At 64.9% G+C, this 44915-nt stretch carries 41 protein-coding genes and 1 pseudogene (2 of these 42 running past the window's edge); 27 read left to right on the top strand and 15 right to left on the bottom strand.

Translation table 11 applies throughout. The features are described from left to right. From AB7M16_RS15235 to AB7M16_RS15205, 7 genes are all read right to left on the bottom strand, one after another. On the bottom strand, positions 1 to 629 hold the 5' portion of the coding sequence (locus tag AB7M16_RS15235; RefSeq protein WP_172787000.1) for a TRAP transporter substrate-binding protein. Its footprint begins 463 nt before the window's first position; 629 of the gene's 1092 nt are visible here — the first part of the coding sequence; the start codon lies at positions 627 to 629; its stop codon lies beyond the left edge, outside the window. A gap of 323 nt (positions 630 to 952) precedes the next feature. Beyond that, positions 953 to 2044 (bottom strand): TRAP transporter substrate-binding protein, encoded by a 1092-nt coding sequence (locus AB7M16_RS15230; protein WP_212260001.1) that lies wholly within the window; start codon positions 2042 to 2044, stop codon positions 953 to 955. 276 nt (positions 2045 to 2320) lie between these two features. Then, positions 2321 to 3634 (bottom strand): NAD(P)H-dependent oxidoreductase, encoded by a 1314-nt coding sequence (locus tag AB7M16_RS15225; protein WP_453944370.1) that lies wholly within the window; start codon positions 3632 to 3634, stop codon positions 2321 to 2323. 138 nt (positions 3635 to 3772) lie between these two features. Then, positions 3773 to 4573 carry a phytanoyl-CoA dioxygenase family protein gene (locus tag AB7M16_RS15220; protein WP_453944369.1) on the bottom strand — a complete coding sequence of 267 codons (801 nt, stop codon included), beginning with the start codon at positions 4571 to 4573 and terminating at the stop codon, positions 3773 to 3775. Between the two features lie 152 nt (positions 4574 to 4725). Continuing rightward, positions 4726 to 5403 (bottom strand): GntR family transcriptional regulator, encoded by a 678-nt coding sequence (locus tag AB7M16_RS15215; RefSeq protein WP_453944368.1) that lies wholly within the window; start codon positions 5401 to 5403, stop codon positions 4726 to 4728. Between the two features lie 174 nt (positions 5404 to 5577). Continuing rightward, positions 5578 to 6390 carry an alpha/beta fold hydrolase gene (locus AB7M16_RS15210; RefSeq protein WP_453944367.1) on the bottom strand — a complete coding sequence of 271 codons (813 nt, stop codon included), beginning with the start codon at positions 6388 to 6390 and terminating at the stop codon, positions 5578 to 5580. 2 nt (positions 6391 to 6392) lie between these two features. Further along, positions 6393 to 7211, bottom strand: coding sequence for an alpha/beta fold hydrolase (locus AB7M16_RS15205; protein WP_453944366.1), 819 nt, complete (start codon positions 7209 to 7211; stop codon positions 6393 to 6395). A 135-nt stretch (positions 7212 to 7346) separates the two neighbouring features. On the opposite strand from AB7M16_RS15205, the gene AB7M16_RS15200 reads away from it, so the two are divergent. Further along, positions 7347 to 7889, top strand: a complete 543-nt coding sequence (locus tag AB7M16_RS15200; protein ID WP_453944365.1) for a methylated-DNA--[protein]-cysteine S-methyltransferase — start codon at positions 7347 to 7349, stop codon at positions 7887 to 7889. A 112-nt stretch (positions 7890 to 8001) separates the two neighbouring features. Here the strand turns inward: AB7M16_RS15200 and AB7M16_RS15195 are convergent, their stop codons facing one another. Both AB7M16_RS15195 and AB7M16_RS15190 read right to left on the bottom strand, forming a co-directional pair. Beyond that, positions 8002 to 9543 carry an acyl-CoA synthetase gene (locus tag AB7M16_RS15195; RefSeq protein WP_453944364.1) on the bottom strand — a complete coding sequence of 514 codons (1542 nt, stop codon included), beginning with the start codon at positions 9541 to 9543 and terminating at the stop codon, positions 8002 to 8004. Between the two features lie 189 nt (positions 9544 to 9732). Continuing rightward, the gene (locus AB7M16_RS15190; RefSeq protein ID WP_453944363.1) at positions 9733 to 10905 is read right to left on the bottom strand and encodes an acetyl-CoA C-acetyltransferase; all 1173 of its coding nucleotides are present in this window, start codon (positions 10903 to 10905) and stop codon (positions 9733 to 9735) included. A 235-nt stretch (positions 10906 to 11140) separates the two neighbouring features. On the opposite strand from AB7M16_RS15190, the gene AB7M16_RS15185 reads away from it, so the two are divergent. The 7 genes and pseudogenes from AB7M16_RS15185 to AB7M16_RS15155 all read left to right on the top strand — a co-directional run bounded on the left by AB7M16_RS15185 (position 11141) and on the right by AB7M16_RS15155 (position 19497). Beyond that, entirely contained in the window at positions 11141 to 11719 is a 579-nt protein-coding gene (locus AB7M16_RS15185) for a TetR family transcriptional regulator (protein ID WP_453944362.1), read from the top strand. A 67-nt stretch (positions 11720 to 11786) separates the two neighbouring features. Further along, positions 11787 to 12545, top strand: a complete 759-nt coding sequence (locus AB7M16_RS15180) for an SDR family NAD(P)-dependent oxidoreductase (RefSeq protein ID WP_453944361.1) — start codon at positions 11787 to 11789, stop codon at positions 12543 to 12545. 191 nt (positions 12546 to 12736) lie between these two features. Further along, a complete protein-coding gene (locus tag AB7M16_RS15175) occupies positions 12737 to 13543 on the top strand; it encodes an enoyl-CoA hydratase/isomerase family protein (protein WP_212260017.1) in 807 nt (268 codons plus the stop codon). Between the two features lie 43 nt (positions 13544 to 13586). After that, positions 13587 to 15455 (top strand): annotated as a pseudogene (locus tag AB7M16_RS15170) (AMP-binding protein); the annotation flags it as partial. A gap of 164 nt (positions 15456 to 15619) precedes the next feature. After that, on the top strand, positions 15620 to 16747 hold the full coding sequence (locus AB7M16_RS15165) for an acyl-CoA dehydrogenase family protein (RefSeq protein WP_453944360.1): 1128 nt from the start codon (positions 15620 to 15622) through the stop codon (positions 16745 to 16747). 146 nt (positions 16748 to 16893) lie between these two features. After that, complete coding sequence (locus tag AB7M16_RS15160; protein WP_453944359.1) at positions 16894 to 18135, top strand: acyl-CoA dehydrogenase; 1242 nt, start codon at positions 16894 to 16896, stop codon at positions 18133 to 18135. Positions 18136 to 18252: 117 nt separating this feature from the next. Beyond that, positions 18253 to 19497, top strand: coding sequence for an acyl-CoA dehydrogenase (locus AB7M16_RS15155; protein ID WP_453944358.1), 1245 nt, complete (start codon positions 18253 to 18255; stop codon positions 19495 to 19497). Between the two features lie 66 nt (positions 19498 to 19563). Here the strand turns inward: AB7M16_RS15155 and AB7M16_RS15150 are convergent, their stop codons facing one another. Next, on the bottom strand, positions 19564 to 21159 hold the full coding sequence (locus tag AB7M16_RS15150; protein ID WP_453944357.1) for an ABC transporter substrate-binding protein: 1596 nt from the start codon (positions 21157 to 21159) through the stop codon (positions 19564 to 19566). Positions 21160 to 21360: 201 nt separating this feature from the next. Here AB7M16_RS15150 and AB7M16_RS15145 point away from each other — a divergent pair, with 201 nt between their 5' ends. The 13 genes from AB7M16_RS15145 to AB7M16_RS15085 all read left to right on the top strand — a co-directional run bounded on the left by AB7M16_RS15145 (position 21361) and on the right by AB7M16_RS15085 (position 35647). Then, positions 21361 to 23022: an ABC transporter substrate-binding protein gene (locus AB7M16_RS15145; protein WP_453944356.1), complete on the top strand. Its 1662-nt coding sequence runs from the start codon at positions 21361 to 21363 to the stop codon at positions 23020 to 23022. A 193-nt stretch (positions 23023 to 23215) separates the two neighbouring features. Next, a complete protein-coding gene (locus AB7M16_RS15140) occupies positions 23216 to 24169 on the top strand; it encodes an ABC transporter permease (protein ID WP_453944355.1) in 954 nt (317 codons plus the stop codon). Between the two features lie 210 nt (positions 24170 to 24379). Next, positions 24380 to 25288 (top strand): ABC transporter permease, encoded by a 909-nt coding sequence (locus tag AB7M16_RS15135; protein WP_453944354.1) that lies wholly within the window; start codon positions 24380 to 24382, stop codon positions 25286 to 25288. A gap of 79 nt (positions 25289 to 25367) precedes the next feature. After that, entirely contained in the window at positions 25368 to 26429 is a 1062-nt protein-coding gene (locus AB7M16_RS15130; protein WP_453944353.1) for an ABC transporter ATP-binding protein, read from the top strand. Then, positions 26426 to 26623 (top strand): hypothetical protein, encoded by a 198-nt coding sequence (locus AB7M16_RS15125; protein WP_439401636.1) that lies wholly within the window; start codon positions 26426 to 26428, stop codon positions 26621 to 26623. Before AB7M16_RS15130 ends, AB7M16_RS15125 begins: the two co-directional genes overlap by 4 nt. Further along, complete coding sequence (locus AB7M16_RS15120) at positions 26620 to 28035, top strand: amidase (RefSeq protein WP_172787021.1); 1416 nt, start codon at positions 26620 to 26622, stop codon at positions 28033 to 28035. The genes AB7M16_RS15125 and AB7M16_RS15120 overlap by 4 nt, the downstream gene beginning before the upstream one ends. Continuing rightward, on the top strand, positions 28032 to 29009 hold the full coding sequence (locus AB7M16_RS15115; RefSeq protein WP_453944352.1) for an ABC transporter ATP-binding protein: 978 nt from the start codon (positions 28032 to 28034) through the stop codon (positions 29007 to 29009). The genes AB7M16_RS15120 and AB7M16_RS15115 overlap by 4 nt, the downstream gene beginning before the upstream one ends. Positions 29010 to 29111: 102 nt before the next feature. After that, entirely contained in the window at positions 29112 to 29381 is a 270-nt protein-coding gene (locus AB7M16_RS15110) for a GlsB/YeaQ/YmgE family stress response membrane protein (protein ID WP_025033652.1), read from the top strand. A 253-nt stretch (positions 29382 to 29634) separates the two neighbouring features. Then, positions 29635 to 31383 (top strand): type I secretion system permease/ATPase, encoded by a 1749-nt coding sequence (locus tag AB7M16_RS15105; RefSeq protein WP_260381095.1) that lies wholly within the window; start codon positions 29635 to 29637, stop codon positions 31381 to 31383. Positions 31384 to 31393: 10 nt separating this feature from the next. Next, a complete protein-coding gene (locus AB7M16_RS15100; protein WP_172787024.1) occupies positions 31394 to 32728 on the top strand; it encodes an HlyD family type I secretion periplasmic adaptor subunit in 1335 nt (444 codons plus the stop codon). 300 nt (positions 32729 to 33028) lie between these two features. Next, entirely contained in the window at positions 33029 to 34498 is a 1470-nt protein-coding gene (locus tag AB7M16_RS15095) for an AMP nucleosidase (RefSeq protein WP_172787025.1), read from the top strand. A gap of 120 nt (positions 34499 to 34618) precedes the next feature. Continuing rightward, entirely contained in the window at positions 34619 to 35236 is a 618-nt protein-coding gene (locus tag AB7M16_RS15090; RefSeq protein WP_453944351.1) for a tetratricopeptide repeat protein, read from the top strand. 135 nt (positions 35237 to 35371) lie between these two features. After that, entirely contained in the window at positions 35372 to 35647 is a 276-nt protein-coding gene (locus AB7M16_RS15085) for a DUF1488 family protein (protein ID WP_172787027.1), read from the top strand. A gap of 169 nt (positions 35648 to 35816) precedes the next feature. Here the strand turns inward: AB7M16_RS15085 and AB7M16_RS15080 are convergent, their stop codons facing one another. Then, positions 35817 to 36299 carry a CinA family protein gene (locus tag AB7M16_RS15080; RefSeq protein ID WP_453944350.1) on the bottom strand — a complete coding sequence of 161 codons (483 nt, stop codon included), beginning with the start codon at positions 36297 to 36299 and terminating at the stop codon, positions 35817 to 35819. Positions 36300 to 36444: 145 nt separating this feature from the next. On the opposite strand from AB7M16_RS15080, the gene AB7M16_RS15075 reads away from it, so the two are divergent. Genes AB7M16_RS15075 through AB7M16_RS15065 form a run of 3 tightly spaced genes read left to right on the top strand, consistent with a single transcriptional unit; the run spans position 36445 to position 39051 of the window. Continuing rightward, positions 36445 to 37503, top strand: a complete 1059-nt coding sequence (locus AB7M16_RS15075) for an amidohydrolase family protein (RefSeq protein WP_453944349.1) — start codon at positions 36445 to 36447, stop codon at positions 37501 to 37503. Between the two features lie 25 nt (positions 37504 to 37528). Further along, positions 37529 to 38638: an amidohydrolase family protein gene (locus AB7M16_RS15070; protein ID WP_260381092.1), complete on the top strand. Its 1110-nt coding sequence runs from the start codon at positions 37529 to 37531 to the stop codon at positions 38636 to 38638. Then, positions 38638 to 39051 carry a Rieske (2Fe-2S) protein gene (locus tag AB7M16_RS15065; protein WP_036040510.1) on the top strand — a complete coding sequence of 138 codons (414 nt, stop codon included), beginning with the start codon at positions 38638 to 38640 and terminating at the stop codon, positions 39049 to 39051. The genes AB7M16_RS15070 and AB7M16_RS15065 overlap by 1 nt, the downstream gene beginning before the upstream one ends. A gap of 193 nt (positions 39052 to 39244) precedes the next feature. Here the strand turns inward: AB7M16_RS15065 and tcuC are convergent, their stop codons facing one another. Beyond that, the gene (tcuC, locus tag AB7M16_RS15060) at positions 39245 to 40576 is read right to left on the bottom strand and encodes a tricarballylate/proton symporter TcuC (protein ID WP_453944348.1); all 1332 of its coding nucleotides are present in this window, start codon (positions 40574 to 40576) and stop codon (positions 39245 to 39247) included. Positions 40577 to 40718: 142 nt separating this feature from the next. Further along, positions 40719 to 41618 carry a transcriptional regulator GcvA gene (locus AB7M16_RS15055; RefSeq protein ID WP_439364744.1) on the bottom strand — a complete coding sequence of 300 codons (900 nt, stop codon included), beginning with the start codon at positions 41616 to 41618 and terminating at the stop codon, positions 40719 to 40721. 110 nt (positions 41619 to 41728) lie between these two features. Between AB7M16_RS15055 and AB7M16_RS15050 the strand changes: the two genes are divergently transcribed. Together AB7M16_RS15050 and AB7M16_RS15045 are read left to right on the top strand one after the other, a co-directional pair. After that, on the top strand, positions 41729 to 41932 hold the full coding sequence (locus AB7M16_RS15050) for a DUF1127 domain-containing protein (protein ID WP_172787032.1): 204 nt from the start codon (positions 41729 to 41731) through the stop codon (positions 41930 to 41932). Between the two features lie 67 nt (positions 41933 to 41999). After that, the gene (locus AB7M16_RS15045) at positions 42000 to 42623 is read left to right on the top strand and encodes an N-acetyltransferase family protein (RefSeq protein ID WP_453944347.1); all 624 of its coding nucleotides are present in this window, start codon (positions 42000 to 42002) and stop codon (positions 42621 to 42623) included. Between the two features lie 53 nt (positions 42624 to 42676). Here AB7M16_RS15045 and AB7M16_RS15040 read toward each other — a convergent pair whose 3' ends face one another. Further along, positions 42677 to 43507, bottom strand: coding sequence for an enoyl-CoA hydratase (locus AB7M16_RS15040; protein WP_453944346.1), 831 nt, complete (start codon positions 43505 to 43507; stop codon positions 42677 to 42679). Between the two features lie 123 nt (positions 43508 to 43630). Continuing rightward, positions 43631 to 44332: an SDR family NAD(P)-dependent oxidoreductase gene (locus AB7M16_RS15035; RefSeq protein ID WP_453944345.1), complete on the bottom strand. Its 702-nt coding sequence runs from the start codon at positions 44330 to 44332 to the stop codon at positions 43631 to 43633. 221 nt (positions 44333 to 44553) lie between these two features. On the opposite strand from AB7M16_RS15035, the gene AB7M16_RS15030 reads away from it, so the two are divergent. Beyond that, positions 44554 to 44915, top strand: the 5' end (the start) of a protein-coding gene (locus AB7M16_RS15030) for an acyl-CoA dehydrogenase family protein (protein WP_453944344.1). It continues 1423 nt past the right edge of the window; only the first 362 of its 1785 coding nucleotides appear in the window; it begins with the start codon at positions 44554 to 44556; its stop codon lies off the right edge, out of view.

Genomic DNA, 44915 nt, shown 5'->3' with positions numbered 1-44915 from the left:
ATCGTGCCCTTTTCCAGCGCCGGATAGATGTCGCCGCCTGCGATCTGCTGCGGCACGCCGCCCACCTTGGCGATGATCGTGCCGGCGAAGCCGCCGACGCGGAATTTCAGTCCCCTGAAATCTTCCATCGACTTGATCTCCTTCCGGAACCAGCCGCCCATCTGGGCGCCGGTCGAACCGGTCGGAATGCCGACGGCGTTGTATTCCTTCAGGAGGTCGTTGAGCATGTCGGTGCCGCCGCCGAAGTGCAGCCAGGCAATATGCGAGCGCGTGTTCAATCCGAACGGCAGCGACGTGCCGAAGGTGAACGCCGGGTTCTTGCCCCAGTAATAATACAGCGCCGTGTTGCCCATCTCGACGGTGCCGTTGGAGACGGCGTCGAGCACCTGCAGGCCTGGCACGATCTCACCGGCGGCGAACGGCTGAATCTGGAATTTGTTGTCGGTGGCTTCGGCGACGCGCTTGCAGAAATATTCGCAGCCGCCATAGAGCGTATCGAGCGCCTTGGGCCAGCTCGCCGCGAGGCGCCATCTCACTTCCGGCGACGATTGTGCGATGGCCGGCGCGGCAACGGCCGTGCTTGCGGCCAGCCCAGCCCCGGTCACTTTGAGAAAATCACGACGTTTCATGCGTATCCCTCCGTTGCGCCGATTCTTCGACAAGGGACGATCTTGGTGTCGTCTTTGCGTCGCCGATGATCGACGTGGGTGTTTTAAAAATTTTGGCGTTTCCGAAGGCCCTTCGGGCTCTTTTTGGATTCCGCGCATTGCGGAATGGCGTCAGGATGACCGGTCGCCTTGCGATAATCAAGCGCCGTCAGTGCGCTCGCAATTGCGAAGCCGAGGTTTGACCGCCGCTTCCGGCCCGAAACGACCGGCAAAACGACCAAAGCCCCGGAGATGGTGGCATCTCCGGGGCTTCTTCGTCTTTAGTCGTGGGGGGTCTCAGCGCCTCATGTCTTGGCGCGCATCCGCGCCATGAAGCTGTCGTAGCTCAGCTCCGCAACCTGCGTCCAGGGCAGCGAGTCGTTCTTGAACGCCATCATGCTCGCATGCATCTTGCCGAAATGCGGATTGGACTTGGAGAGGTCCGCGTAGATCTCGTTGGCGGCGTTGTAGCAGGCCTCGAGCACCTCCTGCGGGAAGCCTCTGACGATTGCACCGTTCACGATCAGCCGCTTCAGCGCCGGCGCATTCACTGCATCGTATTTGCCGGTGATCCAGGTGAAGGTATCGCGCGATGCCGCGTCGATCGCCGCCTTGTAATGCTTGGGCAGCGCATTCCACTTTTCGATGTTCATGATGTTGTGGCCCTGGCTCGTGCCTTCCCACCAGCCGGGGTAGTAGTAGTATTTGGCGACCTTCACGAAACCTAGCTTCTCGTCGTCATAGGGGCCGACCCATTCGGCGGCGTCGATGGTGCCCTTCTCCAGCGCCGGATAGATGTCGCCGCCAGCCAGTTGCTGTGGCACGCAGCCGAGCTTGGAGAGGATCGTGCCGGCGAAACCGCCGATGCGCATCTTCAGGCCCCTCAAATCGTCGAGGCTCTTGATCTCCTTCCTGAACCAGCCGCCCATCTGCGCGCCGGTCGATCCGGTCGGGATGCCATAAACGTTGTGCTCCCTAAGCAGGTCGTTGACGAGATCCTGCCCACCGCCCCACAACAGCCAGGAAATCTGCTGCCGCGTGTTCAAGCCGAACGGCAGTGCGGTTGCGAAGGTGAAGGCCGGATTCTTGCCCCAGTAGTAATAGAGCGCGGTGTTGCCGATCTCGACCGTGCCGTTGGAGACGGCGTCCAGTACCTGCAGGCCTGGAACGATCTCTCCGGCCGCAAACGGCTGAATCTGGAATTTGTTGTCGGTGAGGTCGGCGACCTGCTTGCAGAAATATTCGCAGCCGCCATAGAGCGTATCGAGCGCCTTCGGCCAGCTCGTGGCGTACCGCCACTTGATCTCGGGCGAGCTTTGCGCAATCGCGGGCGCCGCCACTGCGGTGCTCGCTGCCAGGCTCGCGCCCGTTACCTTCAGGAAATCACGACGTTTCATGCGGACCCTCCGCTATGCCGATGCCTTCGACACGGAACGAACTTGATCGTTCGTTCTTTTTGAGACTCGGCGTTGTTTTGTTTGAGGTTTGATAGCGTTTCCGAACGACCCTGATGGGCCTCTTCTTGTTGGAATCCCCACTATGATGGCATTCCGTCAGCAAGGATGACCGTTCGTCTCGCGATAATCAAGCCACCTGCCATCTCGCGCCTGCGAATGCGCGACAGACACCCGCAAGCGCGAGAGGCGAGGCGCCCGTGGCGCCGATCTCTTTCCTTACCGCTCCTTCGCGAAAGCCGTCTCCATCGCTTTTCGCACCCTGATCGTCTCGTTGTTTGCATCGAACTCGACATCGCTCCAGCGCACCACCGTGCCGTGGGCGACGTCGTGCTTCAGCTTCAAGCGATGTGCGAGCCCGATCGGCAGGGCGCCAGCCTTGAGGCTCGCGGCCGCCGGTAACAGCTTGCCCCACACCGTGTAGCCGCCTTCGCCGTCCAGCATCTCCCCGGCGTGCAGATTGCGTTTGGCCACAGCCGCGACGTCGCCGCGGAAGCCGTAAGGCTGCCCAGTGGCCTCGCCCCGCAGCGCCGCCGCCAGCACCGAGATGTTCAGCTCGAGCCCGATCAGATGATAGGGCTTGTACATGGCGGCGAAGCGTCCGCTGGAATCGGTCTTCAGGCCATATTGCCGGAAGCAGTCGGCAGCATAGTCGTTCGGTGCCTCCAGCACGACATAGACGCCCCAGCGCAGGTCGCGAAACACCGGCCGGCCGTCGCGCTCGAGCGAGGAGACGACTTCGACAAGGCCTGATCGCTCCAGCACGCCGCCGCGCGAGCGCGGCCGCATGATATGCGGCAAATCGTCGACGCCGCAGGGCGGAAACAGCAAGCCGTCCGTGGGCACGTCGAGGCCGCAGGCATTGGCGATCGCGGCCATCTCGATCGCCGATTTGGTGCCGTCGAGGAAGGAGTTGAACATCTGCGGATTCATGCCGGCCGACTGCGCTTCGCCCGCGGTCAGGCCGTAATGCTGCCAGACACCATCGGGTGTCACGTCGTGATAGGCCGGCAGGTACTTTGTGCCCTTGCCGGCAGCAACGACGCGGAAGCCGGTGGCCCGCGCCCAATCCACCATCTCCGCGGTCAGCGCCGGCTGGTCGCCGTAGGCGAGCGAATAGACCACGCCGGCCTTGCGCGCTTCCTCGGCGAGCAGCGGGCCCGCCAGCACGTCCGCTTCGACATTGACCATCACGATATGCTTGCCCGCCGCGATCGCGGCGCGCGCGTGGCGGATGCCGACGGCGGGATTGCCGGTCGCCTCCACCACCACGTCCATGGCGCCGCCGGCGATGGCGCGCGCGCCGTCATCGGTGAACACCGTGGCGGCGATGCGCTCTGCGTCCCAGCCGACGGTGCGGCAGGCCTCGCGTGCCCGGTCGCGGTCGATGTCGACGATGATCGGCACCTCCAGCCCCGGCGTGTGCGGCACCTGTGCGAGGAACATCGAGCCGAACTTGCCGGCGCCGATCAGCGCGACGCGAACGGGCTTGCCGGCGGACGCGCGGGCCTGGAGGAGGCGGAAGAGGTTCATGGGGGGGTCCGTAGGTGCAACAATCAAAGCTCGTCATTCCGGGGCGCGCGAAGCGCGAGCCCGGAATCCATTCATCCACAATGTCTGCGGCCCGATGGATTCCGGGCTCGACGCTGCGCGTCGCCCCGGAATGACAGGTTACTCCGCCGCCTGCCGCGGCGCACGTGCCAGCCGCAGCAGCGCGTCGTCGTCCACCGTCTTGATCGGCGTGAAATCGCGATGCGCGATGTAGTCCGGCCGCGTCGGTGTGCGGATATGGTTCGAGACCGCGTTCAGCGTCAGGTACACGATCTTGCGCGGATAGGGCGTGATGTTGCCGCTCGATCCGTGGACGAGATTGCCGTGGAACATCAGCATGCCGCCCGGCTTGCCCGTGGGTGCGACGATGCCGCCCTGCTTGACGAGGAGCGTGACCGTGTCCTCGTCCAGCGTCCACAGCGGATACGAGGTGGTGGCGAGATCGTGCGACGCCTCGAGATCGCCGGCATTCTGGCTGCGCGGCACCAGCATCAAGGGGCCGTTGATCGGCATCACCTCGTCGAGGAAGATCGCGATGTTCATCGCCCGCGGCTCCGGCATGCCGTCGTCGCGCTTCCAGGTGCCGTAATCCTGGTGCCATTGCCAGACGTCGCCGGTGAAGGCCGATTTCGCGTTGATCTTGAACTGGTGCATGTAGACCGGCTCGCCGAACAATTGCTCGACCGGCTCGATCATGCGCGGATGCGCGCCGAGGATGCGGAAGGCCTCGTTGTAGAGATGCGCGGCAAAGGCCGTGCGCGGCGCGCCGCTCTTCTCGCGCCAGACTTCGGGCCGGTTGGCGTCGTAAATGGCGACCGCCTCGCGCGCGAGCAGGTCGACCTCCTCTTGGGCGAACAATTCGGGCAGGAACAGCCAGCCCTCGCGGTGGAAGAACTCCAATTGCTCCTGGGACAGTCTCATGGGTCGTCCTCCTGTTGTTATCATTCCGGGGCACGCGAAGCGTGAACTAAGGTGCGCAATTGCGCACCTGAGAATCCATTTCTCGCAATCTCTGGCACCCGATGGATCCGGGCTCGATGCTGCGCATCGCCCCGGAATGACGGTGGCTGTGGTTACGCCGCCGTCTCGTCCGCTGCCCGCAATCTCTCCTCGGTCATCCGTCCGGCCGTCTGCGCGTGCGCCAGCGCGGCGCGTTCGGCCGCTTTGGCGTTGCCGCTTAGAATGTGCCCGGCAATATCGGCATGCTCCGCCCAGGCCTTGGCCCGATAGTCGAGCTCGGAGAGCACCGTCGCCATCGAGCGCCGCATGTGCGGCCATTGCGGCGCCATGGTCTCCTCGATCACGGGATTGCCGGCGAGCTGATAGATCGCGCGGTGAAAATCGACATCGAGGGTGATGAGCTCGGATAGCATCGTGTTGTGGTCGCTGCGGCGCCCGGCGGCGAGCGCTGTCTCCAGTCGCGCGCGTCCCGCCGCGTCGCGGGCCGCGCGTGTCGCCGCAAGGCGGGCCGCCAGCGCGTCGATGGCGCCGCGCACCTCGTAGAGCTGGCGGATGCGCGCAGGATCGAGCTGGGTCACTTCAAAGCCGCGACGGCCGCTCTCGGCGACCAGGCCCTGCCGGTGCAACAGATGCAGCGCATGCGACACCGGCTGGCGCGACACGCCGAGCCTGTCGGCGAGCTCGTTCTGCCGGATGCGCTGGCCGGGCTGGAGCGTGCGGTCGGAGATCGCCTCCAGGATCCGCGAATAGACCTGGTCGATCAGGTTCGGGAGCGGGTCGAGAGGAATCACGCCGTCAGCTCCAAAATGGAATACGGAATTCCGTGTTCGAAGCTACTCCCGGGACGGGCGGGGGTCAAGCACGGCTGACCGCGTCAGACGCCTCATGTTAGACCCTGCTTAAACTATTGATATTGCTTGGGCCGTCTACTGTGCATGGGGTTGTTTTCGTCGAAACGGGAGGAGCTACTTCGCCAGGAACCCGTTCACCACCTCGCCGAACTCCAGCGGCGCCTGCTCGAACATCCAATGGCCGGCGTTCGCGATCACCGCCGTCTCGGCGCCCGCGATGTGCGCGGCCAGCACGCGCCACATCACCGACAGGCTGCCGGTGGTCGCGCCGCCGCCGATCAGCAGCGTCGGCGTCCTGATGGCCTGCGCATCGCTCAGCGTGTAGGGCCGGCGCTGCTCGTTGATCTGGCCGAGGAAGGTGAGCGCGTTGTCGCGAAGTTGCTGCTTGGCCGCAGCCGGCACGCGCCGCCAGGAGCCGTCGCCTTCGATGCCTTCGTAGAAATTCCGCAGCGCGCCCTCGAGGTCGCCGGCGCGGATCATCTCGACCGATCGCGCGGTGCGGGCCGCCAGCGGCGGATGCGCGGGCGTGCCTTCGGGCACTGGCAGGGATGCGTCGAGATCGCCGCCGGGCTCGGCCAGCACCAGCTTGCGCAACAGATCAGGCCGCGCCTGCGCCACGCTAAAGGCGATGTGGCCGCCGCGCGAATGGCCCATCAGGTCGACGGGGCCAGGCTTGACCCGCTCGATGAAGGCGATCGTGTCCGCGACATGCTGCGCCATCTTGTAGTCGTCGCCGATCGCGTCCCAATGCTCGGGAAAGAAATGCCGCAGGCTGACCGAGATCACGCGATGGGATTTCGACAGCGGACCGAGCACCGAATACCAGGTGCGGAAATCACCCAGCGTACCGTGCACGCAGACCAGCGGCGGGCCCTCGCCGACTTCGAGATAGGCCATGTCGTAACCATTGACGCGGAAGCTCTGCATGGTCAGCTCGCCAGAAAATCCAGGACGATTTCGGAGTATTTCTGCGGCGCCTGCTCGAACATCGGATGCGTCGTGTTCGGGATGATCGCCGTCTTGGAATAGGGCACATGCGCGGCCAGCGCGTGCAGCACTTTCGGCAGCAGGCCTTTGGTCCGCGCGCCCAGGATGAACAATGTCGGTAGCCTGATCGATTCCGCATCCGCCTTCGAGAACGGCGGACGGTTGTCGCGGACCTGGCCGATCAGGGTATAGGCGTTGTCGCGCAGGTTCTGTTTCACCATCGCCGGCAGCCGCGGCCAGGTGCCGGGGCCTTCCAGCGTGTCGACGAAGACGGCGAGCCCGCCGTCGACATCGCCGGCAGCGATCTTCTCGGCCGAGGCCGTGAAGCGCGCCAGCAGCGGCGAGGGGCCGCCGACGTAATCCGGATCAAGGCTCGCATCGAGCTCGCCGCCGGGCTCCGCCAGGATCAGCCGGCGCAGGAGATCGGGCCGCTGCTGCGCCACGCGGAAGCAGATATGCCCGCCCCGGGAATGGCCCATCAAATCGACCGGCCCGAGATCGAGCTTGTCGACGAAGGCGATGACGTCGCTGGCGTGCTGGGCGATCGAATAGGTGTCGCCGACCCCATCCCATTTTTCCGGGAAGAAGTGGCGCAGGCTGACGGCGATCACCCGATGCCGCTGCGTCAACGGGCCCAGCACGCAGCCCCAGACGCGAAAATCATTCAGCGATCCATGCACGCAGACCAGCGGCGGACGGCCGCTGTCTTCGCCCACGTCGAGATAGGGCATGTCGTATCCGTTGACGTGGAGGCTCTGCATTGTGGGCTCGCGAGAGAGGGTTGGAACTTGTGTGCAAGATTCCCGGAAACCGGGTGGATCGCAACTATTTCCAAGCCTAGATTTGGCGTGAGTTGAAAGTGGGGCCTGCAACGAAAGCAAGCCGGGAACCAAGCCATGACCGACCAGCATTTTGCCCTGTTCGACACCAGGATCGGCCTGTGCGCCATCGCCTGGGGTCCGCGCGGCATCAACGGCACCCAGTTGCCGATGGGCGACGAGCAGAAGATCCGCACCCGCATCAGCCAGCGCCATGCCGACGCCACCGAGGCCGAGCCGGCCGCCGAGGTGCGAGAGGCGATCGACCGCATGACAAGACTGCTCGCGGGCGAGCCGGATGATCTCACCGACATCCCGCTCGACCTCGACGGCGTGCCCGAGTTCAATCGCGGCGTCTACGAGATCGCCCGCGCCATCCCGCCCGGCAAGACCATCACCTATGGCGACATCGCAAAACAGCTCGGCGGCGTCCAGCTGTCGCGCGACGTTGGCCAGGCGCTCGGCCGCAACCCGTGCCCGATCGTGGTGCCCTGCCATCGCGTGCTCGCCGCCGGCAACAAGCCCGGCGGGTTCTCGGCAAATGGCGGCGTGGTGACGAAGCTGAAGATGCTCGAGATCGAAGGCGCGCTGGTGAACCACACGCCGAGCTTGTTTGATTGAGGTGAGGGATGTGTAGGGTGGGTTAGCCGAAGGCGTAACCCACCTCTTCTGTTTCCGCGGATAGAGACAGTGGTGGGTTACGCTTCGCTAACCCACCCTACGAATCCCGTTCCTAAATCTTCGCCGCCTTCGGCCAGTAGCGATCGCGCAGGTGTCGCTTCACCAGCTTGCCCGTGGGCGTGCGCGGCAGCTCGGCCTCGAAATCGATCGAGCGCGGGCACTTGATGGCGGAGAGGCGGGTCTTGCAATAGGCGATCAGCTCGGCCTCGAGCGCCTTGCCGGCGCGCTTCATGTCGTGCGGCTGCACCACCGCCTTGACCTCCTCGCCCATCTCCTCGTTCGGCACGCCGAACACGGCGACATCGGCGACCTCAGGGTGCGTGATCAGCACGTCCTCGGTCTCCTGCGGATAGATGTTCACCCCGCCGGAGATGATCATGTAGGACTTGCGGTCGGTGAGGTAGAGAAAGCCGTCCTTGTCGAGATAGCCGACATCGCCGAGCGTGGACCATCCCCTGGCGTTGTAGGCCTTCTTCGTCTTCTCGGGATCGTTGTGATAGGTGAAGGCGGGTGCGTCGGCGAAATAGACGGTGCCGATCTCGCCGACAGGCTGCTCCTCGTCGTTCTCGTCGAGAATCTTGATCTTGCCGACCACGGCGCGGCCGACGCTGCCGCGGTGCTCCAGCCATTGCTGCGAGTTGCAGACGGTGACGCCATTGCCTTCCGAGCCGGCGTAATACTCGATCAGGATCGGCCCCCACCATTCGATCATCTTTGCCTTGACGTCGATGGGGCAGGGCGCGGCGGCGTGGATCGCGCCCTTCAACGTCGAGACGTCGTACTTGGCGCGCACCTCGTCCGGTAGCTTCAGCATGCGCACGAACATGGTCGGCACCAGCTGGGATTGCGTCACCTTGTATTTCTCGACCAGCTTCAGGAATTCCTCGGCGTCAAAATGTTCCATGATGATGGAGGTGCCGCCGAGCACGATCGCCATCATGTTGAAGCGCAGGGGCGCCGCGTGATAGAGGGGGGCCGGTGACAGATAGGTGCTCTCCGCGTTCATGCCGCACATGTCGGCGCAGAGCACGCGCAGGAAGGCGTTCGGCACGTCGATTCTGTTGCCTTCGAATGCCTTCTTGATTCCCTTCGGGCGGCCGGTGGTGCCCGACGAATAGAGCATGTCGTAGCCGGCGACCTCATCCGCAATCGGCGTTGTCGGCTGCGCCGCGGCCTCCTTGTCGTAGGAGCGGAAGCCGGGCAGGGGGTCGTCCATCATGTAGAAGATCGGCTCGCCGGGCGTGCCCTTGACCAGGTCCTTGATCTGCTCGGCGCATTTCGGTGTGGTGATCACGACCTTGGCGCCGCAATCGGCGATGATGTAGTCGATCTCGTCCTGCTTCAGGTAGCGGCTGATCGCGGTGTAATAGAGCCCGCTCCGCTGTGCGGCCCAGCAGAGCTCCATGAAGGCGAGGCGGTTCTCCATCAACAGCGCGATGTGGTCGCCGGCCTTGAGGCCAAGCGAGCGGAACAGCTGCGCGCCCTGGTTCGAGAGCTCGTCGAGCTCCCGATAGGTGATCGCCTTGCCGGTGCCGGCCATCTGGTAGGCGATCTTGTCGGGCGTCGTCTTGGCGTGGATGGAGGGGTGGGTCATGGTCGAGATCTCGCAACAAAAAAGGTGTCATCCCGGCGAAGGCCGGGATCCATAACCACAGGCCTCGACTGTTGAAACGAGATGGAGCTCCGGCGCGACATAACCACAGTCTCCTGTGGTTATGGGTCCCGGATCGGCGCGCGCTTGAGGCGCGCTTGTCCGGGACGACACCGTTTGTATGGCCGCGGCCTACAGCCGCTCCACGATCGTCACATTGGCCATGCCGCCGCCTTCGCACATGGTCTGCAGGCCGTAGCGCTTGCCGCGCTGGTGCAGGGCGTGCACCAGCGTGGTCATCAGCTTGGTGCCGGAGCCGCCGAGCGGATGGCCGAGCGCGATGGCGCCGCCATTGACGTTGAGACGCTCGGGGTCGGCGCCCGTAGTCTTCAGCCATGCGGTCGGCACCGAGGCGAAGGCCTCGTTGACCTCGAACAGGTCGATGTCGCCGATCTTCATGCCGGCCTTCTCCAGCGCACGCTTGGTCGCGTGCAAGGGAGCGTCGAGCATGATCACGGGATCGCCGCCCGTCATGGTCATGTGATGGATGCGCGCGAGCGGCTTGACGCCGAGCTGCTTCAGGCCCTTCTCGTTCACCACCATGACGCCGGAGGCGCCGTCGCAGATCTGGCTGGCGCTGGCCGCGGTCAGCTTGCCGTTCTCGGCGATCAGCTTGACGCCCTTGATGCCGTCGAGCGTGACATCGAAGCGGATGCCTTCGTCGATGTGGTGGGTGTCCTTGCTGCCGTCGGCGCGGGTGATGTCGAGCGGCACGATCTCCTTCTTGAAGTGGCCTCCTTGCGTCGCCGCGATCGCGCGCTGATGGCTGTCGTAGGAATACTGGTCGAGCTCATCCTTGGAGAGGCCGTACTTCTCGGCCATCATCTCCGCGCCGGTGAACTGGCTGAACACGATGTTCGGATACTTCTTCTCGATGCCCGGGCTCTTGTAATTGCCAAAGCCGTTCTTGGCGGGAAGCTGCGACGACAGGCCCATCGGCACGCGCGTCATCGACTCCACGCCGGCGGCGATCACGACATCCATCGCACCCGACATCACCGCCTGCGCGGCGAAGTGCAACGCCTGCTGCGAGGAGCCGCACTGGCGGTCGATCGACGTGCCGGGCACGCTCTCCGGCAGCTTTGACGCCATGATCGCGTTGCGCGCGACGTTGTTGGACTGCTCGCCGACCTGCATGACGCAGCCCATGATCACGTCCTCGACCTGGGCGGGGTCGACCTTGGTGCGGTCGACCAGCTCGTCCAGCACCTTCGCGGCGAGATCGGCCGGATGCCAGCCGGCGAGGCGGCCCCCCTTGCGCCCGCCGGCGGTACGCGCGGCGGCGACGATGTAAGCCTCGGCCATGTCGGTCTCTCCCTGAATTCTTGATTGGGTTTGGTTGTCGGGGACGGATTTAAGGGACCGGAGATCGTTTAGTCAATCGATCAATTAACTCTTGTGATGAGGCGCTGCTTGCGCTTATCTGCGCCCCGCTTCCAGCGGCCAAACAGGGATCTCCGTGGCTACCAGCGTTCCGAACAGGCTCCCCGCCGGGAAAAATTCCACGGCAGAGAAATTGCTAGTGGCCGCGAGCGAGCTGATGATCGAACGCTCCTCGATCGAGATCTCGCTGTCCGACATCGCGCAGAAGTCGGGCGCCAACGCCGCGCTGGTCAAATATCACTTCGGCAACAAGGACGGCCTGTTGCTGGCGCTGCTGGCGCGGGATGCTGCGACCGAGATGTCCAATCTCGAATATTTGCTGGCGCAGCCGATCACGTCGACGGCGAAGCTGAAGCTGCATATCGGCGGCATCATCCGCGCCTATCACCGGTTCCCCTATATGAACCGGCTGATCCACTATCTCTTGCACGAGACCAGCGCGAGCTCTGCCGACGAAGTCTCGAAGTTCTTCGTTGCGCCGCTCTTGGACTTCCACCGCCGCCTGCTGGCCGAGGGCGTCAGCCGCAACGAATTCCGCCCGACCGATCCGGTGTTGTTCTACACCAGCCTGATCGGTGCCTGCGATCATCTGTTCTTCGGCCGGCACGCGATGTCCCGCGCGACCGGCGTCGGCCCGGTCACCGACGATGTCTGCCGGCAATACATCAAGCACATGGAAACGCTGATCTGCGGCGGCATCCTCACGCAAGCCGAGGAAGCCGCCGCGGCCGGATAGTCCGGTCAACACGTCACAAGTCTAGAGAAGAAACGCCCAAGGAAAAGGTAGAGGAAAGGTACACGCGATGCAGTTGAAAGACGTAGCCGTTCTCATCACCGGCGGTGGTTCGGGCCTTGGTGCCGCGACCGCCCGCGCCATGGCGGCCAAGGGCGCCAAGATCGGCGTGACCGACCAGAGCAAGGAAAACGCCGAGAAGGTCGCCGCTGAAGTGAAGGGTGTCGCACTGCACGCCGACGTCACCAGCGAGGAGCAGATCAGGGCCGCGATCGCGAAGGCGGAAGCCGCGCACGGCGTCGCCCGCGTGCTGATGAACTGCGCCGGCATCGGCGGCTCGCAGCGCATTGTCGGCCGTGACGGCGTCTACCCGCTCGAAAAGTTCGCGCGCATCATCAACGTCAACCTGATCGGCACCTTCAACTGCCTGCGTCTGTTCGCCGAGCGTCTCGTCACGATCGAGCCCGTCGGCGAAGAGCGCGGCGTCATCATCAACACGGCCTCGGTTGCGGCCTACGAAGGCCAGATCGGCCAGATCGCCTATTCGGCGTCGAAGGGTGGCGTCGTCGGCCTGACGCTGCCGGCCGCGCGCGATCTCGCCAGCCAGAAGATCCGCGTCAACACCATCGCGCCCGGCCTGTTCTTCACGCCACTGCTGATGGGCTTGAACGAAGAGGCCCGCAAGAGCCTGGGCGCCCAGGTGCCGCATCCCTCGCGTCTCGGTGACGCCGCCGAATACGGCATGCTCGCGGTGCACATCGTCGAGAACCCGATGCTGAACGGCGAGACCATCCGCCTCGACGGCGCCATCCGCATGGCGCCGCGGTAGAAGAGGCTCTTTTCTTACCCTCCCCTGGAGGGGGAGGGTCGGCGCGAAGCACCGGGGTGGGGTGATCTCTCCACTCGGGCAGTTTTCGGTGGGGCGAGACCGTCACCCCACCCCGCTCGCGCTGCGCGCGATCGACCCTCCCCCTCCAGGGGAGGGTGGTAGTCCGGCCCATGACTGATGTGCGAGGCCCCATGTCCCAACCGCTGCTGATCGAGCACAACGACGGCGTCGACCGGGTGACGCTCAATCGGCCCGAGCACCTCAACGCGCTCGATCCCGCGCTGATCGATGCGCTCAACACCTATTTCCAAGGCCTGCAACGCAATCGCGACACCCGCGTCGTCGTGCTCAAGGGCGCCGGCAAGAATTTTTGCGCCGGCCTCGATCTCAAAGCTGCGATGGCGCGCCGGGCCGGACAGCAGGAGCCGCCCGGCGTCACGGAGTCGCTGGATTCGCAGCGGCGCATCGCCGACATCGTGATGCTGATGCGGCGCTGTCCACAGCCGATCCTGGCGCTGGTGCAGGGCGCGGCCGCCGGCGGCGGCTTCGCGTTGGCGCTGGCCTCCGACATCCGCATCGCAACGAGATCGGCGCGGATGAATTGCGCCTTCATCAAGCTCGGTCTCGGCGGCTGCGACATCGGCACCAGCTATTTTCTGCCGCGCCTCGTCGGTGTCTCCGTCGCATCCGAGCTGATCCTCACCGGGCGCTTCATCGGCGCCGAGCGCGCGCTGGCGGTCGGCCTCGTCTCGGAGGTCGTGGACGAGGACAAGCTCGATGACGCGGCAGAGCCTTATGTCGAGGCGATGATGACGGCCTCGCCCGTGGGCCTGCGGCTATCCAAGGAATGTCTCAACATGAGCGTCGATGCCGGCTCGCTCGAAGCGGCGATTGCGATGGAGGATCGCAATCAGGTTCTGTGCAGCCGCTCCGAAGAGTTTTCGGAAGGCATCAGGGCCTTCCTTGAGAAGCGAAAGCCTGTCTATATCAGGCGCTGAACCACGAAGATCCGCAAAGGACAATAATTCCGGGAGACGCAAAATGAATGGAAGCGCGGCGGCAGTAATGACGAAGCCCGCCTTTCGCAAGGTTCAGTGGCTCGCGCGCGACATCGAGGTCGAGCGCCGCGGCGACGGCACGGTGGTGCTGAAGTCGCGCATTCCGCTGCAGCCTTATGAGAAGCACATCCCGGCCTCGCTGGCGAAATGGGCGAAGGAAGCACCCGAGCGCATCTGGCTGGCGCAGCGTGGCGGTCCGAACCGCGAATGGCGCAAGGTGTCCTATGGCGAAGCCAAGCGCATCGTGGACGCGCTGACGCAAGGCCTGCTCAATCTCAAGCTCGACGGCCGGCCCGTGACGATCCTCTCCGGCAATTCGATCGAGCATGCGCTGATGACGCAGGCCGCGATGCAGGCGCGCGTCCCGGCAGCGCCGGTGTCGCCGGCCTACTCGTTGATGAGCCACGATCACGTCAAGCTGAAGTACCTGTTCGACCTGATCAAGCCGGCCGTATTGATGGTGCAGGACGGCCCGACCTTCGAGAAGGCGCTGAAGGCGCTCGACCTCAGCGGCGTCACCGTGGTTCACGTCGCGCGGCCCTGCGAGGGCATCAAGAGCGTCAGCTTCGCCGAGCTTGCGGCCACGCCTGTCACCGCTGATGTCGAGGCCTCGATCGCGAAGATCACGCCGCAGACCGTCGGCAAGCTGCTGTTCACGTCGGGCTCGACCGGCATGCCCAAGGCCGTCATCAACACGCAGGAGATGATGTGCGCCAATGCGGCGATGATGATGCAGGTGCGGCCGCGCGATCCGAACGGGCCTGTTGCGACCATGCTGGACTGGATGCCCTGGAACCACACCATGGGCGGCAATGCCGCGTTCCACCCGATCCTGGTCGACGGCGGCACGCTCTATATCGACGACGGCCGGCCGATGCCGGGCCAGTTCGAGGAGACGCTGCGCAATTTGCGCGAGATCTCGCCGACCTATTATGCCAACGTGCCCGCCGGCTACGCCGCGCTCGCCGCCGCCATGGAGAAGGACGACGCGCTCTGCCGCTCCTTCTTCAAGAATCTCTCGATCATGGCCTATGGCGGTGCGCGCCTGCCTGACGATCTCTATGAGCGCATGCAGGCGCTGGCGGTGAAGACCACCGGCGAGCGCATCGTGTTCTATACCGGCTGGGGCTCGACCGAGACCGCGCCGACCTCGACCGGCACCTATTGGGACACCGAGCGCGTCGGCCTGATCGGCCTGCCGTTCCCCGGCGTCGATCTGAAGATGGTGCCGTGCGGCTCGAAATACGAATTGCGGCTGCGCGGCGTCAACGTCACGCCCGGCTATTTCGGTCAGCCGGAGCTGACGAAGAAGATGTTCGACGAGGAAGGTTTTTACTGCATCGGCGATGCCGGAATCTTCGTCGACGATTCCGATCCGGTGCAAGGCATTATCTTTGCCGGTCGCGTGGTGGAGGACTTCAAGCTCACCACCGGCACGTTCGTGCATGTCGGCTCGCTGCGGACGGATGCGATCGCAGCCGCAACGCCGGTCGTGCACGACGCGCTGGTCGCGGGGCAGGACCGCCCGTTCATCGGCCTCTTGGCCTGGCCGAACCTGCACGCCTGCCGCCAGCTCGCCGGCAATCCAGATCTGAGTTTTGCCGATGCGGTGAAGCATCCCGAGGTGATCGCCTGCTTCAGGCGCGGCCTGGAAGCCCACAACCGGGAGTGCGAAGGCGCCAGCAGCCGCCTCGTCGCGCGCGCGATGCTGATGGTCGAGCCGCCCTCGATCGACGGCAACGAGCTCACCGACAAGGGCTACATCAACCAGCGCGCCGGCCTCGAACGCCGCGCCGCGCTGGTGGAGCGGCTCTATGCGGACACACCGGATCAGGATGTGATCGTGCTGCGATGGGGCACCGCTCTCTCAACTCGTCATTCCGGGGCGCGCGCAGCGCGAGCCGGGAATCCATCAGGCCGCATAGGCGCGGCGAAATGGATTCCGGGCTCGCCGCTACGCGGCGCCCCGGAATGACGGCATCAATACAAGCGACAAACAATAAGAGGTAAGCCGCCATGAACTTCGATTTCTCCGACGATCAAAAGCAGCTCCGCGACCAGGCGCGCAAGTTCCTCGCGGAAAAATGCTCGCCCAAGGCGGTGCGTGTCGTGCTCGATGGCAAGGCGCCTTACGACAAGGAGCTATGGAAAGGCCTCGCCGAGATGGGCTTTCTCGGCGTCGCCATTCCGGAAGAGTTCGGCGGCGCGGGTGCGGGCCATCTCGAGCTCTGCGTGATCGCGGAGGAGATGGGGCGGGCCAATGCGCCTGTGCCCTTCTCTTCGACCGTGTACCTCGCCGCCGAAGCGCTGCTGATCGCGGGCAGCGACGCGCAGAAGAAGAAATGGCTGCCTGCGATTGCTGCCGGCGAGGCCATCGGCACGCTGGCGCTGTTCGAGGGCAAGGGCAATCCGTCGCCGAAGAACGTCAAGCTGACGGCTGCGAACGGGGTGCTCAACGGCGTCAAGAAGCCGGTCGCCGACGGCGCGATCTCCGACTTCGCGGTGGTCGCCGCGCGCACCGGATCGAGCGGTCGCGAGAACGACATCTCGCTGTTCCTGGTCGATCTCAAGGCCGGCGGCGTCGACGTGAAGAGCCTCACCAATCTCGATCCGACCCGCGGACAGGCCGAGATCACCTTCAAGGACGCCAAAGCCGAGCCGCTGGGAGCTGCCGGCGAAGGCTGGAGCATCCTCACCCAGGTGCTCGACCGCGCCGCCGTGCTGTGCGCGTTCGAGCAGGTCGGCGGTGCCGACCGCGCGCTGGAGATGGGCCGCGATTACGCGCTGGACCGCATCGCCTTCGGTCGCCAGATCGGCTCGTTCCAGGCCGTCAAGCACATGCTCGCGGACATGTACGTGTCGGCGACGCTGGCGCGCTCCAACAGCTATTACGGCGCCTGGGCGCTCTCGACCAATGCGGCCGAGCTGCCGGAGGCTGCCGCCGCCGCGCGCATCAGCGCGACGCAGGCGTTCCAGCACTGCGCCAAGAACAACATCCAGGTTCACGGCGGCATGGGTTTTACCTGGGAGTTCGACTGCCACATGTACTACCGCCGCGCCAACGCCATGGCGCTGGGCCTCGGCAGCCTGTCCTATTGGGAAGACCAGTTGATCGACCGGATGCGGAAGAAGAACGCGGCGTGATGACAGGTGCGTAGGGTGGGTTAGCCGAGCGGATTGCGCGAAGCGCAAGTCGCTTTGGCGTAACCCACCTCTTCTTCCGATGTGGAAACCAAAGAGGTGGGTTACGCCTTCGGCTAACCCACCCTCCGAAATGCGAGAGAGTTGCCATGAACTTCGACGACACCCCGCAGGAAGCCGAGTTCCGCGCCACCGCCCGCGCCTGGATCAGCGCGAACGCGCCCAGGCAATACGAGGACGAGCTGCGCAAATCCTCGCTCGGCCGCACCGTGCTCAAGAACGCCAATATCCTGGAGGTCGCAAAAGCCTGGCAGAAGAAAAAGGCCGACGCCGGCTGGGCCTGCCTGCACTGGCCGAAGGAGTATGGCGGCCGCGGCTCGTCGCCGATCGAGCGCGTGATCTGGTCGCAGGAAGAGGGGCCGTTCGGCCAGCTGTCCCGCATGTTCATCATCGGCCACGGCATGTGCGGGCCGACCATGATGGCGTTCGCGCGCGAGGAGCATAAGCGCAGCTATCTGCCGCCGCTCGCCTCCGGCGAGAAGGTCTGGTGCCAGCTGTTCTCCGAGCCGGCCGGCGGTTCGGACGTTGCGGGCTTGCGCACGCGCGCGGAGAAGGACGGCGACGAATGGGTGATCAACGGACAGAAGATCTGGACCTCCGGCGCACATTATTCCGACTACGGCATCCTGCTCACCCGCACCGATCCGACCGTGCCCAAGCACAAGGGCCTCACCATGTTCTTCCTGGACATGAAGAGCCCCGGCGTCGAGGTGCGGCCGATCAAGCAGGCGAGCGGCGCCTCGGATTTCAACGAGGTCTATTTCACGAACGTGCGCATCCCCGACCATCAGCGCCTCGGCGAGGTCGGTGACGGCTGGAACGTGTCGCTGACCACGCTGATGAACGAGCGCAGCGCGATCGGCGCGGCCGTCTCGACCGGTTTCCCGGAATTGTTCGAGTATTGCTCCAGCCTGATGCTCGACGACGGCCCGGCGATCGAGGATCGCGCGGTACGCTCGAAGCTGGCGCACTGGGCGGTGAAGGCAAGCGGGCTGAAGTACACCAGCATGCGCGCGATCTCGGCGCTGTCGAAAGGTGAGCGGCCGGGGCCGGAAAACTCGATCGGCAAGCTGGTGGCGGGCTCCATGATCCAGGACGTTGCGACCTACGCACTCGATCTGCAGGGCGCGGCCGGCGTCGTCAGCGGCGAGGATGGTGAGCTGGCCGGCCGTTTCCAGGCCATGCTGCTGCGTGCGCCGGGCACCCGCGTCGAGGGCGGCACCGACGAGATCATGCGCAATATCATCGCCGAGCGGGTGCTGGGCCTGCCCGGCGATATCCGTGTCGACAAGGACGTGCCGTTCAACAAGATCCCGACGAAGGGAAGATGAGTCCGAATTCGTAGGGTGGGTTAGCGAAGCGTAACCCACCACGTTCGCAACGATACTCGACAGAAGTGGTGGGTTACGCCTTCGGCTAACCCACCCTACGCAGAAGTGAGGTCCGCCATGAATTTCGACGACACCCCGCAGGAAGCCGCATTCCGCGAGACCGCGCGCAAATGGATCGAGGCCAATGCGCCTAGGGAGTTGCATGCCGAGTTGTCGAAGTCCTCGCTCGGCCGCATCCGCCTTGCCAATCACGACATCGTCGATGTCGGCAAGGCCTGGCAGAAGAAGAAGTTCGAGGGCAATTGGGCCTGCCTGCACTGGCCCAAGGAGTATGGCGGCCGCGGTGCTACGCCGATCGAAAAGGTGATCTGGCAGCAGGAGGAAGGCGTCTACGGCAAGCTGACGCAGCCGTTCCAGATCGGCGAGGGGATGTGCGGCCCCACCGTGATGGCGTTCGGCAGCGAGGACGCCAAGCGCCGTTACTTGCCGAAGCTGGCTTCGGGCGAGGAGATCTGGTGCCAGCTGTTCTCCGAACCGTCTGCCGGCTCGGACGTCGCGGGCCTGCGCACGCGCGCGGAGAAGAAGGGCGACAATTGGGTCGTCAACGGCCAGAAGATCTGGACCTCGGGCGCGCATTATTCCGACTATGGTCTCCTGATCGCGCGCACCGATCCGAACGTGCCCAAGCACAAGGGCCTCACCATGTTCTTCCTGGACATGAAGAGCCCCGGCGTCGAGGTGCGGCCGATCAAGCAGGCCAACGGCATGCAGGAGTTCAACGAGGTCTATTTCACCGACGTCGTGATTCCCGACAGCCAGCGGCTGGGCGCCGTCGGCGACGGCTGGAACGTATCGCTGACCACGCTGATGAACGAGCGCATGTCGATCGGCGCGCGGCTCGCGACCGGCGTGCCCGAGATGTTCGAGCTCTGCTCGAACCTGGTACTGGAGGATGGCCTGGCCATCGACGATCCCGCCGTGCGCTCCAAGCTCGCGAGCTGGGCGGCCAAGTCGAACGGGCTGAAATACACCAGCTACCGCACGATCTCCGCCTTGTCGAAGGGCGAGCGGCCGGGCCCGGAGAATTCGATCGGCAAGCTGGTCTCGGGCATGATGCTGCAGGACATCGCGACCTACGCCATGGACCTGCAGGGCGCGGCCGGTGTTCTCACCGGCAACGACGAGGAAACGGCGCAGGGTCAATTCCAGCAGATGCTGCTGTCCTCGCCTTCGATGCGCATCGCCGGCGGCACCGACGAGATCCTGCGCAACATCATCGCCGAGCGCGTGCTGGGCCTGCCGGGCGATATCCGCGTCGACAAGGACGTGCCGTACAACAAGATCCCGACCAAGGGGCGGTGATCGCGCGTCGCGCGGTGTTGCGGGTGGGCCAAGGCGCAAAGCGCCATGCCCACCCTTGCCTGTTGCTCATTCCACCCCGATCGTCGTCAGGTCCTGGAACCAGTGCTGCGCCTGCACGAACTGCTTGATCTTCGGTGACAGCGCGTGGGGATTGGTGTCGTGGACGACCCAGACCAGCACGGCGTCGTCGACGATCAGCGCGTGCGCCTGCGCCAGCAATTGGTCCTGCTTGGTGCTGTCGAAAGTCTGCTTGGCCTCGTCGATCAGCGCGTCGACCTTCGGATTCTTGTAGCCGCCCCAATTGACGCCGACCGGCGCGATCTGGCCGGAATGGAAGAAGCGGACGATGGCGTAGAGCGGATCCGAGGTCACATAGGCGATGTTGTTGGAGGTGATGCCGGCGTTCATCTCGTCCGCCGCGCCCTTGCGCCAATGCGTATAGAGCGTCTCCAGCTCGACCACCTTGAAGTCGATCTCGATGCCGATCTCCTTGAAGCTTTGCTGCAGGAATTCGTTCATCGGCAGCGACAGCATCTGGCCGGTGCCGCCCTGCGCGATGATGAAGGTGGTCTTCAGCGGCTTTGCTTTCGAATAGCCCGCTTCCTCCACCAGCTTCTTGGCGGCGGCGAGATCATATTTCAGCTCGAAGCTGGGCTTGCCGAACCAGGGGCTCGACGGGTCGACCTGGCCCTTGGCGGGCTTGGCAAGGCCGTTCATCAGGCCGACGACTTCGTCGCGGTTGATCGCAAGGTTCAGCGCCTTGCGCAGGCGGATGTCGGTCCAGGGCGAGCCCGGCAGCACGCTGAGGTGATAATTCCAGACATGCGGCGTGACGTTGTCGACCAGCTTCATGCCGGCCGCCTTCAGCTGCGGCACGGCATCCGGCGCCGGCGTCTCGATCAGGTCGACTTGCCCGGCGAGCAGCGCGTTGGTGCGCGTCAGTGCTTCCGGCATCGGCACCAGCACGATCTTGTCGACCTTCGGAATGCGCTTCTTGTTCCAGTAGTCCGGATTCTTGGCTAGCTCGGCAAGCTCGCGCGGCACCAGCTTCGTCAGCTTGAATGGACCGGTTCCGGAGGGCTGGCTGGCGAACTTGTCCCAGTCCTTGCCGAGCTTTTCATATTGCGCCGGGCTCGAGACCAGGAACCACAGCATCTGATAGGGGAAGAAGGAATCGACCGTCTTGGTGGTGATCTCCACCGTGAAGTCGTCGATCTTGGCGTAGCTGGCGACGGAGGGGAGGCGGGTCTTCACCTGCGCGCTCTGCCGCTTGTCGAATTGCGGCGCCTTGTCGTTGAGCACCTTGTCGAGATTCCAGATCACCGCATCGGCGTTGAACTCGCTGCCGTCGTGAAACTTCACGCCCTTGCGTAGGGTGAACCGCCACTTCGTCTTGTCGGCATCGTCGACCTTCCACTCGGTGGCGAGGCCCGGCACCAGCTTGCCGGGGCGATCGGCAACGTCCATCTCCCAGGCCACCAGCGGATCGTAGATCGTATAGGCCGTGAACTGATAGGCGCCGGCGCCGCGATCGGGCTGGCCGGTGGTGAGCGGAATGTCCGCCATCGAGATGCCATAGCGCACAACGGTTTCGGCGCGCGCCGAGATCGCGGAAACTGCCAGCGCAAGCACGGCGAGACAGGTCGATAGACGAATACGCATGGCCCAAGGCTCCCAGGTGGGATTTCGGGGCCAAACCTGCAATCTTGATGCCAGAATAGGCAGCCGGGCTGCTCTGTCTTCAATCGATCACAAGGACTTGTCGTCGCAGGCGCAATTCGCAGAAAAAGTTTCTCCTTGGCATAGCCATTGCATACGATTGCATCAAAATTAATCATCGAAAGCCGAAGAAGGATCGAGGCGATGCTTATCAAGAACAAGAAGACACGGGCGGCGCTGATCGCGCTCTTGGCGCTGGGCAGTGCGGCCGCATGGCCGCGCGTGGCGAGTGCGGAAACTGTGCTGCGCATCGGCATGACCGCTGCCGATATTCCGCGCACCCTCGGCCAGCCCGATCAGGGGTTTGAGGGCAACCGCTTCACCGGCCTCACCATGTATGACGCGCTGACCAGCTGGGATCTGTCCTCGGCGGACAAGCCCAGCGTGGTGATCCCCGGCCTTGCCACCGAGTGGAAGGTCGATGATGCCGACAAGACCAAATGGACCTTCAAGCTGCGCCCCGGCGTCACCTTCCATGACGGCTCGCCGTTCAACGCCGACGCCGTGGTGTGGAACGTCGAGAAGGTGCTGAAGCAGGATGCGCCGCAATTCGACGCCAGCCAGGTCGGCGTCACGGCCTCGCGCATGCCGACTCTGGCCTCCGCGAGGAAGATCGACGACATGACCGTCGAGCTCACCACCAAGGAGCCCGACAGCTTCCTGCCGATCAACCTCACCAATTTGTTCATGGCGAGCCCGGCGAAATGGCAGGCCTTCTACGACAAGGCCGAGGGTGCCGACGCCAAGGCGAAGTCGCAAGCCGCATGGACCGCGTTCGCCAAGGACGCCTCGGGCACCGGCCCGTGGAAGATGGCGAGCTTCACCCCGCGCGAGCGGCTCGAGCTGGTCAAGAACGCGAGCTACTGGGACAAGGCCCGCGTGCCCAAGATCGACAAGATGGTGCTCTTGCCGATGCCGGAAGCTAACGCGCGCACCGCGGCGCTGCTGTCCGGCCAGGTCGATTGGGTCGAAGCGCCGGCGCCGGACGCGCTGCCCGAGCTCAAGCAGCGCGGCTTCAAGCTCTCCGCCAATGAGCAGCCGCACGTTTGGCCGTGGCAGTTCTCCCGCGTCGAGGGTTCGCCCTGGAACGACATCCGGGTGCGCAAGGCGGCGAACCTCTGCGTCGACCGCGAAGGCCTCAAGGACGGCCTGCTCGCCGGCCTGATGGTGCCGGCGTCCGGCACCTTCGAACCCGGCCATCCCTGGCGCGGCAAGCCGAGCTTCGAGATCAAGTACGACAAGGCGGCTGCGCAAAAGTTGATGCAGGAGGCAGGCTACGGTCCCAACAAGAAGCTGACCGTGAAGACGCAGACGTCTGCGTCCGGCTCGGGCCAGATGCAGCCCTTGCCGATGAACGAATACCTCCAGCAGGCGCTGGCCGAATGCTATTTCGACGTAAAGCTCGACGTCATCGAGTGGAACACGCTGTTCACCAACTGGCGCCGCGGCGCCAAGGATCCCAGTGCCAACGGCTCGCACGCGACCAACGTCACCTATGCGGCGATGGACCCGTTCTTCGCGCTGGTGCGCTTCCTGCAATCGGGCATGGCACCGCCGGTCTCGAACAATTGGGGCTTCATCAACAACCCCAAGTTTGACGAGCTGGTGAAGAAGGCGCGCCAGACCTTCGATCCCGCCGCGCGCGACGCCGCGCTCGCCGAGTTGCACGCGGCCTCCGTCGATGATGCCGCCTTCCTCTATGTGGCCCACGACGTCGGCCCACGCGCGATGAGCCCGAAGGTGACAGGCGTCGTGCAGCCGAAGAGCTGGTTCATCGACTTCTCGCCGGTGTCGATCGCGCAGTAATTCGCGCCGCGCACTCGCTGCACCCTCTCCCCTTGCGGGAGAGGGTGGCTTCGCTTTAGCGAAGCCGGGTGAGGGGTCTCTCTCCGCGGATGTCCCTTTCGCGTCGTAACGACTGTATCCGGGGATAGAACCCCTCATCGGCACTTCGCGCCACCTTCTCCCACAAGGGGAGAAGGGAAGAAAAGAACCAAACGTGCTCGCCTATACCGCCAGACGCATTGTCTACGTCGTCCCCATCGTCATCAGCGTCGCGCTGGTGTGCTTCCTGCTCGTGCACATCACGCCGGGCGATCCGCTGGTCGCCGTGCTGCCGGCCGATGCGTCGCAGGAGCTCGCCGCGCAGCTGCGCGCCGCCTACGGCTTCGACCGGCCGCTGCCGGTGCAGTTCGGCCTGTGGCTGCTGCGTGCCCTTCATGGCGATCTCGGCAATTCCATCGCCACCGGGCGCCCGGTGCTGGCCGAGGTCATGCGTGCGGTCGGCAACACCGTCACGCTCGCGATTGCCGCCGCCATCATCGGCTTCACCATGGGCATTCTGCTCGGCCTGATCGCCGGCTATTTCCGCGAGACCTGGATCGACAAGGTCGCGACCTCCTTTGCCATCGCCGGCGTCTCCGTGCCGCATTACTGGCTCGGCATGCTGCTGGTCATCATCTTCTCGGTCCAGCTGAACTGGCTGCCCGCGGTCGGCGCCGGCCCCGGCGGCTCCAACTCCTGGGCCTGGGATTGGGCGCACCTCAAATATCTCGTGTTGCCGGCGATCACGACCTCGGTGATCCCGATGGGCATCGTCACCCGCACGGTGCGCGCGCTCACCGGCGATATCCTCAGCCAGGACTTCGTCGAAGCACTGCGTGCCAAGGGCCTGCGCGAAACCGGCGTGTTCCGTCACGTCATCAAGAACGCCGCGCCCACCGCGCTCGCGGTGATGGGGCTCCAGCTCGGCTACATGCTCGGCGGCTCGATCCTGATCGAGACGGTGTTCTCCTGGCCGGGCTCGGGCTTCCTGCTCAACTCCGCGATCTTCCAGCGCGACCTGCCGCTGCTGCAGGGCACGATCCTGATCCTTGCGCTGTTCTTCGTCTTCCTCAATCTGCTGGTCGACATCGCCCAAGCCGCGATCGACCCGCGCATCAAGCGGGGCTGATGGAATGAGCCCAGCTGTCGCCACGCAAACTGTGCGCTCCCTCCCCCGCCTGTGGGGGAGGGTTGAGGAGAGGGTGTCTCCGCAATCGGGAACCCCCAAGAGGCGAAAGCCCTCACCCGCGCCTGCGGCGCGACCTCTCCCGCAAGCGGGAGAGGCGTACCGCGCCCGTGGTTCGCACCGACCACACCGATACCCAACGGGAGCCAGCCGATGAGCGAGCTTCCGTTGTCCGCCACCGCCGACGCCGCGCTGCAGGCCGCGCCCGCCACCAAGGCGCGGGGCTATTGGGCGACCGTCGGCCGCCGCATCATGCGCGACAAGGTCAGCATGGCCTGCGCGCTGGTGCTGCTGCTGATCTTCCTCTCCGCGATCCTCGCGCCGTGGCTCGGTCTCGAAGATCCCTACAAGGGCTCGATGATCCGCCGCCTCCGCCACATCGGCACCCCAGGCTATCCGCTCGGCACCGACGAACTCGGCCGCGACATGCTGGCGCGGCTGATCTATGGCGCGGGGGGCCGGCTGTCGCTGGTGATCGGCATTTTGCCGGTGATCCTGGCCTTCTGCATCGGCACCTCGCTCGGCATCATTGCCGGCTATGTCGGCGGCAAGCTCAACACCGCGATCATGCGCACGGTGGACGTGTTCTATGCCTTCCCGTCGGTGCTGCTGGCGATCGCGATCTCCGGCGCGCTCGGCGCCGGCATCCTCAATTCCATCGTGGCACTGACCATCGTGTTCGTGCCGCAGATCACCCGCGTTGCCGAGAGCGTCACCACCGGCGTGCGCAACATGGACTTCGTCGAGGCGGCGCGTGCCTCCGGCGCGGGCGCCTTCACCATCATGCGCGTGCACATCCTCGGCAACGTGCTGGGCGCGATCTTCGTCTATGCCACCAGCCTCATTTCGGTCTCGATGATCCTGGCGGCCGGCCTGTCCTTCCTCGGCCTCGGCACCAAACCGCCGGAGCCGGAATGGGGCCTGATGCTGAACACCCTGCGCACCGCGATCTACGTCAACCCTTGGGTCGCAGCCTTGCCGGGCGCGATGATCTTCGCAGTCTCGATCTGCTTCAATCTCCTTTCGGACGGCCTGCGCAGCGCCATGGACATCAGGAACTAGAGATCATGATGCGCAAGCACACTGTCGCGGCGTCCTCCGTACACCTCTCCCCGATGGGGAGAGGTGAAGGACAACGGCCATGAGCGAGACCAACGCCTCCGTCGCCATGCTGGAGCCGGTCGAGGACCGCGGCGGCGTCGCGCAGCCGCTGCTTCAGGTCAACGGCCTGACCAAGCATTTCCCCGTGCGCGGCGGCCTGTTCGCCGCCAAGCGCACCGTGCGTGCCGTCGACAATGTCTCCTTCTCCGTCGCCAAGGGCGAGACCGTCGGCATCGTCGGTGAGTCCGGCTGCGGCAAGTCCACCACCGCGCGCCTCCTGATGCACCTGATGCCGCGCGATGACGGCGACATCATCTATGACGGCATGACCGTCGGCCAGTCGCTGAGCTTGCGCGAGCTGCGCCGCGGCATGCAGATGGTGTTCCAGGACTCCTACGCCTCGCTCAATCCGCGCCTGACGATCGAGGAATCCATCGCCTTCGGCCCCAAGGTTCACGGCATGGCCGACGGCGCGGCGCGCAACCTGGCGCGCGAGCTGCTCGGCAAGGTCGGCCTGCGCCCGGAAAACTTCGCCAACCGCTACCCGCACGAGATCTCCGGCGGCCAGCGCCAGCGCGTCAACATCGCGCGCGCGCTGGCGCTGTCGCCGCGGCTGGTGATCCTGGACGAGGCCGTCTCCGCGCTCGACAAATCCGTCGAGGCCCAGGTGCTCAACCTGCTCGCCGATCTCAAGCGCGAATTCGGCCTCACCTATCTCTTCATCAGCCACGACCTCAACGTCGTGCGCTACATCTCGGACCGCGTGCTGGTGATGTATCTCGGCGAGGTCGTCGAGCTCGGCCCGGTCGACCAGGTCTGGGACAGCCCGGCGCATCCCTACACCCGGGCGCTGCTCGCCGCGATGCCGTCCTCCGATCCTGATAGCCGCACCGAGACGCCGCCGATCACGGGCGATCCGCCCAATCCGATCGATCCGCCCTCCGGCTGCCGCTTCCACACCCGTTGCCCGTTTGCGGAGCCGCTCTGCGCAAATGCGACACCAAAGCTCACCGCGCTGGATAATATGGGCCACGAGGCCGCGTGCTACATGGCGATACCGGGTTCAGGCCATAGCCGTGCCCCCAGGGGAGAAACCGCATGACGAGACCGACACCGAAAGAGATCAAGCCGATCGCGCACACCGCCGGCGTGCCTGTGGACGACGAGATCGCGACCCGCATCTCCAATGCCATCGGCCCCGCCTTCGAAGGCTTCGCCGCCATCGCCGGCACGCTGCCGTTCGATCTGGAGCCCGCAACTTACGTGCTCGTGCAGACGCAGAAGGTGTCGAAATGAGCCGTGAGCCCGCTCTGATGACGCTCACCGAGGTCGCGCGCGCGATCGCGATGAAGCAGGTGTCCTCGCACGAAGCGACGCGCGCGCTGCTGCAGCGCATCGCGCAGTGGCAGCCTCATCTCAACGCCTTCATGTCGATCGAGGCCGAGACTGCATTGAAAGCGGCGGATGCCGCCGATGCGGAGCTCGCCAAGGGCAATGTCCGCGGTCCCCTGCATGGCGTGCCGCTCGCGCACAAGGACATGTATTACGATGCCGGCCACGTCGCGACCTGCGGCTCGCTGATCCGCCGCGATTTCGTGCCGAACGTCACGTCGACCGCCTTGCAGCGGCTGAAGGACGCCGGCCAAATCCGGCTCGGCACGCTGCATCTCGCCGAGTTCGCCTATGGTGCGACCGGGCATAACAGCCATTACGGCCCGGTGCGCAATCCCTGGAACGTGGCGCACATCACCGGCGGCTCGTCCTCAGGCTCCGGCTCGGCGGTCGCAGCGCGCCTGACCTATGCCGCGCTCGGCTCCGACACCGGTGGCTCGATCCGCATGCCCTCGCATTTCTGTGGTGTCACGGGGCTCAAGACCACCTGGAGCCGCGTCAGCCGCGCCGGCGCCATGCCGCTGTCGCAATCGCTCGACACGGTCGGCCCGCTCGCCCGCACCGCGGAGGATTGCGCGCTGCTGCTGGCGTTGACGGCCGGCCCGGATCCGGAGGATCCGACCGCGAGCCTCGAGCCTCTCTCGGACTACGTCGCCGCGACCAAGGGATCCCTGAACGGCCTCAAGATCGGCGTGCCCGCGACCTACTATGTCGACGATCTCGACAGCGAGGTCGCGCGCGTGCTCGACGAGACCATCGCGGTGCTCAAGCGCGAGGGCGCCGACATCGTCAAGGTCGAGCTGCCGGACCAGCGGCAATTGCAGGCGGCGAGCCAGCTCGTGCTGGCCGCTGAAGCCGCCGCCTTCCACAAGCGCTGGCTGATCGAGCGTTCGCAGGATTACGGCGCGCAGACATTGATGCGCCTCCAGAACGGCCTCGCCGTTCCCGCCATCACTTATATCGAGGCGATGCGTTGGCGCGGGCCGGCGCTCGCGGCCCACAATGCCGCGACGGCAGGCGTCGATGCGGTGATCGCGCCGGCGTCCCCGGTGCCGGCGCCGACGATCGAGGAGAGCGACGTCGGCGGCGGTCCGAACGCGCCGGCGCTGTTGCAGCGGCTCACGCTGTTCACCCGCCCGGTGAATTTTCTGGGCCTGCCGTCACTGACCATTCCTTCGGGCTTCACCAAGGCCGGCCTGCCGGTCGGCATGCAGCTGATCGGCCGCTCTTTCGACGAAGCCACCCTGCTCACCATCGGCGCCGCGTTCCAGCGCGCGACCGACTATCACGACCGATTGCCGAAACTGCCGTCATGACAAACCTCGTCGAGATCTCAGGCCTCAACATCCGCTTCACCGGCGAGCGCACGGTCTATGCCGTGAACGACCTCAGCCTCTCGCTCGGCAACAGCGAGGTGCTGGGCCTGCTCGGCGAGTCCGGTTCGGGCAAGAGCGTGACCTTGCGTGCGCTGATGCGGCTGCTGCCGAAGAAGCGCACGCAGATCTCCGGCACGGTCAATGTCATGGGCCGCGATGTGCTCGCGATGAACGACGAGGAGCTGTCGTCGTTCCGCGGCCAGACTGTCTCGATGATCTTTCAGGAGCCCGCGCTCGCGCTCGATCCGGTCTACACGATCGGCGCGCAGATCGCCGAAAGCGTGGTGCGCCATGAAGGCAAGAGTTTTGCGGAAGGACGCGCACGCGCGCTCGAAATGCTCGAGGTCGTGCGTATTCCCTCGGCCAGGCGCCGGCTCGATGCCTATCCCCACGAGATGTCGGGCGGCATGCGCCAGCGCGCCATGATTGCACTGGCGCTGGCCTGCCGGCCAAAAATCCTTCTGGCGGACGAGCCGACCACCGCGCTGGATGCCACCGTGCAGATCCAGATCCTGCTGCTGCTGCGCGAGCTTCAGCGCGAGTTCGGCATGTCCGTCATCTTCGTCACCCACGACATCGGCGTCGCCATCGAGATCTGCGACCGCGTCGCGGTGATGTATGCCGGCCAGGTCGTGGAGCAGGGGACCTTGCGCGACATCGTCCGCTCGCCCGTGCATCCCTATGCCAAGGGCCTGCTCGCCTCCACCATACACGGCGCCAAGCGGGGCCAGCGGCTGGAGACCATCCCCGGAACGCCGCCGTCGCTGGCCGAGAAGCCGCACAACTGCTCCTTCGCCCCCCGCTGCAAGCTCGCCGAGCCGCGCTGCCTGGAGCAATTGCCCGGGAATGTCGAGGTCGGGCCGGGTCGGGCGGCGAGGTGTGTGCTGGCGGAGCCGGTCACCGTGGTGTCGTAGTTCGGATGAGTTGAGCCGGGCTGCGCGAGCGTTCCCAGCATTCACACCCCATTCATCCCGGTTCCGGTTCCATGGCAGTGTTCACGGAGAGGGACCTCACAGATGCACATTTCCAACGAAGGCCTGCTCGTCATCCTGTTCGTCGGCCTCGTCGCCGGCTGGCTCGCCGGCAAGATCGTGCGGGGGGCCGGGTTTGGCATTATCGGCGACATCGTGATCGGCATCTGCGGTGCGCTGGTGGCGAGCCTTCTGTTCCCAAAGCTTGGAATCCGCCTCGGCACCGGCCTGATCTCCGAGATCGTCTATTCCGCGATCGGCGCGGTCATCCTGCTGCTGGTGGTACGTCTGGTGCGCGGCGGGGGCCGGCTCTAGCTCCGCCTTCGGCTGAGTGGAACTCGAGCCGCACCTTTCCCGGAAGCGGCTGAAAGCCTGCAAGAAAAAGCCGCAAGCCTGTGAAATTCCGGACTTGCGCGGACGGCTGTCGGGGGTAGATGTGGCCCGTCAGGCCGCGGATTAAATTCGGCCGTGTCGGACGGCTGGAAAACAGATGTTAATCCGAGGCGAGTACTCCTTGAATCGCCTTTGAAATCAGGGCTTTGCCCTTTAGCCGAAAGAGATCAGACTGATGGCAGCCATCCCTGGCGTCCGCCGTTCGGAGCTCGGTGATGCCTTGCGCGCTTGTCGCACGGCCTTCATCGGCGTCGGCCTGATGAGCTGCATGATCAACCTGCTCTATCTGACCGGGTCGATCTTCATGCTGGAGGTCTACGACAGGGTGCTGCCGAGCCGCAGCATCCCGACCCTGGTCGGCCTGATCATCCTCGCCAGCTTCCTCTACATGGCGCAGGGCGTGCTCGACATGATCCGCAACCGCATCCTGGGGCGGATCGGCACCTCGCTCGACGAGGCTCTCAACAAGCGCGTGTTCGACACCATCGTGCGTCTGCCGCTGCTGGTCGGCAGCCGCAACGAGGGCCTGCAGCCGCTACGCGATCTCGACAATGTCCGCTCCTTCCTCGGCGGCATGGGCCCGAGCGCGTTCTTCGACCTGCCCTGGCTGCCGCTCTATCTCGCCATCTGCTTCGCCTTCCACGTCATGATCGGCGTCACCGCGCTGGTCGGCGCCGTCATCCTGGTCGGGCTGACGCTGGTGACCGAGTTCATGTCCCGCCAGCCGGCGAAGGAGGCGATGGGCCTCGCCGCCCAGCGCAACGATCTCGCCCAGGCCAGCCGCCGCAACGCCGAAGTGATGGTGTCGATGGGGATGGCCGGCCGGATGAACCAGCGCTGGAGCGAGGCCAACGAAAAATACCTCGCCGGAAATCAGCGAGCGAGCGACGTCGCCGGCGGTCTCGGCGCGGTCGCAAAGGTGCTGCGCATGATGCTGCAATCGGCCGTGCTCGCGGTCGGCGCCTATCTCGTCATCCACCAGGAGGCGACCGCCGGCATCATCATCGCCGGCTCGATCCTGTCCGCCCGGGCGCTCGCGCCGGTGGATCTTGCCATCGCGCACTGGAAATCCTTCGTCGCGGCGCGGCAGAGCTGGCATCGCCTGACGCGCCTGCTGGAGCAGATGCCGGCGCAGGCGACGCCGACCCAGTTGCAGGCGCCGACCAGCCGGCTCTCGGTCGAAGGGGTCGCCATGGTGCCGCCCGGCGATCAGCGTCTCGTGGTGCAGGATGTCACCTTCGCGCTTACCGCCGGCAACGGCCTCGGCGTGATCGGCCCGAGCGGCTCCGGCAAGTCGTCGCTGATCCGCGCGCTGGTCGGGGTCTGGCAGCCGGTGCGCGGCAAGGTGCGGCTCGACGGCGCGGCGCTCGATCAATGGTCGAGCGACGCGCTCGGCCGCCACATCGGCTATCTGCCGCAGGACGTCGAATTGTTCGGCGGCACCATCGCGCAGAACATCAGCCGGTTCGATCCCGAGGCCACCTCCGAGGCGATCATCGCCGCGGCCAAGGAGGCCGGCGTGCACGAGATGATCATCAAGATGCGCGAGGGCTATAACACCCAGGTCGGCGAGCAGGGCGCCGCGCTCTCCGCGGGACAGGCCCAGCGCGTGGCGCTGGCGCGTGCGCTCTACGGCAACCCCTTCCTGATCGTGCTCGACGAGCCCAATTCCAATCTCGACACCGAAGGCGACGAGGCGCTGACCCGCGCCGTCCGCGCGGCGCGCGAGCGCGGTGCCATCGTCGTCGTGGTGGCGCACCGGCCGATCGGCGTCGAGGCGGTCGACCAGATCCTGGTGCTGCGCGACGGCCGCATGCAGACCTTTGGCCCCAAGGAGCAGGTGCTCGCCCAGGTGCTGCAGCCGCGGGTGACGCCGCCGGCCCCGATCAAGATCGTCAGCGAAGGCGGAGTGGCCAAACCATGAGCACAAAGCCATGAGCACGATGGCCATCGGCGGCACGAAGGCGGCCGCGAAGAAGACCGTACGCGACTCCATCAAGTTTCACCTGATGCTCGGCCTCGCGATCGTGGTGGTCCTGGTGGTCGGCCTCGGCGGCTGGGCCTCGACCGTCCTGATCTCGGGCGCGCTGATCGCGCCGGGCCAGATCGTGGTCGAATCCAACGTCAAGAAGGTGCAGCATCCGACCGGCGGCGTGGTCGGCGAGGTGCGCGCCCGCGACGGCGACCTGGTCAAGTCCGGCGACATCGTCGTGCGGCTCGACGACACCGTCACCAAGGCCAACCTTGCCATCGTCACCAAGAATCTCGACGCCGCGCAGGTGCGTGCGGCGCGACTGCAAGCCGAGCAGCGCGGGCTCGACCGGATCGAATTCCCGCAAACCCTGATCGAGCGTGCGAGCGATCCCGACGTCAAGGCGTTGCTCGCCGCAGAAACCAAGCTGTTCGAGGTCCGCGTCAACGGCCGCACCGGGCAGAAGGCGCAGCTTCGCGAGCGCATCACGCAGCTCAACGAGGAAATCGCCGGTCTCAGCGCCCAGGAGAAGGCCAAGGACCAGGAGATCGCGCTGGTGCAGAACGAGCTCACCGGCGTGCGCGAGCTCTACGACAAGCGTCTGGTGCAGATCTCGCGCCTGACCCAGCTCGAGCGCGACTCGGCCCGTCTCAACGGCGAGCGCGCGCAGTACATCGCCTCGCGCGCCCAGGCCAAGGGCAAGATCACCGAGACCGAGCTGCAGATCATCCAGATCGACAAGGACGTGGTCAGCGAGGTCTCCAAGGACCTGCGCGAGACCAACGACAAGATCGGCGAGCTGATCGAGCGCAAGGTCGCGGCCGAAGACCAGCTCCGCCGCGTCGACATCCGTGCGCCGCAGGACGGCATGGTGCTGCAATCGACGGTGCACACGATCGGCGGCGTCATCACCGCCGGCGATACCTTGATGCTGATCGTGCCGCAGGCCGACGATCTCCAGGTCGAGGCCAAGGTCAATCCGGTCGACATCGACAAGCTTCAGATCGGCCAGAAGACGCTGCTGCGCCTGTCCGCGTTCAACCAGCGCACCACGCCAGAGCTCAACGGCCTCGTCAGCCGCGTCTCGCCCGACGTCACCACCGACCAGCGCACCGGCCAAGGCTATTACACCATCCGCGTATCGATGCCGGCCGAGGAGCTCGCCCGTCTCGGCGACGTCAAATTGATTCCCGGCATGCCCGTGGAAGCCTTCGTCCAAACCGGCGATCGCACCATGCTGTCCTATCTGATGAAGCCGTTTCACGACCAGCTGATGCGGGCGTTCCGCGAGAAGTGACGCGCGAAAAGCGCGTCATCTTCCCCGTCATTGCGAGCGCAGCGAAGCAATCCAGACTGTCTCCGCGGTGAGATTTCTGGATTGCTTCGCTGCGCTCGCAATGACGACTTGGCTGTCAGTTTGCTATACTGCGAGGGCAAGCAGTCTGGTAGTCTCGTAGGGTGGGCAAAGGCGCAACGCGCCGTGCCCACCATCTTTCTTACGACGCGCATATTGGTGGGCACGCTTCGCTTGCCCACCCTACGGCACCGCCTTCTTTGCTATAGTTCGACTCAAACCCAGCAACACGGCGGTCGAACCATGCAGTCCCCTCCTTCCATCGCCACCCAATCCTTCACCGAGGCGGACCTCGCCGTTGCCCGCCTCGAGGAAATCTACGAGCGCAACACGAAATTCCTGCGCGAACGTTTCGAGGCCTATGTTGGTGGTGAAGCGATCACGACGCGGGTGCGCGCCTACTATCCCTTCGTCCGTCTCACCACCGCGACGCATGCGCGGCTGGATTCGCGTCTTGCTTATGGCTTCGTCGCCGGTCCCGGCGTGCATGAAACCAGCGTGACGCGGCCGGATCTGTTCCGCAGCTATCTCACCGAGCAGATCGGCCTCTTGATCCAGAACCACGGCGTCCCCGTCGAGATCGGCGAGTCCGCCGAACCGATCCCGATCCACTTCGCCTATCGCCGCGACATCAATATCGAAGCCGCCATCACCACCAGCGAGAAGTCGCTCGTCACACGCTCGCTCCGCGATGCGTTCGACGTGCCCGATCTCGCGACCATGGACGATTCGATCGCCGACGGCACCTTCGAACTCCAGCCGGGCGCGCCGGAGCCGCTGTCCCTGTTCCGCGCCGCCCGCGTCGATTACTCGCTGCGCCGGCTTTATCACTACACCGGCACCGATCCCGAATATTTCCAGAACTTCGTCATCTTCACCAACTATCAGTTCTATGTCGACGCATTCGCGCAAGCGTGCCAGCAGCGGCTGCAGTCCGGCGAAGCCGGGCTCGATGCTTTCGTCGCGCCCGGCAACGTGATCACGACCAGCGGCGGCGCCATCAGCGGCACCGCGCCGGCTCGCGCACCGCAGATGCCGGCCTTCCACCTGGCCGCACCCGGCTATCGCGGCATCACGCTGATCAACATCGGCACTGGTCCCTCCAATGCGCGCAACGTCACCGATCACGTCGCGGTGCTGCGGCCGCATGCCTGGTTGATGCTCGGCCATTGCGCGGGCCTGCGCAACACGCAGCGCCTCGGCGACTACGTGCTCGCGCACGGCTATGTGCGCGAGGACCATGTGCTCGACCGCGAGCTGCCGCTGTGGGTGCCGATCCCGGCGCTGGCCGAGATGCAGGTCGCGCTCGAGGAGGCGGTCGAGGACGTCACCGGTCTCGAAGGCTTCGAGCTCAAGCGCCTGATGCGCACGGGCACGGTCGCGAGCGTCGACAACCGCAACTGGGAGATCTCCGGGCGGGAGGTGATCCGCCGCCTCTCGCAGTCTCGCGCGGTCGCGCTCGACATGGAATCGGCTGCGATTGCCGCCAACGGCTACCGCTTCCGCGTGCCCTACGGCACGCTGCTGTGCGTCTCCGACAAGCCACTGCACGGCGAGATCAAGCTCGCCGGAATGGCCAGTGAATTCTACCGCCGCCGCGTCGGCCAGCATCTCGAGATCGGCCTGAAGGCGCTGGAGCGGCTCAAGCAGCAGGAATCGGAACGGCTGCATTCGCGCAAGCTCCGCAGCTTTGCGGAAGTTGCATTTCAGTAAAGGGCAACAGAGCTGTCGTACGAACGCTGACGTCTCCGTGAATGCAGCGCCTGGAATATTGCCGCCAAGGCAGGGTTATCACCTCGTCCGGGGTCGCTCGAAGCAGTACAGGAGACAGACATGATCACAGCAATGATCAGACTCGTCGCGCTTGGTACGTTTGCGGCAGCATCGTTGAGCCCGCCGGCCCTTGCCGCAGGAGGCGGCGGTGGCGGAGGCGGAGGCGGAGGCGGTGGCCCCGGCACGGATCCGTTTGGCAGCACCTATTCGGATCAGAGGCCGCAGCCGACCTATCCGAAGCGCCCGGGGGCCAAGTCCACACACAAAGGCAAGAAACCGAACAACCAGTCCAGCATCGGCGATCCTGCATTCGCGGCCGGCTACCGTATGGCCTATGACACCATCTACGAGCGCAACGACTATGCTGCCGCGATCACGCAATTGAAGTCGCTTGGCCATGATGACCATCCGAACGTCGCCAACCTGATCGGTTACTCCTATCGCAAGCTCGGCGATTACGAGCAGTCCCAAGCCTGGTACGAGCGCGCATTGAAGGCCGATCCGAACCACGTGCTGACGTGGCAATATTATGGATTGTGGCAGCTCGAGCGCGGCAATCGCGAGCAAGCGCTCTATCACCTCGGTCGAATTGCGTCGATCTGCGGAACCGATTGCCAGGAGTATAGATCGCTGGCTGCGGCACTGGATCAGCCGACAGGCTCGGCGCTCGTCTACTGAGGCTGGAGCGCAGCCGGCTCAGCGAGCCGTGCTGCTGACGGGCTTCAGATGATAGCCATGTCCTTTGGTTCCGATAGTGACAGGGCGCCAGATTTTCAGCATTGTCCCGTTCGGGGGCGCGAACGGGACAATTGGATGCCGCTGACGCGCGACAAGATCATCGGCCATGATCTGGAACGGCTGGCCTTTCGCTTCACCATGCTGAACGACGGTGAGGTCGTGCAGTGCCAGATCAGCGACGCTGCAATGGACGAACTCGCGGGCATGCAGGGCACCGAAAGCAGCGCGCGTCAGGCTCAATTCCTGTCGCTGCGCGAGACCATCGAGCGGATTGCGTCGGATCTGTACGACGAGGCGCCGCGATTTCCGGGCTATGTGGTGCGGATTTTCATGCGGCATCTGCGAAGGTAGCTGTCGCGTCATATTCGGTCGTCATCGCCCGGCTTGACCGGGCGATCCAGTACTCCGAGACGGTTGTTGTTCAATCCATGGGCCCAGCGTACTGGATGCCCCGCCTTCGCGAGGCATGAGCAGTGTTGTGGTGAGCTTGTCCTGGCTAACTTCGTCCGCACAGCCAGCGTCACCCCTCCAGCTTCCTCAACAACAACTTCAGCGCCGTCGCTGCAAACACCTGCATGTTCGCGAGCCGTTCGTTGCTATCAGTCTCTAGCGTCATCACCTCTGACGCCGGTCCCGCAACTGCCATGCAGCTGTGGCCGGCGGCATCGCCATAGCGGTTGCCGCTGGGGCCGGCGGCGCCGGTTTCGGACAGGCCCCAGTCGCAGCCAAAGCGGCTGCGCATCTGCTCGGCCAGCAATTGCGCATAGGGCTCCGACGAGGACCGAAGGCCCTTCATTCCTTCGTCCGAAATATCCATCAGCACGCGCCTGGCATCGCGGGTATAGACCACCGCGCCACCAACGAAATAGGCGGATGCGCCGGGCACCGCGAGCAGGCTGGCCGCGATCAGGCCGCCGGCGGAGGATTCGGCAACCGCAATGGTCTGTTTGCGCGCGATCAATTTGGCCGCGACCTGTTCCGCAATGCCGACGAGCTCTTTCATTTCGCAACCCCTCATCCCTTCGCAACCGAGCTCAGCCTTCCTAGCATATGACAGGACGCTTGGCCGAGTTGCGGGCGACGGGCAGGCCTGCTTCAATGGCGGGGGACAAGAAGAGCATGCGAGGAAACGTGAGAAGGGAGACGTGATGGCATCCCTGATCGCCGGCGGCATCGATTGCGACGTGCATCCGGCCGTGCCACATCTGACCAGCCTGCTGCCGTACCTGAACGATTACTGGCGCGATCAGGTGACGACGCGCGGCATGGTCGACCTTATCTCGCAATCCTATCCGCAGAACTCGCCGATCACCGCGCGGCCGGACTGGCGCCCCGAGACCGGCAAGCCCGGCGAGAGTCTGGAGGCCATGCAACGCCACGTGCTCGATCCCTTCCAGATCAAGCATGCCATCTGCAATCCGCTGTATGGCGTGCAGATGGTGTTCTCCGAGGACATGCAGGCGGCCTTCTGCCGCGCGCTGAACGATTGGCTGACGAAGGAATGGCTCGATCGCGACGCCCGGCTGCGTGGCTCCATCGTGATCCCCACGCAAAGCGTCGAGAAAGCCATTGCCGAGATCGAGCGCTGCGCACAGGACAAGCGCTTCGTGCAGGTGCTGATGCTGGTGATGGGCGACACGCCGCTCGGCAAGCGCGCGCTGTGGCCGATCTACGAGGCCGCGGAACGTCTGGAACTCCCGGTCGGCATCCACGCCGGTTCCGCCTATCACAATCCACCGACCGCCGTGGGCTGGGGGTCCTATCACATCGAGGATTATGTCGGGCAGGCCCAGGCGTTCCAGACCCAGCTCACCAGCCTGATTGTCGAGGGCGTGTTCGCCAAATATCCGCGGCTGAAAATGGTGATGCTGGAGTCCGGCGTGTCCTGGATCGCGCCCTATCTCTGGCGCTTGCACAAGTTCTGGCGCGGGGTGCGGATGGAGACGCCGTGGGTCGATCGCGCACCGTTGGAGATTGTGCGCAGCAACATCCGCTTCTCGTTACAGCCATTTGATGCGCCGCCGGAACCCGAGACATTAATTCGCCTGTTTGATCATATGCAGTCGGACGAATTGGTCTTATTCTCCACGGACTATCCGCACTGGCAGTTCGACGACCAGGACGCGCTGCCCGAAGGTCTGTCCCCCGATCTCGTGCGCAAGATCATGATCGACAATCCGCATGCAACCTATCCCCGCCTGAAATGAGCCCGCTGCCAAAGGAGGCAAGGCGATGAATATCCAGTTCCGCGAGAACCAAGAAGCCGCTTCCCCACTGACCGTCAAAACCGCGATCGCGGACTGCGACATCCATCCGGCACGCGCCACCCGTACCGAGCTCTATCCCTATCTCGCCAAACGCTGGCAGCATCACCTCGAAGTCTACGGCGTCCATGCCTATCAGGGCATGATGGAAGGTCCGCCCTATCCGAAGGCCCAGCCCAACGCCTCGCGCCGCGATGCCTATCCGCCGGAAGGCGGCCCGCAGGGCTCCTCGCTCGCCTTCATGCAGAAGCAATTGCTCGATCCCAACAACGTCCAGCTCGGCGTGCTCAATCCGCTCAACACCGGGCAGGGTATCCGCAATCACGAGCTCTCGGCCGCTCTGTGCTCGGCGATCAACGACTGGCAGATCGACAAATGGACCAGCAAGGACAAGCGGCTGAAAGCCTCGATCGTCGTGGGCAATGAGGACGGGCTGTCGGCCGCAGCCGAGATCCGCGAGCGCGCCGGCGACAAGAACTTCGTGCAGGTGCTGCTGCTCAGCCGCAATGTCGAGCCGCTCGGCCAGCGCCGCTATTGGCCGATCTATCAGGCTGCGGAAGAGGCCGGCCTTCCCGTCGGCGTGCACGCCTTCGGCTTCGGTGGCAACCCGATCACGCCGTCGGGCTGGCCGTCCTACTACATCGAGGAGATGGTCGGGCATTCGCAGTGCCAGCAATCGGCGCTGGCGAGCCTGGTTTTGGAGGGCGTGTTCGAGCGCTTCCCGAAACTGAAGATGGTGATGATCGAGGCCGGCTTCGGCTGGGCGCCGTCATTGGCATGGCGGCTCGACAAGGCCTGGCAGCGGCTCAGGAGCGAGGTGCCGCATGTAAAACGACCGCCGTCGGAATATATCCGCGAGCAGGTGTGGTGGACGACGCAGCCGATGGAGGATCCTGAAAGCCGCGAGGATCTGTTCGACGTCATCAAATGGATCGGCTGGGACCGCCTGCTGTTCGCGACCGATTATCCGCATTGGGACTATGACGAGCCCTCGCGCGTCTTGCCGGCGGGCGTCAGCGAAGCCAACCGCGAGGCGTTCTATCTCGGCAATGCAAAGAAGCTATATGGAATAAATTGATGGCGCGGCATGTGATTGCCGCGGTCGACGAGCTTCCGCCGGGCACGCGAAAATTCCTGGAGATCGACGGGCGGCCGATCGCCGTCTTCAACATCAAGGGCGAATATTTCGGCCTGATGAACCGCTGCCCGCATCAGGGCGCGGCGCTGTGCGAGGGGCCACTGATCGGGCTCGCACAGTCGAGCAATCCCGGCGAGATCGAATACACCAAATTGGGTGAGATCATCCGCTGCCCCTGGCACGGCTGGGAGTTCGACATTCGCACCGGCCAGTCCTATTGCGATCCCCGCCGCTTTCGCGTCAAGGCCTATCCGGCCCATGTCGAGCCAGGCGCCAGCGTGGTGAAGGGACCGTATGTCGCCGAGACCATCCCAGTGAAAGTCGAGAGCGACTACGTTGTGGTGGAGTTGTAGGCGCCGCTCTTACCCTCCCCTGGAGGGGGAGGGTCGATCGCGCGAAGCGCGAGCGGGGTGGGGTGATCTCTCCTCACGGGCGGCTTTCGATGCGGAGGGACCGTCACCCCACCCCGGTCCGCATTCCGCTTCGCTTCATGCGCACCGACCCTCCCCCTCCAGGGGAGGGTGAAGGGAGCGCCCGGAACGACGATCAACGCCCGGCAACCGGCTCCGGCACCGCATCATAGGTCGGCACCGCCTTGCCGCCGCCGCGATACACCGTCGAGGCCGCGATGATGCCGAGCAGCGCGGCGAACATCAGCCAGAAACCGGGCGAGGCCTTGTCGCCGGTGCGCTCGATCAGCCAGGTCGAGGCGAACGGGGTGAAGGTGCCGAACAGGGCGGCGGCGAGCGCGAAGGCGAGCGAGAAGCAGGTTGTGCGCACGTGCGCCGGCACGATCTCGACCAGCGCGCCCAGCATGGTGCCGCTATAGACGCCGAAATAGAACGAGAACATCATCTCGACCGCGAGCAGCTTGCCGAAAGTCGGCGCCGCCACCAGCCAGTGCAGCGCCGGATAGGCGGTGACGAGCGACAGGCCCGCGATGGCGAGCAGCACCGGCTTGCGGCCGATGCGGTCGGACAGCGCGCCGCCGACCGGATTCCAGATGAAATTGGTGACGGCGACGAGCAACGTGACCAGCAACGCGTCCTGCGTTGATAGCTTCAGAACGGTCTTGCCGAAGGTCGGCGTGTACACCGTGACGAAGTAGAACGTCGTCGTGGTCAGGATCGCGATCATCATGCCGAGGACGACGATGCGCCAGTTGGCGAGCGCGGAGGCGAACACCTCGCGCGTCGTCGGATGCTTCCTCATGGCGAGGAAGGCCGGCGTCTCCTCCAGCGTCCGCCGCAGCACGAAGATCAGGGGAATGATCAGGCAGCCCACGAAGAAGGGAATGCGCCAGCCCCAGGCGGCGACGGTGTCGGCCGGCATCACCTCGGAAAGAATGAAGCCGAGGATCGAAGCCACGAAGATCGCGACCTGCTGGCTCGCCGATTGGAACGAGGTGTAGAAGCCGCGATTGCCGGGCGTTGCGATTTCCGCGAGATACACCGACACGCCGCCGAGTTCGACTCCGGCGGAGAAGCCTTGCAGCAGGCGGCCGATCAGCACGATGACCGGCGCGGCGATGCCGATGGTCGCATAGCTCGGGCAGAATGCGATCACCACGGTGCCGAAGGCCATGATGCCGAGCGTGACGATCAGGCCCTGGCGGCGGCCGATGCGGTCGATATAGGCCCCGAGCACGATGGCGCCGACCGGACGCATCAGGGCGCCGAGCCAGAACACGCCGAACGTGTTGAGCAGCGACGCCGTCTCGTTGGTGGACGGGAAGAACGCCTTGCCGATCGCGGCGGCATAGAAGCCGAACAGGAAGAAGTCGAACTGCTCGAGGAAATTGCCGCTCGTGGCGCGCAGGATCGCGCCGATGCGCGACTTGATGGCGGGCGAATTGGTTGAGGTGGCTGGTCCAGCCATGGCATTGCTCCCCTTCAAGACGTGGCCGGACCGGGAATCATTCACGGCAAGGCGACAGATTGATGCTGCGACAATCTGTCATACCCCTTCCCGCGCGAGAAGCGGCGAGTCAATCCGTTTTGCAGAGGAAGCTGCTGATTTTTCAGGCCTTATTTTGCGTTGCAGCAATCACCCATTGTCGGAACGCAGCCAGCTTTGGCGCCTCCCGATGGCCTTCCGGCGCGACCAGGTAGAAGCCGGCGTCCGCGGGCAGTGCGATCTTGAAGGGGACAACAAGCCGGCCCTTGGCGATATCGTCCTGCACGTAGGAGGTCCGGCCCATCGCGACGCCGATGCCGTCGATCGCGGCCTGGATGGTCATGAAGATCATGTCGAAGGTGATGCCGGGGTGCCGTGCGATGTCGGCCGGCTGGCCCGCCGCGGTCAGCCATAGCCGCCAGTCGTCGCTGTTGGTGCTCGACGTGTGCAGAAGCGGATGGTTGCGCAAATCCTCGGGCCGGCGCAGCGGCTTGTCGCCGCGCAGCAGCGAGGGGCTGCACACCGGAAACAATTCGTCGGCCATCAGCCAGTCGGCACGCAGGCCCGGCCACTGGCCGCGGCCATAGCGGATCGCGGCATCGACATTGTCGCGCTGGAAGTCGACGAGGCTGGTCGAGGTGGTGATGCGCACGTCGATGCCGGGATGCTGCTCCTGGAAGTCGGTCAGCCGCGGCAGCAGCCATTTGGCCGCGAGCGAGGCCAGCGTCGACACCGTCAGCACCTTGTCGTCGTCCTTGCGCAAGAGACGGTCGGTGGCGAGGCGCAAATCGTTGAAGGCGGCGCGGACGCCCGGGAGATAGTCGCGCGCCTCCGGCGTCAACGCCAACGCCCGGTTCTGCCGGATGAACAGCCGGATGCCGAGCTCCTCCTCCAGCCTGCGGATCTGATGGCTGATCGCGGTCTGGGTCACGTTCAGCTCGCTGGCTGCGAGCGTGAAGCTGAGATGGCGTGCGGCGGCCTCGAACGCCCGCAATCCGTTCAGGGAGGGCAATCTGGCAGTCATTTGGCAGCAGGATACATGACGTTATTTCATGCGAAAAGGTACAAATTGTCGTTTGTCGCGGCGCAACAGGAGGCAGATATTAGCGGTCAACGTAGCTCCAGGAGCTGAAAATGTCTACATTGACCGACAACTCGATGACAAATCATCATGCGCACGGCGTCTTCTACCAAATCGGCGAGATCCTTCACGTCTGGCACGAACGCTACCGGACCCGGCGCGAGCTGACCAACTGGACTGCCCGCGACCTCCACGACGTCGGGCTGTCCTGGTCCGACATCGCCTACGAGGCCGATAAACCCTTCTGGCGGGCCTGATAGGCCGCCAGGCCGGCGCCGCCTGAGCACAGGGGCGCCGGCGGTCCCTTTCCGCAGGGCATGCGTCATGAGCACCCTTCGCCTCGAAGACCTCAAGCAATATTCGGACGTGCTGCGCGCAAGGCACGGTGAGCGGCTCAATGTCCGCTTCGTCGAGCCGCGCGACACCGACGAGCTCCAGCACTATTTCCGCTCGCTCTCGACCCGCTCCCGCTACAACCGCTTCTTCGGCGCGATCAGCGAATTGCCGAAGGGCCTGCTGCACGATTTCCTCGAGATCGGCGAGCGCGATCGCTTCACCGTCGTGGCGACGATGACGGTCGACGGCTTCGAGACCATCGTGGCGGAAGCGCGCTACGCCTTCCATGCCGAGACCGCGGCGCTCGAGTTCGGCCTCTCGGTCGACGACCGCTGGCAGGGCCACGGCATCGCCACCGCGCTGATGAAGAACCTCGAATGCCGCGCCGCCGCGCTTCGAGCCGAGCACATGTTCGGCGACACGCTGCGCTCCAACGAGACCATGGTCTCGCTCGCGCGCAAATCCGGCTTCACGTTCGTCAACCATCCTGATGATTGGAAGCTGGTGCGCTTCGACAAGGTGATCAACCTCGCGCCGCAGGACATTCCCTGTGCGAGCTGGCGCCTCGCCGCCCTTTCCCGTCAGGCCGACAGCCCCTCAGCCTCGGCCTGACATGACTGCAGCCCGGCCTGGCCAAGCCAGAGCCGGGCATTTTTTTGTGCCGCTTACTTCCCCGTAAAAACCGCCTTGCGCTTCTCGATGAAGGCCTGCACCGCCTCCTTGTGGTCGGCGGTCGTGGTGAGGCGGACCAGCCGTTCGGCTTCGTGGTCGCGCGCGGTTTCGAAGTCGAACAGCAGGGCCTCGTCGAGATTGTCCTTCATGTAGCGCAGCGCGAGGCGCGGGCCTTCGGCCAGCGATCTGGCCAGCGCGAACGCCTCGGTCTGCAATTTGTCGTCGGGCACGACGTGGTTGACGAGGCCGATCGCTTCGGCGCGCGCGGCATCGACGCGGTCGCCGGTGAACATCAATTCGCGCGCCCGCGCGGTGCCGACCAGCCGAGTAAGCAGCCAGGCGATGCCGTAATCGCCGCTGAGCGCGATGCGGGCATAGCCGGTGGCGACGAAGGCGGATTGCGCGGCGATGCGGATGTCGCAGGCCATGGCGATGGCAAGCCCGGCACCGACCGCAGGACCGGGCAGGGCGGCGATGGTCGGCTTGCGCACCGACACCAGCGCGCCCGTCAGCAGCCGCTGCCGCTCCTGCAGGTCGGCGATGCGATCGTCCAGCGACATCTCCAGCTTTTTGGGATCGCGATGCGCGCCCATGCCCTTGACGTTGCCGCCGGCGCAGAAGGCTTCGCCCGCGCCGGTGAGCAGCAGCGCGCCAACGTTCGGATCCTCTGCGCAGGTCCGGATCATGCTGCGCAGCGCCGGCGTCAGCGCATCCGACAGCGAATTGCGCGCCTCCGGCCGGTTCAGCGTGATGACAGCGACACGGTCGCGGATCGCGCAAAGGAGCTCACTGGTACCGGTGTCGATGGTGGTTTCCGTGGTCATGTCGCCTCCCTCTCTATCGTCATTGCGAGCGAAGCCAAGCAATCCAGAATCCTTCTGTGGAAGCAGTCTGGATTGCTTCGTCGCTTCGCTCCTCGCAATGACGGGTGTTGTTGCTAGCTTGCTTCAAAACCTCTCCACCCAGGGCCGCAGCTCCAGCTCCCAGCTCCAGGCGCTGCGCGGCTGCTGCAGCACGTTCCAATAGCTCAGCGCGATCGCGTCGGGATCGAGCATCGAATCCGGCTTATCCGCCGGCTCGCTTCGCGCCGCGCTCCTGATGCCGCCATCGATGACGAAATGCGCGACATGGATGCCCTGCGGCGACAATTCGCGCGCCATGCTCTGCGCAAGGCCCCGCAGCGCGAACTTGCCCATCGCGAAGGGAGCGGACTGCGCATAGCCCTTGACGCTGGCGGAGGCGCCGGTGAACAGGATCGCGCCGTGCTGGTTTGGCAGCATGCGCTTGGCCGCCTGCTGCGCCACCAGGAAGCCGCCATAGGCGCTGACCGCGATCGCCTGCGCGACGTCGGCGGGAACGAGGTCGACGAACGGTCCGCGCGTGCGGCCGGAGGCATTGTAGACGACGAGGTCGGGCGTGCCGATCTCGCGCTCGACCAGGCCGAACAGCCGCTCCACCTCGTCGGGCTCGGTGGCGTTGCAGGCATAGGCTTTGGCCCCGGTCTCGGTGCAGAGCGCGCCAAGCTTCTCGATCTTGCGTGCGGCGAGCGCGAGGCGGATGCCCTGCGCCGCAAGCAGGCGCGCCAGCGATGCGCTGAGGCCTTCGCCGGCACCGACGATGAGGGCGATCTTGTATTTCGGATGTTCCATGGCGTGATCTCTCGCAGACAGGAGCCGTTGATCTAGGCACGGTCCGTGCGGACAACCAGCCGGCGCGGCCACAATTCCGCAGGGCGAATTGCTCCCGCGCGGCGATCATGCCGCCCTGATATTTTGCGGCTTTATCGCTGTCCGCGACGGGAGCATGATCGACATCATCCAAAGCGGCAAGCGCAAAGAATTGCCGTGGGACGGAAACGAAGAGGACGATCATGCCCGGACCGGTCACAGCGCAGCCAAAAGATATCGCGGCCGCACCATCCGGCCTGCTGGCGCCCGATACATCAGGCATGAATTTCTACCGCGCCGATCCCGCGCTGACGGACCTGCTCCGCATTCATCTGCCGGAGAATCTGTTCCGCCACATCGAGCCGCATCTCGATCGCCTCGGCGAGCTCGCCGGCGGCCATCTCGATGAATGCGCGCGGCTTGCCGACCGCCACACGCCCATCCTGCACCAGCGCGACAAGTTCGGCCGCGACGTGCAATGGATCGAATATCACCCGGCCTATCGCGAGCTGGAGAACGCCGCGTTCGGCCAGTTCGGCATCCACGCGCTCTCGATCGCCAAGGG

The sequence above is a fragment of the Bradyrhizobium sp. USDA 372 genome (assembly GCF_053629095.1).
Note: the sequence above shows the minus strand (reverse complement) of the source record. Positions and strands in the feature narration are given on the sequence as shown.

Bases quoted from the DNA above. Each gene is read 5' to 3' on its own strand.
- AB7M16_RS15070 (WP_260381092.1), top strand. From the start codon at position 37,529: ATGAATATCCAGTTCCGCGAGAACCAAGAAGCCGCTTCCCCACTGACC.
- AB7M16_RS15085 (WP_172787027.1), top strand. From the start codon at position 35,372: ATGCCGCTGACGCGCGACAAGATCATCGGCCATGATCTGGAACGGCTG.
- AB7M16_RS15155 (WP_453944358.1), top strand. From the start codon at position 18,253: ATGAATTTCGACGACACCCCGCAGGAAGCCGCATTCCGCGAGACCGCG.
- AB7M16_RS15040 (WP_453944346.1), bottom strand. From the start codon at position 43,507: ATGACCACGGAAACCACCATCGACACCGGTACCAGTGAGCTCCTTTGC.
- AB7M16_RS15135 (WP_453944354.1), top strand. From the start codon at position 24,380: ATGAGCGAGCTTCCGTTGTCCGCCACCGCCGACGCCGCGCTGCAGGCC.
- AB7M16_RS15190 (WP_453944363.1), bottom strand. From the start codon at position 10,905: ATGGCCGAGGCTTACATCGTCGCCGCCGCGCGTACCGCCGGCGGGCGC.
- AB7M16_RS15095 (WP_172787025.1), top strand. From the start codon at position 33,029: ATGCAGTCCCCTCCTTCCATCGCCACCCAATCCTTCACCGAGGCGGAC.
- AB7M16_RS15230 (WP_212260001.1), bottom strand. From the start codon at position 2,044: ATGAAACGTCGTGATTTCCTGAAGGTAACGGGCGCGAGCCTGGCAGCG.
- AB7M16_RS15180 (WP_453944361.1), top strand. From the start codon at position 11,787: ATGCAGTTGAAAGACGTAGCCGTTCTCATCACCGGCGGTGGTTCGGGC.
- AB7M16_RS15110 (WP_025033652.1), top strand. From the start codon at position 29,112: ATGCACATTTCCAACGAAGGCCTGCTCGTCATCCTGTTCGTCGGCCTC.
- AB7M16_RS15065 (WP_036040510.1), top strand. From the start codon at position 38,638: ATGGCGCGGCATGTGATTGCCGCGGTCGACGAGCTTCCGCCGGGCACG.
- AB7M16_RS15120 (WP_172787021.1), top strand. From the start codon at position 26,620: ATGAGCCGTGAGCCCGCTCTGATGACGCTCACCGAGGTCGCGCGCGCG.
- AB7M16_RS15075 (WP_453944349.1), top strand. From the start codon at position 36,445: ATGGCATCCCTGATCGCCGGCGGCATCGATTGCGACGTGCATCCGGCC.
- AB7M16_RS15055 (WP_439364744.1), bottom strand. From the start codon at position 41,618: ATGACTGCCAGATTGCCCTCCCTGAACGGATTGCGGGCGTTCGAGGCC.
- AB7M16_RS15200 (WP_453944365.1), top strand. From the start codon at position 7,347: ATGACCGACCAGCATTTTGCCCTGTTCGACACCAGGATCGGCCTGTGC.
- AB7M16_RS15080 (WP_453944350.1), bottom strand. From the start codon at position 36,299: ATGAAAGAGCTCGTCGGCATTGCGGAACAGGTCGCGGCCAAATTGATC.
- AB7M16_RS15105 (WP_260381095.1), top strand. From the start codon at position 29,635: ATGGCAGCCATCCCTGGCGTCCGCCGTTCGGAGCTCGGTGATGCCTTG.
- tcuC (WP_453944348.1), bottom strand. From the start codon at position 40,576: ATGGCTGGACCAGCCACCTCAACCAATTCGCCCGCCATCAAGTCGCGC.
- AB7M16_RS15150 (WP_453944357.1), bottom strand. From the start codon at position 21,159: ATGCGTATTCGTCTATCGACCTGTCTCGCCGTGCTTGCGCTGGCAGTT.
- AB7M16_RS15175 (WP_212260017.1), top strand. From the start codon at position 12,737: ATGTCCCAACCGCTGCTGATCGAGCACAACGACGGCGTCGACCGGGTG.
- AB7M16_RS15185 (WP_453944362.1), top strand. From the start codon at position 11,141: ATGATCGAACGCTCCTCGATCGAGATCTCGCTGTCCGACATCGCGCAG.
- AB7M16_RS15130 (WP_453944353.1), top strand. From the start codon at position 25,368: ATGAGCGAGACCAACGCCTCCGTCGCCATGCTGGAGCCGGTCGAGGAC.
- AB7M16_RS15220 (WP_453944369.1), bottom strand. From the start codon at position 4,573: ATGAGACTGTCCCAGGAGCAATTGGAGTTCTTCCACCGCGAGGGCTGG.
- AB7M16_RS15160 (WP_453944359.1), top strand. From the start codon at position 16,894: ATGAACTTCGACGACACCCCGCAGGAAGCCGAGTTCCGCGCCACCGCC.
- AB7M16_RS15210 (WP_453944367.1), bottom strand. From the start codon at position 6,390: ATGCAGAGCTTCCGCGTCAATGGTTACGACATGGCCTATCTCGAAGTC.
- AB7M16_RS15045 (WP_453944347.1), top strand. From the start codon at position 42,000: ATGAGCACCCTTCGCCTCGAAGACCTCAAGCAATATTCGGACGTGCTG.
- AB7M16_RS15050 (WP_172787032.1), top strand. From the start codon at position 41,729: ATGTCTACATTGACCGACAACTCGATGACAAATCATCATGCGCACGGC.
- AB7M16_RS15100 (WP_172787024.1), top strand. From the start codon at position 31,394: ATGAGCACGATGGCCATCGGCGGCACGAAGGCGGCCGCGAAGAAGACC.
- AB7M16_RS15165 (WP_453944360.1), top strand. From the start codon at position 15,620: ATGAACTTCGATTTCTCCGACGATCAAAAGCAGCTCCGCGACCAGGCG.
- AB7M16_RS15205 (WP_453944366.1), bottom strand. From the start codon at position 7,211: ATGCAGAGCCTCCACGTCAACGGATACGACATGCCCTATCTCGACGTG.
- AB7M16_RS15115 (WP_453944352.1), top strand. From the start codon at position 28,032: ATGACAAACCTCGTCGAGATCTCAGGCCTCAACATCCGCTTCACCGGC.
- AB7M16_RS15145 (WP_453944356.1), top strand. From the start codon at position 21,361: ATGCTTATCAAGAACAAGAAGACACGGGCGGCGCTGATCGCGCTCTTG.
- AB7M16_RS15225 (WP_453944370.1), bottom strand. From the start codon at position 3,634: ATGAACCTCTTCCGCCTCCTCCAGGCCCGCGCGTCCGCCGGCAAGCCC.
- AB7M16_RS15195 (WP_453944364.1), bottom strand. From the start codon at position 9,543: ATGACCCACCCCTCCATCCACGCCAAGACGACGCCCGACAAGATCGCC.
- AB7M16_RS15090 (WP_453944351.1), top strand. From the start codon at position 34,619: ATGATCACAGCAATGATCAGACTCGTCGCGCTTGGTACGTTTGCGGCA.
- AB7M16_RS15125 (WP_439401636.1), top strand. From the start codon at position 26,426: ATGACGAGACCGACACCGAAAGAGATCAAGCCGATCGCGCACACCGCC.
- AB7M16_RS15035 (WP_453944345.1), bottom strand. From the start codon at position 44,332: ATGGAACATCCGAAATACAAGATCGCCCTCATCGTCGGTGCCGGCGAA.